Raw genomic sequence first — 57671 nt, forward strand, 5'->3', positions numbered from 1 at the left:
TGGCAAACGGCCGAGCAGGTCGTCGGCGGGCAGGCCGGCCAACAACACCGACCCCTGGAATAACTCGGCCTGACGAAGCAGTACTTCACTGCGCGGATCCATGGTCTGCTCCTTGAAAAAAAGTGCGGCAGTTTATCAACTGACGACACGCCGCGCTGTACCGCTGAAAAAGCCCTGGGCGTTTTCGCTCATTTGCCCGACGATCCGTTGCCGCGCCTCGCGGCTGCCCCAGGCGTTGTGTGGCGTGACGATCAGCCGTGGAATATCGCCGGCCAGCAGCGGGTTGCCTTGGGCCGGTGGCTCCACGCTCAGCACGTCGGTGGCGGCGCCCCCCAAATGACCGCTGCGCAGGGCCTCGGCCAAGGCCTGTTCGTCAATCAGGCCGCCACGGGCGGTGTTGACCACGAATGCACCGGGCTTGAGCTGCGCCAGTTCGCGGGCGCCGATGAAGTTGTGGGTATGCTCGTTGAGCGGGCAGTGCAGGGTCAGGGCATCGACTTGCGGCAACAATTGCTCCAGCGGCAAGCGGTCGGGGCGGGCCGGGCGCCCGGGGATCTGCCCCAGCAGCACGCGCATGCCAAAGGCTTCGGCCAGCCGTCCGACGGCGCTGCCCAATTCACCGTGGCCCAGCAAGCCCAGGGTCTTGCCTTCGAGTTCGACAATCGGATAATCCAGCAGACAGAACTGCGAGGCCTGCTGCCAGCGACCTTCACCCACCGCTTTTTGATAATCGGCCAGGCGCGTCGCCAGGTTCAGCAACAGCATGATCGTGTGCTGGGCCACCGACGGCGTGCCGTAGCCCTGGCAATTGCACACCGTGATGCCGTGGCGGCGGGCGGCTGCCAGGTCGACATTGTTGGTGCCGGTGGCGCTGATCAGGATCAGCTTCAGTTCAGGGCTGGCCGCCATGGCCTGCGCATCGATCACGATCTTGTTGGTGATTGCCACGGTGGCACCCTTGAGCCGTTCGATGACCTGGTCCTGCGTGGTCCGGGCGAACAATTGCAGGTCGCTGAAGCAGCTGCGCAGCGGGCCCAGGTCCAGGTCGCCGAGGTCCAGGGAGGGGTGGTCGAGGAAAACTGCATGGGCGGTGTTCGTCATCAGCTGTACCTTTTATGTCAAGAACCGAAGGCGTAATGTGGCGAGCCTATCAGATGCGCTGTAGCTGTGGCCTAGCTCGATGTTGGGGCTAATGATGATCCCCTCGCCACAGATTCATTTGTCACACAGTGATGTTTGCTTTGAGATTGAGCTTGCCAAGGAGCCACCATGTACCTCACCGAATTCCTCACCGTCGCCCTGATCCACCTGCTGGCCGTTGCCAGCCCGGGGCCGGATTTTGCCGTGGTGGTGCGCGAAAGCGTGACTCATGGCCGGCGCGCCGGCACCTGGACGGCACTGGGCGTCGGCACGGCGATTTTCCTGCATGTGGGCTATTCGTTGCTGGGTATCGGCCTGATCGTTTCGCAATCGATCGTGCTGTTCAACGCGCTGAAATGGGCCGCCGCCGCGTACCTGCTGTACATCGGCTTCAAGGCTCTGCGGGCGCAACCGGCCAAGCCCACCGAAGACAACCTGCACAAGGAGGCCGGTGAGCGAACCGCCCGCGGCGCGTTCACCTCGGGCTTCGTTACCAATGGCCTGAACCCCAAGGCCACGCTGTTTTTCCTGTCGCTGTTCACCGTGGTGATCAACCCGCACACACCGCTGGCCGTCCAGGCCGGTTACGGCGTGTACCTGGCGGTTGCGACGGCCGCCTGGTTCTGCCTGGTGGCGCTGCTGTTCAGCCAGCAACGGGTGCGCGCCGGGTTTGCACGCATGGGCCACTGGTTCGACCGGACCATGGGTGCCGTGCTCGTCGCCATTGGGGTGAAGCTGGCGTTTACCGAGGCGCACTGATCCCGTTCTGTGTAGGAACTGTGTGGAAGCTGTGTAGGAGCTGCGTAGGAGCTGCGTAGGAGCTGCGTAGGAGCTGTCGAGTGCAACGAGGCTGCGATCTTTCCCCTGACAATTGAGTCGTAAGCGAAAGATCAAAAGATCGCAGCCTCGTTGCACTCGGCAGCTCCTACAGGGGGGCGCGCAGGTCCCGAGGATGGCTCAAGGCTAGTATTGGCGCACCGATCAAATCATTCCTTTGGCTGATTTGATCGGTGTATAAGCGCTCTAGAGTGCTTACTTCCAGCCAAGACCGTGCAGTCAGAAAAGGGACACTTATGTTGCAGACTCGCGTTATTCCTCCCGCCGAAGGCGCTTATCAATACCCGCTGCTGATCAAGCGGCTGCTGATGTCCGGCACGCGTTACGAGAAAACCCGCGAGATCATCTACCGTGACCAGTTGCGCTACAGCTATCCGACGCTGATAGAGCGGGTCGCGCGGCTGGCCAACGTGCTGACCGAGGCGGGGGTCAAGGCCGGTGATACCGTGGCGGTGATGGACTGGGACAGCCATCGCTACCTGGAATGCATGTTCGCAATTCCGATGATCGGCGCGGTGATCCACACCATCAACGTGCGCCTGTCACCGGAGCAGATCCTCTACACCATGAACCACGCCGAGGACCGCTTCGTGCTGGTCAACAGCGAGTTCGTCGGCTTGTACCAGGCGATTTCCGGGCACCTGACCACGGTGGACAAGACCCTGCTTTTGACCGACCTGCCGGAAAAAACCGCCGACCTGCCGAACCTGGTGGGTGAATACGAGCAACTGCTCGCCGCCGCCGCCCCGACCTACGACTTCCAGGATTTCGACGAAAACTCCGTCGCCACCACGTTCTACACCACCGGCACCACGGGCAACCCCAAGGGCGTGTACTTCACCCATCGGCAACTGGTGCTGCACACCATGGGCGTGGCGACCATCATGGGCTCTATCGACAGCGTTCGGCTGCTGGGTACCAACGACGTGTACATGCCCATCACGCCGATGTTCCATGTCCACGCCTGGGGCCTGCCCTATGTCGCGACCATGCTCGGGCTCAAGCAGGTTTACCCGGGTCGCTACGATCCCGAGTTCCTGGTCCAACTGTGGCGCAAGGAAAAGGTCACCTTTTCCCATTGCGTGCCGACCATCCTGCAAATGGTCCTCAACGCCAAGGGGGCCCAGGACACTGACTTTGGCGGTTGGAAGATCGTCATCGGCGGCAGCGCCCTGAACCGCAGCCTGTACGAAGCGGCCAAGGCCCGGGGCATCCAGCTCACTGCCGCCTATGGCATGTCGGAAACCGGCCCGCTGGTGTCCTGCGCCCACCTCAACGATGAACTGATGGCCGGTAGCGAAGACGAACGCACCACTTACCGGATCAAGGCCGGCGTGCCGGGCCCGCTGGTGGAGGCGGCGATCGTCGACACCGAGGGGCGCTTCCTGCCGGCCGACGGCGAGACCCAGGGCGAACTGGTGCTGCGCGCGCCATGGCTCACCGAGGGCTATTTCAACGAGCCGCAGAAGGGCGCCGAGCTCTGGGCCGGCGGCTGGCTGCACACCGGTGACGTCGCCACGCTGGACAACATGGGCTTCATCGACATCCGTGACCGCATCAAGGACGTGATCAAGACCGGGGGCGAATGGATCTCCTCCCTGGACCTGGAAGACCTCATCAGCCGTCACGTGGCGGTACGCGAAGTAGCAGTGGTCGGCATTCCCGACCCGCAGTGGGGCGAGCGGCCGTTTGCCTTGCTGGTGGTTCGCGAAGGCCATCAGCTTGGGGCTCGCGAACTCAAGGAACACCTCAAGCCGTTCGTCGAGCTGGGGCACTTGAGCAAGTGGGCGATCCCGAGCCAGATCGCCCTTGTTACGGAAATTCCCAAGACCAGCGTCGGCAAGCTCGACAAGAAGCGCATCCGCGTCGACATCACCGAATGGCAGAGCAACAACAGCACCTTCCTCTCCACGCTTTAGGCCTTTTTGCCGTGCCCGAAAGGGCACGGCAGCCCCACCAAGCAAGCGCTTGACTTGTCAAACCGAAAATTTCAGCCATCCTTGCCGTGCCGACACCTGTCGGCCTGGCGAAAGGACTGTTCCAGAGTGGTCGGGGCCGCAAATCACACTTTAGAGGGATCAAGCCGTACTACCTGCTGGCTATAGTCCGCGTAAGTATTTTCAAAAACGGGACGCACGTACTAAACGTGCGCTACGACTTTGAACGGAGGGCGGGAGGTGTCATTTCCAGCCGTTGAAAGGGGTTCTTTGAAAATCCTGTCTGCCATAACAATAAAGCACATGGAGTAGCGTCGATGACCACAGCAAATACGTTCTGGCGCCGGGCAAAACTGCCTCTGGCGGTCAGTCTTGCCTCTTCGCTCGCCGGCCCAGCATTCGGCGTCAGTTTCAACATCGGTGAAATCGAAGGCCAGTTCGATTCGTCCCTGTCGGTGGGGGCGAGCTGGTCGACGGCCAACGCCAACAAGGACCTGATCGGTGTCAACAATGGCGGCAAGGGTTTGTCGCAGACCTCCGATGACGGCCACTTGAACTTCAAGCGAGGGGAAACCTTCTCGAAGATCTTCAAGGGCATCCATGACCTGGAACTGAAGTACGGCGATACCGGCGTGTTCGTGCGCGGCAAGTACTGGTACGACTTCGAACTCAAGGACGAAAGCCGCCTGTACAAGGACATCAGCGACAACAACCGCAAGGAAGGCGCCAAATCCTCCGGCGGGCAGATTCTCGATGCATTCGTCTACCACAACTACGCCATCGCCGATCAGCCAGGTTCGGTCCGCCTGGGCAAACAAGTGGTCAGCTGGGGTGAAAGTACCTTCATCCAGGGCGGCATCAACTCCATCAACCCGGTCGACGTGTCCGCGTTCCGTCGCCCTGGTGCGGAGATCAAGGAAGGCCTGATCCCGGTCAACATGTTCTATGTGTCCCAAAGCCTGACTGACAATTTATCGGCTGAAGCTTTCTACCAACTGGAATGGGACCAGACCGTTACCGATAACTGCGGGACGTTCTTCTCCCAGCCGGATGTTATTGCCGATGGCTGTACGGATAACCTGCGGGTGTTGAATAAAAGCTCAACGATCCCCGGCTTCGCCCTGCCACTTCTGGCCGCAAACGGCGTGGATGTGAACGAGGAGGGCGTGCTGGTGCGCCGCGGCGCTGACCGTGATGCCCGCGACAGCGGCCAGTGGGGCGCGTCCCTGAAGTACATGTTCGAGCCTTTGGACACCGAGTTCGGTGCCTACTTCATGAACTACCACAGCCGTGCGCCGATTTTCAGTGCTACCGGTGCCCCTCAATCGGTCTACAACAGCGCGCCTCTATTTGGTCAATTGGCACCGCTGGTCGTAGCGGGCAACTCCAATTATTTCGTTGAATACCCGGAAGACATTCGACTCTACGGCCTGAGTTTTTCCACGACCCTGCCTACCGGCACGGCGTGGAGCGGCGAAATCAGCTACCGTCCGAACGCGCCTGTTCAACTGAGTACCACTGATATCCTCTTCGCTGGTGTGACGCCACTTCCCGGTCTTGGCAATGCTTCGGTACTCCAGGGCGCGCCGGGCCAAGACCTGCATGGCTATCGCCGTAAAGAGATCACCCAGTTCCAGACCACATTCACTCACTTCCTGGACCAGGTCATGGGCGCGAGCCGCTTGACCCTGGTGGGCGAAGTCGGGGTGACCCATGTCGGTGGCCTGGAAAGCAAGTCCGAAGCCCGCTACGGTCGTGATCCGGTGTTCGGCCCTGGTGAGTTGCCAAACGGTTTCTGTAACACGCTCAATACCTCGACTGCGGCAGGTGGCGGCCAGACCATCAACGACGTGAACAGCAACTGCAACAACGACGGCTTCACCACCTCCACCTCCTGGGGCTACCGTGCGCGCGCCATCTGGGAGTACCCGGACGTCTTTGCCGGAGTCAACCTCAAGCCCAACGTGGCCTGGTCCCATGACGTCAAGGGTTACTCGCCAGGCCCCGGCGGCAACTTCGAGGAAGGCCGCAAGGCCGTCAGCCTCGGGCTGGATGCCGAGTACCAGAACACCTACAACGCCAGCCTGGCCTACACCAACTTCTTTGGTGGCGACTTCAGCACTGTGGACGATCGTGACTTCCTGGCGCTCAGCGTCGGCGTGACCTTCTAAGCACCGTATTTCAGGACGACACACTATGAAAATAACAAAGAATCTGTTGCAGGCCGGTGTTCTGGGGCTCTCCCTGCTGGCCGCCAGTGTCATGGCGGCAGTGCCTGCGGCCGAGGCCGATAAACTCGGCAAGAGCCTGACGCCGATGGGCGCCGAGATGGCCGGCAATGCCGACGGCTCGATCTCGGCCTGGAAACCCATGGCCAAGAATGCCGGTGCCGTGGACAGCAAGGGCTTCCTCGCCGACCCGTACGCCAGTGAAAAACCGCTGTTCACCATCACCGCGCAGAACGTCGACCAGTACAAGGACAAACTCGCGCCGGGCCAGTACGCGATGTTCAAGCGTTACCCGGAAACCTTCAAGATGCCGGTCTATCCGACCCATCGCGGTGCCACCGTGCCGGACGAGGTGTTCGCCTCCATCAAGAAAAACGCGGTCAACACCAAGCTGGTCTCCGGCGGTAATGGCCTGGAAAACTTCGAGACGGCCGTGCCGTTTCCGATTCCCCAGAGCGGCGTGGAAGTCATCTGGAACCACATCACCCGCTATCGCGGCGGCAGCGTGACGCGCCTGGTCACCCAGGCCACCCCGCAGCCCAACGGTTCGTACAGCCTGGTGTATTTCCGCGACCAGTTCGTGTTCCGCGACAAGATGAAGGATTTCGATCCGGCCAACCCTGGCAACATCCTGTTCTACTTCAAGCAGCAAGTGACCGCGCCGGCGCGTCTGGCCGGTGGTGTGCTGCTGGTGCACGAAACCCTCGACCAGGTGAAGGAACCGCGTTCGGCGTGGGTCTACAACGCTGGCCAGCGTCGTGTGCGCCGTGCCCCGCAAGTGTCCTACGATGGCCCGGGTACCGCCGCCGACGGCCTGCGTACCTCCGACAACCTGGACATGTACAACGGCGCGCCGGACCGTTACAACTGGAAGCTGGAAGGCAAGAAAGAGCTGTACATCGCCTCCAACAGCTACAAGATCGATTCGCCGCAACTCAAGTACGCCGACATCCTCAAGGCCGGCCACATCAACCAGGACCTGGCGCGTTACGAGTTGCGTCGTGTCTGGCACGTGACCGCGACGCTGAAGGAAGGCCAGCGCCACATCTACGCCAAACGTGACTTCTTCATCGATGAAGACACCTGGCAAGCCGCGGTGATCGACCATTACGACGGCCGTGGCCAACTGTGGCGAGTGGCCGAGGCCCATGCCGAGAACTACTACGACAAGCAAGTGCCGTGGTATGCCCTGGAAACCCTCTACGACCTGCAATCCGGCCGCTACCTGGCGCTGGGCATGAAGAACGAAGAGAAATCGGCCTACGACTTCGGCTTTACCGCCACCACCGCCGATTTCACCCCGAACGCACTGCGTCAGGAAGGCATCCGCTAAACCGCTTTACCCGAGGCCGCATCCTCGAAGAAACGCCCCGACTGGTTCGGGGCTTTTTTTTGATTTACGCCCCCTTGGCGAGAGAGCTTGCTTCCGCTGGGTTGCGATCTTTTGATCTTTCACTTGAGACTCAAGTGTCTGGGGAAAGATCGCAGCCTCGCTGCACTCGACAGCTCCTACAGAGTTCCTGCAGCCGAGAGGGGATGAATCCTCTCGCCACAAAAGCGGTGCCTTCAAGGACGATCGGCTTGTAGTCTTTTTGTAGCCATTTGTAGCACTCCCTTCAATACCTCCTCGTTTACCGCTAGTCTGCGGACATCTGCAACGCCGCCACCCGCATTCCAACAAGAGCCGGCCATGACTGATTTGTCTTCACTTCCGGGTTCTGCCCGCGCAGCCATCGCGGTACAGGACGGGCGTTTCTACCGCCCGCCCTTGCCCGACGGTCACGTTGTGCGGCCGCGGTTGTGCGAGCGTTTGAGCGCAGGGCTCGGAGGCAGGTTGCTGTTGGTCAGTGCCCCGGCGGGGTTCGGTAAAAGCTCTCTGGCGGTGGAGTTCTGCCAGAGCCTGCCGGCCCATTGGCAAAGCCTCTGGCTGGGGCTCAGCGTCCGGGACAACGATCCGGGGCGCTTCCTGGAGCGGTTGCTCGAAGGGCTCCAGGCGTTTTTCCCGCAACTGGGCGGCCGGGCACTGGGGCTGCTGAAAATGCGCCAACGTCATCAACCCTTTGCTTTCGAAGAATGGCTCGACGGCCTGCTGGACGAACTGTCCACGCACTTATCGCCCCGCGAGCCGTTGCTGCTGGTGCTCGACGATTACCACCTGGCCCAAAGCCCGGTACTGGATCGCTGCCTGCAGTTTTTCCTCAATCACCTGCCCGACGGGTTGCTGGTCCTCGTCACCAGCCGCCAGCGCCCGGACTGGCATTTGGCGCGCCTGCGCCTGTCGCGGCAATTGCTCGAACTCAATGAACAGGACCTGCGCCTGACCCATGACGAGGCCTTGACCCTGCTCCAGCACCACAGCAGTTCGTTGCGCGGTGAGGCGCTGGAAAATCTTATCCAGCGCAGCGAAGGTTGGGTGGCCGGGTTGCGTTTCTGGCTGTTGGCCGCTTCCGAAGCCGGTACCGAAGGCCTGCTGCCCCAGGCCTTGCACGGCGGCGAAGGGCTGATTCGCGATTATCTGCTCGAAGAGGTCATCGACTGCCTGCCCGCCGAGGTGCAGGCATTTCTCTACGACACGGCTCCTCAGGAACGCTTTTGCAGCGAACTGTGCGACGCCGTGCGCGAAGCCCATGACAGCGCCGAAATCCTGCGTTACCTGGCGGCCCACCAAGTGTTTCTGGTACCGCTGGACGAGCACGGCCATTGGTACCGATATCACCACCTGTTTTCCGACCTGCTGCGCAGTCGCCCCAGCGCACCGGCCATGGTCCCGGCCGCGACGCTGCATTTGCGGGCCTGTCGCTGGTTCAACGCCCAGGGCCTGATCGACGAAGCCGTGGAACAAGCGCTGCGGGCCGGGCATCTGGACGTCGCGGCGAACCTGGTGCAGAACCTCTCGGAGGAGCAACTGCTGGCCGAGCAGAACGTCGGCATGTTGCTGCGCTGGAAAATGGACTTGCCCGACAGCCTGCTCATCAGCACCCCGCGGCTGATCGTGCTCTACAGCTGGGCGTTGGGGCTGGCCTGCCAGCTGGACGCTGCTGAAGAGCTGGCGGCGCACTTGAGTCGTTTCCTGCCGGCCCCTTCGGCCACCGCGCAAAAATCCATGCTCGCCCAATGGCTGGCCCTGAGCGGGATCGTCGCCCGTGGCCGGGGGGACCGCGAGGCCACCGTGCGTTATTGCAGCGAAGCGTTGGAGAGCCTGCCGCAAAAACGTTACGGCCAGCGCCTGATGTGCCTGTCCACACTGTCGAACCTGGCGATTGCCGATGGCGACCTGTGGCGCGCCCGGAACCTGAACCGTGATTCCCTGGAGCTGGCGCAGCGGGTCGGTAATCCACTGTTCGAGGCCCTGGCCCATTACGATCGTGCCCGGGTCCTGCAGGCGCGGGGGGAGATCCTGCGGGCGCTGGATGAAGTGCACCAGGGCCTGCAACGTTTGCACAAACTGTCGCCCCAGCGGCTTTATGCGGTTCGGGCGCGCTTGATCATGTACGAAGGTTTTTTGCTGACCTTGCGCATGCAGCCCCAGGCCGGCCTTGCGCGCTTGCAGGCGGGCCTCACCGAAGCCCGCGCCTGCCGCGACATCAGCGTGCTGATCGGCCATTGCGTGATCGCGCGTATCGAAGGCTACCGTGGCGAGTTCGCCCGGGCCTTCGCCGAACTGGCTGAAGCCGAGCGCCTGATGCATATCTGGGATGTTCCGCCGATCTACTATCTGGCGATGATCACCCTGGTCAAGTGCGAACTCTGGTTGGCCCAGGGGCGCACCGACCTGGCCGAAGCCTGGCTGGCCCGGCTGGGCCAGACCTACACGGGTGAGCGGGCCGCCGCCGCACCGGAATTCCACCCGCAATTGCCGCTGCATGTCGAGTTGCAGCAGGCGGTGCTGGAGTCCATCCGGGGCCAACCGATACTCGCGCAAGGGCGGCTCGATGCCTTGCTTGAACACGGTCAGCAAAGTGGCCGGCAGATGCTCAGCGTGATGGCGCTCAACCAGAAAGTCGCCTTGCTGCTGAGCATCGGGCGTGAACCCGAAGCCCGTCGCACCCTGGCCCAGGCTTTCGAAGCCGCCAGCGGCGGGGTATTGCAGCCTTTCGAATGGTTGTTCGGTGAGCACCGCGAATGGTTGCGTGAACAACTGGTGCATGCGCCACCCAGTACCTTGCGCGAACATTTGCTCGAACGCCTGCCCTCGATGGTGGCCCAACCCGCCGACCCAACGGCGCCCGTCGAAACCCTCAGCAGTCGCGAGCGAGCGGTGTTGCAGTTGATTGCCCAAGGATGCTCGAACCAGGAAATCAGCGAGCAGTTGTTTATCTCGCTGCACACCGTCAAGACTCACGCCAGCCACATCAACAGCAAGCTCGGCGTCGAGCGCCGCACCCAGGCGGTGGCGCGGGCGAAGGCGTTGGGGTTGTTGGGTTGAGCGAGATTTTGGGAACGGTGAAAAAAACCTGTGGCGAGGGAGCTTGCTCCCGCTGGGCCTGTAGGAGCTGTGTAGGAGCTGTGTAGGAGCTGTCGAGTGCAACGAGGCTGCGATCTTCCCCCAGACAATTGAGTCGTAAGCGAAAGAACAGGATCAAAAGATCGCAGGCTTCGCTCCTACAGAACCCCGCGGGAACAAGCTTCCCCGCCACAAAGGCTTTGACAAGGAATCCCCCGATGTTGCCCCAGTACAAAACCATCCAATCCCCCGTCGGCCAACTGATCCTCGTCGCCCGGGAGACACGGCTGGCGGCCATCCTCTGGGAAAACGAGCGGCTCAATCGGGTGCGGCTGGGGCCTTTGGAGGAGGACACCCAGCATCCGGTCCTCAAGGAAACCGAGCGTCAGTTGCTGGAATACTTCGCCGGCCAGCGCCGTCGTTTCGAGCTGGAACTGGACTTCGCGGGGACTGACTTCCAGATCCGGGTCTGGCAAGCCCTGTTGACCATCCCCTTCGGCGAAACCCGCAGCTACCGCGACATCGCCATCCAGATTGGCCAACCGACGGCGGTCCGGGCGGTCGGCGCCGCCAATGGTCGCAACCCCATTTCGATCATCGCCCCATGCCACCGCGTCATCGGCACCTCGGGCAGCCTTACCGGTTTCGCTGGCGGCCTGGCGGCGAAACAGTTGCTGCTCAGCCTTGAAGGTCAGCAGAGCCTGCAATTGGCGTTCTGAACCGATTTCACTCATCTATCCCTTGTGGGAGCGGGGATTTGGGAGGCCGCATGCGCGTCGGCGGTTGGCCGTTGGCGTTGTGCTGGTAGATCTTCGTGGGCTGCCCCTGTTCATTGAAGAACACCTGGCCAATGCCAGCGCTGTTCCACAGCCGCTCACCGGCCTCGGCGTGTTCCGGGGTGTGGGGGACGATGCGCATGCTGCGGCGCTTGGTGAACCAGTTCAGGGGCGAGCGCGGCGAGTAGAGCCAGCGGTTCAGGCGATCGAACCATTCCAGCAGCGCAGGCGGGAATTCATTCTTGATGCCGCTGCTGGTGATCTGCCAGATGCGCGGACCGCCCTTGCGGTGTGGGATCAATACTTCGTAAACGAAGGAATAATGCACGTCCCCGGACAGCACCACGTAATTCCCGGGCGTACGCGAGTGGCGGAAAATGTTCAGGATCACCTGGGCAGCGCCGCGATGGGCCATCCAGTTTTCCGCATCCACCAGCAGCGGATAACCGCACCAACTGAACACCCGTTGCACGGTCTCGATCAGCTTCACGCCGAAGATCGGCGCCGGTGAGACGATGATCGCCGAGGGATGATCCAACAGCTCTTGCTGCAACTCGCTCAGGGCTTCCCAATCCAGCAGGCCGGAAGGCTGCTTGAGGTTGTTCTCGCTGCGCCAGCGACGGGTGCGGGTGTCGAGTACCACCAGGGCCGGGGTGCTCGGCAGCACGTAATGCCATTGCTGGAAAGCCAGCAGGGTGTCGATCAGTTGGTCCTGGGGTTTGCTGTCCAGGTAACGGTCCCGGGCGGTGTCGCTCAGGGCCAAGGTTTGCGGGAGCACGTCAGCAAAGGCATCCGGGTTGTTACCCCAGCCCTGGCAGAGCATGTAGGCGAGCAACGCATTGCCGATGATGCGTTTGGAGAACGGATGGCCATAGGCCGTTTCCTCCCACTGAGCAGACAGGTTCCAGTCATCGGTAATGTCGTGGTCGTCGAAAATCATCAGGCACGACAGGTGCGCAAACACCCGCGCCACGCCGCCCAGCCCGGTCTTGAACGCATCGATGCGCTGCTGCTCCAGGTCGTAGCGCTGGCGCCGTTCGACGGTCAGTTCGGGCGGCTGCACCGCAATCAACGTCCAGGGCACCGGTGACCACACCAGCAGGTACATCGCCATGACCTCGGCGAAGGTCACCAGGTGATTGTCGGCGCTGCTGCTGGTGAAAATCGGCTTGCGGGCCCCGCCGAAAAATCGCTCGCGCAGGGTTTCGTTGCTCTCAAGCGCGGGCAACAGATCGGCACGATGGTAATAACTGGCCGGGTGCTGATAGAGCTTGGCGCTGTCTTCCACCACGGCACCGTCCAGGCATTCCTCGAACAACCCCAAGCGTTCGATCAACCCATGAATCGCCCGCAACATGGGCCCGGCGACGTCGTCGGCATAGACCTGGTCGCCGCTCATCATCAGCAATGCCGGACGTTGCGCCGGGGCTTGCGCCAACAGCCGATCGACGCAGAGCAGGCCGTCGTTGGCCGGGTAGTGGGGCTTGCGGCAAGAGCCGTGGACCAGTTGCTCGATGCGCGAGTGCAGCATGAAATTCGGGCGCCGAGCACCGTCATACAGCAGATGCGGCGCCCATTCGGCGATGGGCGCGCCGTCCACCAGCAAGTCGTAGTCGATCGTCACGTCTTGGGGCAGGGGGCTGTCGAGCCGCACATCGATCAGGTGCACAAACGCCTGCTGTCCCACCGGCACCACGGTGCAGCGCGACGCATCCAGTGCAAGATCGCCCACACCGTCCACCTGTAACGTCAACGCCAAGGCTCGCGTACCCACAAGCCACATCACCAGGCGCGTGGGCTCCAGCCGTCGCAGCAGTGGACCGACCAGGACGGGGGGCAGAGAGGTGGTATCGGCAGTAGACGGCAGCATTCGCGGGTAAAAGCTCTGTTCAGGGAGAGGCGGGGATCATAACGCAATGTGCCGGGTTGCTGGAGGCGGTAGATTGATGGCAAGAAAGTTGCGCCCGCTGGGCCTGCGCACGCTGTGTAGGAGCTGCCGAGTGCAACGAGGCTGCGATCTTTCCCCAGGCGCTTGAGTCTCAAGCGAAAAATCAAAAGATCGCAGCCTTCGGCAGCTCCTACAGGCACAGTGGGACCTTATTGGGCCTTGTTGGAAGCCTCAGCCGCCTTGATCAGGTCCGGCCCGATCTCCTGTTCGAACTTCGCCCATACCGGCTTCATTTTTTCGCGCCAGGCATTACGCTCCTGCGGTGTGAGGGTAATGATCTGGGTGGTCTTGGCGTCCAGCACATGCTGCTTGTCCTGCTGGTTGAATCGCTCCGCTTCCTGGTTGGCATAGTCGGTGGATTCGACCACGATCTTGTCCAATTCGCTGCGGATGTCCGGTGGCAGGCCGTTCCAGAAATCCGACGTGGTGATCAGCATGTAGTCGAGTATGCCGTGGTTGGACTCGGTGACGTATTTCTGCACTTCATTGAGCTTCTGGTTATAGAAGTTGGAGTAGGTGTTTTCCGTGCCGTTGACCAAACCGGTGCGCAAAGCCTGGTACACCACCGAGAAGATCATCGGTTGCGCTTTGGCGCCCACTGCCTGGAACTGTTCCTGCAGCACCGCAGAAGTCTGTATCCGGAACGTCTGGCCGCGGGCATCCCCGGGGGTGCGCAGCGGCTTGTTGGCCGATAGCTGCTTCATGCCGTTGTGCCAATAGGCCAGGCCGGTGATGTTCTTGCTTTCCATGGACTTGAGCAGCTTCTGGCCCTCGGGGCTGCGCTGAAAACGGTCCACTGCGGCGATGTCGTTGAACAAGAAGGGCAAGTCGAACAACTGCACCGACTTGGTGTACTGATCGAACTTGGCCAGCGAGCGCGCAATGATCTGCACGTCTCCCAACAGCAGCGCCTCCATCTCCTTGTCGTCGCCATACAACGTGGCGCGTGGATACACCTCGACCCTCACCTTGCCCGGCAGCCGCTCCTCCACCAGCTTCTTGAACATCAACGCGCCCTGGCCCTTGGGCGTTTGTTCGCCTACGACATGGGAAAACTTGATCACGATCGGCTCTGCGGCCGCGGCCGTTGCGAACAGGCTGAAACTCAAGGTATAGACGAGCGCTTTCCATAGAGGCGTTAGCATTGCAAGGCTTCCCTGTTTTTATTGTTCGAAGACACATACCCGTGTTTGGCCCAACACCTGCGTGGCGAGGCGCGTTACGCTTTCGCCACGCAGTGTGTGTTTATCGGGCTTAACTCATCCCCAACCAATTCGGTAGCGCCATCGAAATCCACGGCACATAGGTAATCAGCATCAGGAACGCCAGCAGAATCATCAACCATGGCATGGCCGCACGGATGGTGGCGGGCAGGGACATGCCGGTTACCGCTGAGGTGACGAACAGGTTCAGCCCCACCGGCGGTGTGATCAAGCCGATCTCCAGGTTCACCACCATGATGATGCCCAGGTGGATCGGGTCGATGCCCAGCTTCATGGCGATGGGGAACAGGATCGGCGCCAGGATCAGAATGATCGCCGAAGGCTCCATGAACGCACCGGCGATCAGCAGCACGATGTTCACCACCAGCAGGAAGGCCACCGGCGTCAACCCGGCCTCGATCACCCATGCCGTGATTTGCTGCGGCAGTTGCTCGGTGGTCAGTACATGGGCGAAAAGCATGGCGTTGGCGATGATGAACATCAGCATGATGCTCAGCTTGGCCGACTCCAGCAGCACCTTCGGTGTCTCGCGGAACGTGAGGTCCTTGTAGACGAACAATGCAATGAACGCCGAATACACCGCCGCCACCGCCGCTGCTTCGGTAGGGGTGAACATCCCGGAGTAGATCCCGCCGAGGATGATGACCATCAGCAACAGGCCCCAGATGGCCTTGCGCGCGGTGGCCAACCATTCACGGAACGTCGCCCGGGGAAGGGCTGGCAGGTTCTTCTTCACGGCGACGACGTAGATCGCCACCATCAGTGAAACCCCCAGGAGCAGGCCCGGCACGACACCGGCCATGAACAGCTTGCCCACTGATGTTTCGGTCGCTGCGGCGTACACCACCATCACGATCGAGGGCGGAATCAGGATGCCCAGGGTCCCGGCATTACACACGATGCCTGCGCCAAACGACTGTGGATAACCCGAGCGCACCATCCCGGCAATGGCGATGGAACCGACCGCCGCCACCGTCGCGGGACTTGAGCCCGACAACGCCGCAAACAACATGCAGGCCAGCACCGCCGCAATCGCCAGGCCGCCACGGATATGCCCGACGCAGGCGTTGGCAAAGTCGATCAGCCGCCGCGCCACGCCGCCGGTGGTCATGAACGCGCCGGCCAGCAGGAAGAACGGAATCGCCAGCAACGTGTAGTGCTCGGAGGTTTCGAACAGCTTGATCGCCAGGGAACGCACGGAGTCGGGGCTGAAGAAAATGATGGTCAGCGAGCCGGCCAAACCCAGCGAAATGGCAATGGGCACGCCGATGAGCATCAGCACGAACAGTGCTATGAACAGGAAGGCAATGGTCATGGCTTGTCTTCCTCGTGTTCGGTCAATTTCATGGCTTCGGCCGCTTCATCGGCCAAGCCCAGGCCGGTCTGGCGATTCATCAGGATGCGCACGAGAATTTCCGCGAAACGAATAAACACCAGCGCGAACCCTACCGGCACGATCAACCCGACGTGCCACTGCATGATGCCGAAATGGCCGAGGTCCTCGGCGCCGATCTGGGCAATCATCAGAGTGTTGATCCATTCGTAACTCGCCACTGCCAGCAGCCCGGCGTAGGCGAGGCAGCACAGGCAAGCGATGACGCCAATGAAACGCTGCACCGGCTTGCTCGCCAGTTTCACCAGCGCATCGACGCCGATGTGTCCGGCCGTGCGCACGCCGTACGACAGCCCGAAAAAGATCAGCCAGCCAAACAGGGCCTTGGTCAGTGACGTGCTCCAGGTCATGGCCTGGGCCATGCCCATGACAGCGTCGCCTATGGCGAACATCGGTTCGCTCGCGGCTGACCATTGGTCGCCGAGGCTATAGAAAACGGTATAGAGATTGTTGAGCACCACGTAGACGAACGTTACAAGCGTCATGGCGGCCAGAAGGAAAGCAATAAAAGCTTCCTCGAAGTGTTCCCAGGTGCGCCGAAGGGCGTTCATGGCGTGACCTCTCCTGTGGGGGACGATAGGCCGACGCTGCCAGGGCGGCAGCGCCAGCCAACCAGTCACTGGGCCTTGTTGGAGGCTTCTGCGGCTTTGATCAGGTCAGCGCCGATATCACCTTCGAACTTCTTCCATACCGGTTTCATCTTGTCGCGCCACTCGGCACGCTCTTGCGGCGTGAGGGTAATGATCTCGGTGGTCTTGGCGTCGACGATCTTCTGCTTGGCGTCCTGGTTCAGTTGCTCGGCTTCCTTGTTCACCTGAGTCGTGACTTCTTTGATGATCTTGTCCAGCTCAGTACGAACGTCTGGATCCAGGCCATTCCAGAACTTGGTGTTGGTGATCAGCATGTAGTCGAGTACACCGTGGTTGGACTCGGTGATGTACTTCTGCACTTCATGCATTTTCTGGCTGTAGATGTTCGAGTAGGGGTTTTCCGCACCGTTGACCACGCCGGTCTGCAAACCTTGGTAAACCTCGGCGAAGCTCATCTTGCGCGGGTTGGCGTTCACGGCCTTGAATTGTTCTTCCAGCACGGCCGATGCTTGTACGCGGAACTTCAGGCCACGAGCATCCTTGGGTTCGCGCAGCGGTTTGTTCGCCGACAGCTGCTTCATGCCGTTGTGCCAATAAGCCAGGCCGGTAATGTTTTTGCTTTCCATGGACTTGAGCAGCTTCTGGCCTTCAGGGCTCAACTGGAAGCGGTCCACCGCGGAGATGTCATCGAACAGGAACGGCAAGTCAAACAGTTGCACGGTCTTGGTGTATTGCTCGAACTTGGCCAGTGACGGCGCGATGATCTGCACGTCGCCCAGCAGCAGGGCTTCCATCTCCTTGCCATCGCCGAACAGCGAGGAGTTGGGGTAGACCTCGACCTTCACTTTGCCTGGCAACCGTTCTTCCACCAGTTTCTTGAACAGCAGAGCGCCTTGGCCTTTGGGCGTTTGTTCGGCCACCACATGGGAGAACTTGATCACCACCGGATCTGCCGCCATGGCCGTGCTCATCGCACTGAGGGCCAAAGTGCAAGCGAGCGCTTTCCAGATAGGTTTGAACATAAGGGGCTTTCCTCTTTTTTTTAGTATTTTCGTGCGGGCTCATTTAAAACACAGCGCACGGCGGAACAATGATGAGTCTAGGCAGAAAAATAACGAGTCGGCGACGGTTAACGGGAAAAACCGCCATTCGGCTGTTCGTCTCGACAGGTTGCGCTAGAGCCTTCCTGGCGTCGGGCTGACACATCACAAACGGCTCATTTCCAAAGGTTTCAGTCAACAACCGTGTCTGGGGCAGGAAACCATAAAGGAGCGATGATGGCTACAGGCTTTCAATCTCCAGCGTTTATTGAATCCATGGGCGGCGGGCTTGCTCGCGAAGACGATGGCCCATCCTCTTTGCTAGTTGCGCTTCCAGCACTCCTCAAACCGCGCGCACACCCCGTAACGCTCATCCATCTGCGCCATCCTTTCCAGGTGATGACCTACCGCTTCGACCGTCACCCCATTCCCGATCCGGAAGTACTCCACCATCATCGCGATGTCCAGGTCGATCTCGGCTTTCTCCGGCTTGGCATTGGCGGTTTTGGGCAACGTCCACTGTTCCAACTGCTCGTCCTTCAACTGCCGCAGGCGCGTCAGGTATTCGTCCTTGAAGCGTTCCATCGAGTTCGCCTTGTTCTGCGCCATGTCATCGCCGAACGTCTTCAGGTTTTCCCGGTACAGCGTCCAGTAGTCAGCCGGCAGCTCGAAGCCGAGCTTGGCCTTGCGCTCGCTGATCAGGGTGTCCAGCTTCTCTGGCGAATAACGCTCGACTTTTTCCTTGGCAGGATCCGTCTTCACGGTGACAACCAGGCTTTTATCGATGACTCGATTCATCAGCTCCAAGCGATGGGGCGTGTCCGGGTAGGTCTTGGGGAACAGCCCATTGCGACCGGCGCAGGCGGGAAAGTCATTTTTCAAGATTGGGATCGGTGTGCGCACGTCCTTGCCGTCGACCCGTTGCAAGCGTTGCAACTGAGTCAGGCAGAAGTTCTTCTTGGACTTGAACGTCACCTCGTATTCGGCATTGGCCTCGGGTGTAAAGTTGAAGCCCTTGCCACACACGGCATAACCGCTGTTCATGTTGGTGCGCAGGTGAATCTGTTCACCGGGCTTGAGCTTGACCTCCAAATAACCCCTGGCATCCTTGGGCGCCGGAACGCTCATCCCCACCCGCCGCGCGGTATCGCTCAGCAGCATATTGTTGAGAATGCCCGTGGTTTGCCCGTCGCAATGGGCCGCGTCGAAATAATCCAGCGTGGCGTTGCTGGTATTGGCGACGAACCGCAACTTGGCGGCGTCCGGTTCGATGGCATCGGGATAACTGCCATTGACGCTGCAACCGCCGAGCAATACAAACAACGCGGACAATGCTAACAACGGGGCAGGACAGCGAGGCAGGGCGAGCATAGGTCATCCTTGAAGGATCGATAAAATTGACGAATGCTACTGAAGTGCCACTATTGCGTCCATCACCTGCCGCTGAGCTGTAGGCAATACCCTCTTCTTCTCGACAAGGACTTATCGATGATCGACTTCAACAACAAAGGCTTCTTCAAGCTCAAGCAAAACGACGAATACGCCGAGCGCGTCACGGCCCTGCTGCTGGACGGTGAACAGGTCATCGACGCTTATAAATCCATGCGCGATGGGGTGGTCTTCACCAACAAACGCATCATCGCGGTGAACGTGCAAGGTATCACCGGCAGCAAAAAAGACTTCACTTCCTTGCCCTACAAAAACATCGTCGCCTACTCGGTCGAAACCTCCGGCACCTTCGACCTGGACTCTGAACTGGAGATCTACTTTTCATCCCTGGGCAAAGTGAAATTCGAGTTCACCGGCAAGACCGGCATTGTGGAAATCTCCAAGGTGATCTCCAAACACCTCCTGGCCTGATCGGCAAACTCAATATCCACCACCAATCCCCTGTGGGAGCGGGTGTTTGCAAATGCAGCGTTCACCACTGACCCCTGTGGGAGCGAGCTTGCTCGCGAAGACGGCGGCACAGCCAACATCACCGGCTCAGACAGATCGCATTCGCGAGCAGGCTCGCTCCCATAGGGACAGGACCCGCAGTTGAGGCTCAGGGCTCCAGCGCCGGCCCCTTCAACTCGATCTGGTTGTCGTCCGGATCGAAGCAGTAGATCGACCAACCCTTGCCCTCCGCGCCATAACGCATCTGCGCTTTCTCAACCTCCAAGCCAGCTGAAGCCAGATGCGCCAGGAGAGCTTGTTCATCAAACGGCTCGATACGCAGGCAGAGGTGATCGACATTGTGGCCCTGCTTACCGGCCGCCGGCCCACCCTGGCGACCCAGAGGCCCGTCGACGGCAACCAGGTCAATCATCGAAACACCGGTGCCCAGATGAACCATGCCTAGATCGTCCCGGCGCTTCTTGAGCTCGCAACCGAGCACCGATGTGTAGAAAGCGAGGCTGCGCTCGATGTCTTTTACGCGCAGGACGATGTGGTCGATACGTTGAATCGTGAAGTTCTTCATACGGGCCTCATGTGCTCGGTGATGGACGTTACGGTTACTTCACCTTAGCTATTCATGCTGGAATGTCGTCGCAACAAAAAATCCCCTGTGGGAGCGAGCTTGCTCGCGATGACGGCAGCACACTCAACACCACAGGTTAGAACGGCCGCACCGCGAACCAGCTTCCCCTTTCGCCCGGTATCCTGCTGTCTAAAGTTCATCGACATGCAGTCGATAGGGTCATTCTGGAAAGGTGCACATCCATCAGTGCTTCTCCTCATTGTTCAGTTTGGAATGGAAAAGGATAGGGTAATGGAGCAAGAAGTCGGCACAACGGACGAGAAACAAAAACCTGCCTCATTCCAACAGGATATCTACGCGACCCTCAAATTGATGGCGGAGCATTGGGGCCTGATAGGCAGTTTGGGTGCCCTGCTCAGTGCGGTGGTCAGCTTTGGCATCCTGATGACCTACGCGAAGGCGATCGACCGTATCGACCTTCTGCCCTTGGTGTTCGATAAGAAACTCTCCGCATTGCTTCCGTGGATGGGGATGGTTGCCTTTGTCCTGTTTCTTTATATGGTGGTGATGGGGGTCACTACCCTGTTTTACGCATTAGCCGTGTCCATGTTCAACCAAACGCCGAATCTTAGGCCAACGGTTGCCAGGTTCTTTTTCTGGGCAGCGGTGGTGGGGTCGTTGATCATCGTCGCCTTCGCGTTTCAGGGACCCGAGGTCGACCATTTCATTGTCGCTTGCGTGATTATCTTGGGCATGAGCGCAGTCATGGGGGCGTCGTTGAAATCAAAGAAATTTCGAACGGCCCTGAAACTGGTGTCCCTCTTCAATAACTTGAAGAAACTTGGGGTTTGGTGGCATCAGGCTGGCATATTCCTATCTGCCTACTTCGTTTTGATGGTTGCCGTTTTCGCTGCCGTCTACCCGATGTTGATATTGCTGAAGTCTTACACCGGCAAAGACTCCCCGGAAGTCATCACGACACTGATGATCATTTCCATGGTGGCGGTGGTCCTCTTGTTCTTGCCAGCCCTGATCTTTTTTGTGAGCAAAAAACATATCGTCACGCGAGGACTGTTGTCGGTCGGATCGGCGTTGCTGGTGACCCTAGTCATCGTCGCCATCTATCCGGGTGCAAGTTCCACCGTGGTGTTCAAGGCAGCCGGAATGATGGGCGTGCGCGAGACGACTCCACTCAAATATCGTTTGTTGAAAAACTTCGAGGCCAAGGACTTTGATCCGGCGAGCTGGGAAATGGTGGATGCCAGCGCGGATCTTCCGGTGGTAGAGGCCTTTCCACTCTTCTCGCTGGGGGATGTTCTGCTGTTGTGCCCCAGTGGTTTGAGCGGCACGCACCTGGGGCAATGGCCAGAACATTCACATGTCTGCATCGTCACGCAACGCAGTGACGTGGTGATATTGCCCGGCGCGACAGCCGCGCCCAAGCAAGCGTAGACGCCGATCAGACAGGGTTGCCAATCAAGGATACAGAGATGCCAATCACCGAAAGCCAGGCGAATGCAATCGGTCAATTCTTCATTACCCATCCACAGACTGGGGGGAGAGTGAATGCCCTGGTTTGATGGGGAATGAGGATTCTGATGAGACAAAATGCTGTGAACGCTGATGATCAATTGTGGAAGCGAGCCTGCTCGCGAAGACGTCATTTTAGCCACCACCAATGCCCGGACACGCCACCTCATGATGAAATGGTTCAATTCCCTCACTCGAACAGACGCCATTGCAACACTGGCTTTGATCGTCTCCATCGCCTCAGCCTACTTCAGCTACCAGCAATATCAGGACAGCGTCGCCAGTCGCAGAACTCCGCTCATCATCCGGGTCGGCGCTGAACACAGCAAAGTGTCCTTCTACAAAGCCTACCAGGATGACCAGGAGGTGTTGTTCAAGCAACGCTACAAAATCATCCTCACCAATAACAGTTTCAACCCGGAAAGCGTTATCGACTGGCGAATATCGGAACGCAGAGAAAATGGCAGTAGCGCGTACGCCGGCATGAATTCAAAGCTGTTCGATTCGACGGGCGAGCCCATGACTTTGCCATTCCTGATCGCCGCAAAAGAAAGCAAGGTGGTCTTCCTGGATGTCGGGCAAAAAGTATCTTCGGCGGCATGGGCAATGGTGGCGCCGTTCGTAACCTTGCATAAGGAGATGGACTGGTATGAAACGGAGCAACTGTTTACCAATGCAGGCTATCCGCTGTTCGGGCAGCTCGCTCCCGGCGAAAGTACCCTCCACCAGAACCTGAAAGTTGACCGCTGGCGGGCCGGCCCTGCGTACCAGGAGTTTCAGTTGCGCTTCAGCAAAGCCGATGGACAAGAAGTGGCGGCAAAGTTGTCGTTGAATGTGAGCGACATTTATCCGCAGGGCGAGGCTGAGCGATAGTCTGGCTATCGAGCCGCTTTGGACAGGATCTGCGCACGCTATCAAGGTATCCGATACGGTGCGAAAGCCCGCGATGCCGCCATCGCGAGCAAGCTCGCACACAAAAAAGTCGGCCAGGTCTGTGGGAAATCTGCCGCACGTCTATCCTAGGTATTTTTGAACCAGGCGCGGAATCGGCAACCGATCACCCACGGACTCCCACACCATGAAAAAACAAGAACAAGACAACCTTATCCAAACCCTGAAAACCCGCTTCGAAAAAAACCTGAACCGTCACCCAGACATTCTCTGGGCCGACGTCCAGGCCAAGCTCGAAACCAACCCCAACGCACTAAAAACCCTCCAGGCCATGGAAGCCACCGGGGGCGAACCCGACGTGATCAGCCTCGATCCAAAGACCGGTGCTGTCACCTTCTGCGATTGCGCCAAAGAAAGCCCAACCGGTCGCCGAAGCCTCTGCTACGACCGCGCGGCCCTGGATGCGCGCAGGGAGAACAAGCCCAAAGGCAGTGCCGTCGAAATGGCCGAAGAAATGGGCATTGCCCTGCTGACGGAAGACCAGTACAGGGCCCTGCAGGAACTCGGCGAGTTCGATGCCAAGACATCCAGCTGGCTGGCAACCCCTCCAGGGCTTCGATCGCTCGATGGGGCGATTTTTGGCGATTATCGTTATGGCCGGGTGTTCGTCTACCACAATGGCGTGCAGTCGTATTACGCGGCGCGCGGGTTTCGCGGGTTGCTAAGCATCTAAGCAAACCCGTGGCGAGGGAGCTTGCTCCCGCTGGGCTGCGCAGCAGCCCCAAACCCATTCACCGCGATGGGCCAGGAAAAACGGTGTCGGCAGGTTTTACGTCTGCTGCGCAGCCGAACGGGAGCAAGCTCCCTCGCCACAAAAGCTCCTGCGTAATCATCACCACCAGCGTCCAGATTCCACAGGTCGAAGCCGTGACGCGCCAACACAGTCGCCAACGCCTCGAAACAGACCTCGGGCATTTCGTTGGAAATCTCATCCAACAGCACCGCGATCCACTGTCGATGCTCAAGCGCAGGCACTGAGACAGTGTGAGAGCCTTCTCATTAGACTCTTCCACCCACCCAGCCTGCGCTCTAAACTGCGCGGGGAACACACCAGAAAAATGGCGCCCAGGTTGCCCCTCGTCTACCGTTGACGGGAGCCGTCTTCCTTGGAGAAAGCTCCCATGTTCACCTTCCCCCGAGCACACCAGAACAGAAGATGGGAAGGGCAAGGCACTCTATTCGGCGAAGGGCTTCCCAGGGTTACGTCGGCGGGGTCGCCAGCCACATCATCCTCGACATCCTCCAGCGGCCCGGGGCCCATCATTTCATTATTTCGTTCTACTACGTCGATGGCCCGGAGGGCGGCGGTCACGCCATCGCAGGGTCCTTTGACGACGGCCAGACGGGGCGACTCTTCGATCCCAACTATGGCGTCGGTGCCTATCAATCGAGGACCGACCTGGGCAACGACCTGCACGCGCTGCTGGCGAGCTACGTCGTTCCCGGCGGGCATGTAACCGAGAGCTATCTGTTGGAGTTTGATCACGAGGATGAATTCGGTGCGTTCCAAGGAGCCGCAGCACCGCACTGATCGGCAATGAGTTCAGCAGACATCAATGGCTGGGAAACTCAGAAAAATAGCAAACCGGCGAACTCCCCTCCGCCCGTTTCTCCACCTCATCCTCCAACCACTGCGCCAACACCACCGCATTATTCTCAACCGTAGACTTAGCCGAATACACCAACGTCAGCGTCCCATCCCGCGCAATATCCACCAGCTTCCACCAATGCTCTGGCCGCGCCGCCAGCTTACGCCGATACGCCACGCTGAACTCGGTAAACGACACAGCCCCCGCCTTGAACGCCTTGCGCAACTCATGAGAAGGCGCAACCTCCGGCAACCACTCGGCAATCGCCAACGCATCCTTGCGGCAATTGCGCGGCCACAAGCGGTCCACCAGAACCCGTACGCCATCCGTGGCGCTGGCTGGTTCATAGGCGCGTTTGCACTGGATCATCGAAGCCTGCCTGTCGAAGTAGGATCGCCTCAGCATAGCGGCCATAGACAATTCGGCATCTTCAAGTCTTCGCCGGACCTGCCGCTATCGGTATAACGATTTTTACCGATCCATCGATTGGCTTTGCAATGCCGTTGCTCTGCGGCAATTAATTGGCCAGCGCACGATAAGAGAACGTAGCGAATGGACGACGGACGATTCGAAAAGCGGACGGCGATGGCGGGAGGTGCGGCGGTGTCGTCCGAGCCGCATATTCTGCTGATCGATGACGTCCCGGAGGATATCCGCGCAACGCTCATCCTGCTCAAGGCCCAACCGTGGCGCATTTCCCTGGCCAGCGATGCCCACCAGGGTTATCAGCGGGCACTGGCCTTGCGTCCGGATTTGATCGTGCTGGACGTGCACATGCCGCACATGAACGGTTTCAGCCTGTGCCGGCTGTTGCGCGAGGCACCGTCGACCCGCCAGACGCCGATCCTGTTTTTGTCTTCGGCCAACAGCTCCATCGAGCGCCTGGAAGGGCTGACTGTCGGCGCGGTCGATTACATCCCCAAGTCCTGCGCGCCCGAGGAAGTGCTGGCGCGTATCAAGATCCACCTGCAACTGACCTGGCGCGCACCGCCCACCGATCAAGCCAGCCCGGCCGATCCGCAGCCGCAAGGCGATGAAATCGTCCTGCGCGCCGCGATGCGCTTGATCGAAGAGCACCTTGATGAAATGCCTTCCCTGGTCCAGCTGGCGCAAAAGGTCGGCACTCACGAAAAGCGCCTCTCGCGGATCTTTCGCGAGCACCTGGGGCTGACCGTGTTCGCCTACATTCGCGACGCACGACTGCGACGTGGCCAGGACTTGCTCGGCGAAAGCGCCATGAGCGTGCAGGACGTCGCCGAACTGGTGGGCTTTCGCAACGCCTGCAACTTCACCACGGCCTTCCGCCAGCGAATCGGCATGACGCCCAGTCAGTTTCGCCAGCAAGCCTTGGGCATCGCTGATACAGAGTCGGCCGGACGCGCCTGATGCGGCTTCTACAGTTGTTGTTACTGACGATAGCGTTGTTATCCACAGGCTTGCTGCGCGCCGCGCCTGTGGATATCTGCCGGGCTGATCATCTGGACCTGATGCCCGCGATAACGATTTTTGAAGACACCCAGGCCAGCCTGAGCCTGGAAGACGTCGCGCAACTGCCCGAAACACGTTTCAACGCCGCCACCCCAAGCTGGCCGACCCAAGCCTACAGCCGCTCCTCCTTCTGGTTGAAAGTGCAGCTCAGCAACTCAAGCGCTGTGGCGTGTTCGCGCCTGCTGGTGGTCGGCGCGCCGCGCCTGGAAGACATCCGCGTCTATCAACCGGGGCAGGATGCCCATGCCGGCGGCGCCTATCCCTTGGCCGAATGGCCCCAACCAGCGACACGTCAGCCGGCGTTCCCGGTCTCGCTGGCGGCAGGGGAGAGCGCCACGCTGTTCATCCGCGTGGCGAGCAACTTCCAGATGTTGCTGGAGCCGGAACTGTGGTCCGAACCGGCGCTGCTGCGCAGTCAGCAACAGACCTACCTGAGCGACGGACTCACCCTCGGCATTGTCCTGCTGGTCGTCCCGTTCGGCTTCATCGTCGGCTGGATCCTGCGTTCCCAACTGCTGAGCGTGAACGCGGGCGCGGTATTGAGCTACATCCTGCTGACCTGCATCCTCAACGGCTACCTGATCTACTGGCCCAGCGCACTGGGCTGGACACGCGAGTTGCTGACCTGCGCCAGCGCGTTCTCGTTCGTACTGTTCCTGGCCTACATGCGCGTGCTGTTGCAGGTCGCCCGCCTGCCCAGAATCATCGGCTGGAGCTATTGGCTGCCGCTGTTGGGCTGCATCTTCGGCCGACTCTGGTGGCTAAAAGTCGATCCCGTCCAGGGCGCGCAGATCGTCCAAATATCCCTGATGAGTTTTTACGGCGTGCTGCTCGCCACCCTGTTCATGGCCTGGCGCAGACGCCTGAGCTACAGCTGGATGGCCTGGCTGGTGCCGGGGCTCTTGCTTGGGCAATTGCTGATGCGGCTGTTTTTCCCCCAGGAACAACTGCCCTGGCAGTCGCCGCAAAGCAAATACAGCTTATCGTCCACCTTGCCCGGCGTGGCGTTGCTGGTGTGTACGTTGATCATGGAAGTCGCCCGCAGCCGCAACCGGGAAAAGCACGCCCTGTCCACCCTCGACCAACAACGCCAAGCCGAACAGGAACGCCTGGAAAGCACCGTGGCGCTGCGCACGTCGCAACTGCGCGAATCCCTCGCGGCGCGCAGCGCGTTGATGGCGCGGATCAGCCACGACCTGCGCTCGCCGCTGGTGCGCATCATCGACTACGCGCGCCTGCTGCACGCCGGGCCCAACCGCGACTATCAGGCGACAATCGAACGCAACGCCCGCCAGCAACTGGAGCTGATCGACGAGATGCTCGAATTCTCCCGTGGCGAGCTGGAGCAGATGCAATTGACCCTCGCGCCGGGCTATCTGTATGGCTTCCTCAAAGAGATTGCAGACGAGGCAGGCTTTTTAGCTGCGCGCCAAGGCAACACTTTCGAGGCCGTTTTGGCGGATGACTTGCCGCCACTGGTGGAGGCCGATTTCAAACGCCTCCGGCAGATCCTCATGAACCTGCTGGCGAACGCGGCGAAATTCACCCGCAACGGCCAGATCCGTTTCGAAGTGAGCGGTGGTGCTGCACCAACGCCGGAAACCGTGGAACTGCGCTTCAGCGTGATCGACACCGGCATCGGCATCGACCCGCAAGAGTTCGAACAACTCCTGCAACCGTTCCGCCGCGGCCGCAATGCCCAGCGCTACGAAGGCAGCGGGCTAGGCCTGTCCATCGTCACGCAACTGCTGGAGCGCATGGACAGCCGCCTCGAACCCCAAGCCACCGGGCAGGGCAGTCATTTCAGTTTTCGCCTGCAACTGAAATGCGCCCAAGAACACGATTTGGAAAACGGCATCGTCGACAACAACGTCACGCCGTTCGACGGCCAGGGCAAGCACATCCTGCTGGTGGACGACATCGAGCAGAACAGTGAATGGCTCTACGACCTGCTGGCCGGCTACGGTTTCGACGTGAGCATCGCGGCGAACGGCGAAGACGCCTTGGCCTGCCTGGCTGAACAGCCGGTCGACCTGCTGATCAGCGACCAGATGATGCCGGGCATGGACGGTTGGGCACTGCTGCGCCAAGTGCGTGAGCGTTGGCAGCATCTACCTGTGATGCTCTATTCAGCAGTGCCGCCACGCAGACCGGAAGACGATCCAAAGGACCTGGCCTTCGACGCGGTATTGCTCAAGCCCGCCGACAGCCGCGAATTGCTGGCGTGCGTCCAGGCACTGGCCTGCCCGGACACGGTGCGTCGCGAAATGGCTCGGGAGTCCTAGCGTGCCGGGTTTGGGTTACAGGCTGCTCTTGCTCGCCAGCCTTTCGACGTTGCCCTGGGCGTCGGTCCAGGCCGAACAGGCGACGCCCGGAGCCCTCACGCTCGACGAAACCACCGTCACCGCTCGCCGCCGCGAGGAAGACCCGCAAAACGTGCCGATCCCGATCAACGTCCTCTACGGCGATCAACTGGACGAAGCCGGCCTGCATCGGCTGCAAGACATCCAACAACGCGTGCCCGGCCTGATAGTGTCCGGCCACGACGCCCGTTACGCCGGCTTCGGCCTGCGCGGCTTCGGCGCGACTGCCTACAACGATGGCCTGGAAGGCAGCGTCGGCACCTACGTCGATGGCGTTTACCAGGCGCGCCAGGGCATGGCCTTCACCGAGTTGATGGACATCGAGCGCATCGAAGTGCTGCGCGGGCCGCAAGGCACCTTGTTTGGCAAAAACACCACTGCCGGCGCGCTGAACATCATCACTCGCCAGCCGACCTTCCAGCCCGAAGCCAACCTCGAAGCCAGCTACGGCGAGCGCGGCTTGCGTGAGTTTCGCGGGACGATTTCCGGGCCGCTGCAGGACGACGTGCTCGCCGGGCGACTCAACGTCTACGACAGCGCCACCGATGGCGCCGTGGAAAACCTGCAAGACGGCAGCCGCCTCGGCGACGCCGACAGCCAAGGCCTGCGCGGCCAATTGCTGTGGACGCCGAACGCTGACTTCAGCGCTCGCCTGATCGCCGACTACGCCGAGCAAAACGAAGCCGGCAACGTCCTGCTGGTCAATCACTACAGCACCCAGACCCGCAAGCGCGCCAAGTTCCTCGGCTATCCGTTGACCGAGGCCGACCCCTACAAACGCGAGTCCCGCATCGACGCACCGGGACATCCGCAAACCCTGCAGAACGGCGTCTCACTGGAATTGAACTGGGACCTCGACGAGGCGATGCGCTTGACCAGCATCACTGCCTACCGCGACTGGGACTACCGCGCCACCCGCGATGGCGACAGCACCGCGCTGTCGGTGGCCCAGTCCGAAACCGAACTGGGCCATCGACAGTTCAGCCAGGAATGGCGCCTGTCCGGCACGGCCGGTTCGTCTGTCGACTATGTCGCCGGCCTCTACTACCTGCGCCAGCAGCTCGACCGTCAGATCGACGTCGAATTCGGCAAGGACGCCGCGCCCTGGTTCGTCGGCGATCAACTGGAGCAACTGAAGAACCTGGGCATCAACATCACCGATCCGAGCCAGGTGCCGGCCATGCTGCTGGACGGCGCTCAACAACGTTATGACGGCAAGCAGAAGGGCGACAGCCGAGCGATTTTCGGCCAGCTCTCCTGGCGCCCGATTGACCCGCTGGAACTCACCGGCGGCCTGCGCTACAGCCAGGAGCGCAAGGACGGCTGGATCTCCCGCAACGTCAGCAACCTCGCCCCGCTGACCGGTTTGCCCCCGGTGTTCCAGGCCGGTGGGCAATTGCTGCGCGACATCGCCCTTGGCGGTGCTTATTACCGCGAAGATTCGATTGAAGAAGACAACGTCTCCAGCCTCCTCAGCGCCAGCTACCGTTTCAGCGAGGCGGTGATGGGCTACGTCAGCTGGTCGCGGGGCTACAAGGCCGGTGGCATCAACTTCGACGTGGTCGGCCCGTTCACCGCGCCGACCTTCGAGCCGGAGCGGGCCACATCCCTGGAACTGGGCGTGAAGACGCGCTTTTGGGATGAGCGCGCCTTGCTCGACCTCGCCGTCTACCAGACCGACGTCGACAACTACCAAGCGCTCACCTACAGCCCGCCAACGTCGGTGTTCGCGCCACCGCTGCGGGACAACCTGATCAACGTCGGCAAAGTCCGCCTGCGCGGCATCGAACTCGACTCTGCCTGGCAACTCACCCCACGACTCACCGGCCGCCTCGGCCTGGCCTGGAGCGATGCCCGCTACCGCAGCTTCCCCAACGCCCCGTGCCCACCGGCCTCGGGCCAATGGACCTGCGACCTCAGCGGCGAGCGCCTCTACAACGCACCGGAATGGAACCTCAGCAGCGGCCTCGACCACACCCATCCGCTGCCCTACGGATTGGAAGCCTTCAGCGGCATCGACTACAGCTTTCGCACCGGCTACTCCGGCACCCTCGAAGGCGGCGAAGGCAGCGATCAACCCAGCTACGGCCTCACCAACCTGCGCCTGGGCCTGCGCAGCCAGGACCGCGCCTGGGAAGTCGAAGGTTGGGTGCGCAACCTCTTCGACCGCAATTACATCACCGCCGTCTATTCACTGCTCGGCGCCGGCGACTACGGCGTCATGACCGGCAGCGAACGCACCCTCGGCACCACCGTCAGGCTTCGCTATTGACCGAAATAAACCGCGTCGGACAAAACGCCAGACGATTACCGCCGGCCTTCTTCGACAGGTACATGGCCTGATCCGCCTTACTGATCAGCCCATCGATCTCATGCCCATGCTCAGGGTAAAACGCCACCCCGATACTCGCCGCGATCTCCACCGTCTGCGCGCCAATCAAAATCGGCGCATTCGCCGCCGCCAGCATCCGCTTGAGCAACGGCTCGCAGTCCTCCACCGCCTGCAACCCCACCAGCCCCGCGACAAACTCATCGCCACCCAACCGCGCCAAGGTATCGCCCTCACGCAACGTCGCATTGATCCGCGCCGCGACAATCTGCAACACCCGGTCCCCCCAGTCATGCCCATAACTGTCGTTCAGCGCCTTGAACCCATCCAGGTCAATAAACGCAATCGCCACCTTCTGCTGATAAATACGCGCCTTGCCCAACGCCTGACGCATCCGCTCAGCCAACAACAACCGATTGGGCAACTGCGTGAGCGCGTCATACCGGGCATCGCGCTCCAGCAACTGCAGACGCTGCTTCATCTGCGTCATGTCGCTGAACAGCGCCACATAGTGCTGAACATTGCCGTGACGGTCATGCACGGCGCTGATGCTGATCCGCGACGTCATCTCTCGGCCATCCTTGTGGTTGCTTTGAATCTCACCGGACCAATGCCCGTGGAAATCCAATGCGTTTTTCATCGGCGCGTAAAAAGCGGTGAGGCGGCGGACCATGCGATGGGAGTTCAGCTCGCGGCCTTTTATCTCTTCCTGCCCGTAACCGGTGAGGCGTGTGAAGGCTTCGTTCACGGCGATGACCCGGCCGAATGGGTCGACAAGGATGACGCCTTCGCGGGCGTGGCTGAACACAGTGGCGGCCAGCTCTGGGCAGACGGTGTTAAGGCGACGGTCCAGCGTGGCTTCGTCACGGGTGGCCGGCCATGTTTCGGAGTCGAAGCCTTGCTGCGCCAGATAGCCGGCCAGGGATGACAGCGCCTTGTGCAGGCGGGTCAGGGCATTCGTGGCGAGCCTGGAGTTGAGGCAGTAGCTCCGGATGAAGGTGCGTAGGTTCATGGGGGGTACACGGTGCTCGGTTGCAGCGGTAGGGGGTGAGTGGAGAAGGCATTATCGAGGTGGGAATGGGTGGGGGCGTTTGCTGGAGCGGATGGGGGCTTTGCGGGAAGGGATGGATCGGAAAGATTTTCGGGACGTTACTGCGCACCATAGCGACTTACAGTGCGCAGGTTTTATCAAGGCCTTGCGTCAAGCGGGAGTCAGCGAAGTCGTAGGGTTTTCACCACGGCTTCGCCTTGTGAGCCACCAGGCCAACAGAGATCGACAGATGCCGAGGCTCCACCCGCTACGTGGAATATTGCAAAGTTCTTATCTTCCGAGTGACTGAAAAGGTGCTCGAAATAGATGGAATCATGACCGTTGATCTTTCCAGAATTTGCGATCCCGGTTCCGGCGAACTGCCCGGCGGGCATTCGGGAAATAGCGCTGGAGGTCACCTGATAAATACTGGCTTTACGATATTTATCATGACTCAGTCGAAACGCAGCGGCACAGTGAACGTCGCCACTGATGAACACCAATGTCTTGCCGCTTTTGTCCAGCGCTGGAAAGATGGAATCCAGCAGGATATTTCGCTCTGCATGGTTGCTGCTATGGTCCCACTCATCCATGCAATCATCTTTGGCGGAGTCAAGCCAGGATCCAGCCGTCAAGAGCACCGATTTCCAGTGAACGAATGGCACCGGGCTAACCACAAATAACAAGGGAGAGGATGAGTTCACGCTACTTTTCAACCATTCTTGGAATCGTTCGATTTGTTTTGTACCGAGAAGAAAGTTCTTCTTTTCCGGGGTTTCGACGTCGTGATGTCCACGCATGTCAAGCATATAAAATGGAATGCCGCCTTTTTCAAAACCGTAATCCCAGATACAGGTCTCTGGTTTTTTCAAGGAGCCTTTGGAAACGCCAGTCTCGGGATTGTGGCTGTGCGCATATTCAAAGTAAGCCGTCCGCGCAGCCATCCACATTGAATTAACCAATTTTCTATCTATTACCTTGTCATCGCGTTCGAAATACCTGGAAATTATTGCGATTCGCTCTTCGTCGGTACGAGAACCCCAACCATCCATGATTTCATGATCATCCCACATCATGTATTGCGGGTATTTGGAGAACGCTTCCTGGAGGTGTGGAAATTTCCAATACACTCGATAGTACCAGCGATACAGATTGAGCAGGTACGCGTCGAGCTTTTTAAGGTCAAGCTTACCTTTTGTAGAACACTCTGCGATCAAGTCGTCCTTGTTGTCTTTCAACCACTCCCAGATGTCAGGAAAGTGCTTGCTTTCCTGGCAATCAACATACACCTGATCGCCACCCCCTATAGCGAATCTGGCGTTTGAAACATCCATTTTTTCCAGAAAAAGAGGCCAGGCGCCATAACTTCCATTTGCGTTGAACGGATCATGGCAACTATAGAATCCAAAGCTGAAATCAAGCATCTCGTCTGCCATGGTCCTGAAGGCAAGTGACTTATGACAACCGATTTCGGTCCTGCGGAATGTGTCCGTACCGTCTGTCTCGTCGGTCATTAAATAGTAGAAATAAGTCGTGTCTTGATCCAGGCCCTGAAGGTCGAAGGTATGGGTCAGATCATCTTCCCAACTGAATGCATATGAGTCATGAGCACAGTTATACGGTTTCAAAAACTCGGCCAGCGGTTTGCCATCCAGCTTTACCAAATCTCCTTCGATTGCTTTCTTTGACCAAACCAGGCTCCAGTTTCCTGGTGTATAGACGCGAATCCAAATGCGTGCAGACTGGGTGGTGACGTGTCCGATAATGCTTGCACTTTGTAGTTTGGAAACGTCGTACTCATTATTTCTAGGGTCGACTAAGGCCATGGGGAATTCCTTTGTCCGAGCATAGTTATCTCAGAACAGGAGATGAGTCCGGTTCGGATGCTTACGTCCCTCCGGCAGGATCTACAGCGAAGGATTCAAATCCAATCAGGATGGAGGCATGGTGAATATAGCCGTACCGCTTCGCTTGTCGAATCGACTCGCCTGTTTTTGGCGATAATTGAAAGTGCTGACGGTGGGCTGTTAAGTAAATGAAACACTTGGCAGGATAACAATCCGTTGAACCCTGCTTATCGACAGGCCGACAGCAACGAACGGGCCGTGGCCTCAATAAAAACTCAAGTTGCCCGGTCGCTCGCCGATAGGTTGCGCAGCAATCCCATTCGAAGGACCGGAGCATGTTTTACCCACGCGAAGCTGAAAAAGACCACCTGTATAACCGAATCGTCCTGCTTACCGTTGCTTGCTGTGTACTGCTATTTCTAGCCTCCCTGGCAAAACACTCAGGGTTCATTTATGGGGCCATTCGGTGGAGCGCTGTCGAGGTAAACGGCACCGTGACGCAACTGGAAAGCATCCCGATGAATGAAAACGGCATCATCATTCGTTACCGATATACCGACGGTGATCAGCAAGTCCATGAAGACGAATACGTGGACCAACGCTATAACGAACATGATCAGTACAAGGTAGGGGGTGACGTTCCCCTGCTGTATTCACGTTGGTTTCCCCAAATCAGCAGCATCGCCACCGAGCTACACTCTTATCGCGCCAGCTTCTTCGTCATGGCTGGCGGGGTATTGCTGACATTGGTGTTCCTCGGGATTTCCTTCATGACGTTCGGTCGCATTTACCGCATGAAAGAAGAAGACCGCTTCTATTGAGCGGTCTGGCAACAATCGCTCAGGCAAACCGGAGTGCTGCGCGCCTCCTCATGGATAAGGAGTTATGGATGACCGCTGCCTCGACACTCAAGCAGTACTCGTTAAAAAGCTGGGCCGCGATCGTGGCGATTGTTGGCTTGTTGGCCGGGTTCCCCAGCATTTCATCCTGGTTGGCCGAAATGAGGGCCGACTACTACAAAAGCCACTTCATTGGTCGTTGGACCGAAGCGTTCAGCTATCCCAACGGCGACGGCATGAAGTTCGAGTTCAAGGGCACCATCGAATACTTCGCCAACAATCATTACAACGTCAGCGGCGTCGTCGCGCTGGTTGGGACAGAGCCTTCGAAGCCGTTCAGGCTCGAATACAGCGCCAATGGCGCGGGCACCTGGAGCGCAGACAGCGAAAACCTGTCGTTCACGCTGCAGCAGATGAAGACGTTACCCAAGACCTACTCGGTTGACGGCAAAGATATTTCGCCTTTGACAGTGGCGCAATTTATCGGCCCCAGCATGCCCAACCTCAGTGATATCTACCCCGAAGGGGGATCGGGGCAGGCGCGCATCAAGGAGGTGGATAAGAACAGGATGGTCCTGGAGCAAATGGATCTTGAGGGCAGGCCCTTTATCGTGACTGCGGATCGTCAGGTAGCAGGGCCGTCTGGTAAGCCTTGATTTGAAGCCCGGGTATCCGGCTGAAATGGGTAACGTAAGCCGGGTCTGTCAGGCAACGAGCGACCTCCGCTCGTAAGCTACGTCGCCTTGCGCCTTTGCCTACAACTACGCCAGAATCCGCCGGCTTGTTCGCCTGGGGTTGCGTCGGTAGTTTGGGACCTGTCACTGCTCATCAGTGATCGGGTTTAGTCGCCCGTCGTTGCTAAGTCGCTCAAGCGTCCATCAGTCAGGAATTCCCATCCCTGCGCTCGATGGTGGCTGTGCGCAGGGCGCCTCCGGGCGCGCCGATTCCTTAGCTCGTCGGTCGACTAACCTGCGTACAGCTGCCTCCCAATCGTTTAGTCGCGAGCGGGAAGTAGCCTCAACCAAAGAGAGCTAAGGCTATGGTCAAAATTACACCGAATCCTCCAGTTACAGACGAACCCACATCTCGTGCCCAGTCTGCCCGCAACAAGAAGCTCGACGACGCTGCCACTCGCGCGTTGGATTACTACCTGAAACCCAAGCCTAAGGGCGAAGCGTCTGACAAGACCGACTCCATTTTTCGGATTGATCCTGGGGTCGATTCTGAGTGTTTGCTTGCGAATCTCAGTGAAAACCTGGCTTCGGCGAATGCCATGATCAATGATTTGGCGTTCGACCTTGATGGCTCGCGACGGCGTGTTGCGTTGGGAATCTTGCAGGTGATTGAGGTGAGTGAGCTGTTGGCGAATCGGGCGTTGGATATTGTTGAGGTGAGGTAGGGCTGCATTGCTACCTGTCGCCTGAGTTAGAAAAAGGTCTTGCTTGGCAAGACCTTTTTTTGTGCCTGAGGGAGCTTCGTGCGCTCTATATAATTCGTGTCTTGTAGAGGAATATTTGTCCAGGGATACAGCTGGGATACACGTCCTTTTTTACTGGCTACCCCAGCTGATGATTCAGCCTACTATTCTTCAGCGCTTAGGATAAGTGATCGTTCCCAGCAGGCCGCAAATCAAACGGTGATCAGTCACATTAAAGATCGTTGGGTCATTTTCGTCCTGCTCGCCAATGAAGAATACCCATGGGCGTTCTTTGCTATTTTTCTTCTTCGCCTCAATACCTTCCTCACGGAGAACGTCAATTTCATTTCGCACGACGGTGCGTTTTGCCTTTGACCATCCTTCCCTACAGACGCGGATCTTGTAGGGGCGGACTAGTTTTGGGGGATCTTTAACCCACTCACCTGCGGACAGGTTGATAAAAAGAAAGTCGCCCTCTTCTTCGGGTTTGCTCCAATGAAGCTCCGCGTAGAAAATTTTTGATCGGGGAAAAATTTCTACCCCTTCACCGCGTAGCTTTTTGAAGGCGTATTGGTACGTCGTGTCGTCGATGCCGGGCACTTCAAGCGACATATCCCGATCATATGGAAAGTCGATAAACGCTCTGCAAATCGGGCGAATGCTATTGGCTGAGCGTCGCCCTTTAGGCTTTGCTTCGCCTCCATCGGCGGATCGGCCTTTGTTGACGCTAGTCGTTTGGGTTGCGGAAGGAGGGAGATCAGTGTCTACCACGGACCTTTCGTTACGAAGGGTTAGCCTCGCTGGGGATAATGCTGCGCTTGTTTCCAACTCATTTCGGACGCTGCCTTTCTTCCCTCTTGATACCGTTTTTTTTTCCCCCTCGATATCACAATCTTCAAAATGGTCTTTGCCGCGAGCGCTGCGAAAGTGAGGACGCTGCAAATTAGATTTCTGGTATGAGGCAGGGAACACATCAAGCTTGCAGCCTCTACAGATGTACCCGTAGGTATCCACCTCCGGCAATAGCCAAAGATCCTCTGCTTCAACGATCTCCATGGTTTTTTTGTCGCGTGCCGATTCCATAGCCACTCCTTTAGTTGGGCTTTAGCGTACCACCTGGTTGGACGGGCAGAAAATGCCTGGGGCCCCGGGGGAAATCTCTAGGCACGGGGTCGTAAACCCGCGGGCTCTTAAAGGGCAGGGGACAGACCACGTTTACGCAGAGTTCGGGGAGGCTCAGGCGCACGGAGCGAGCAGTGATTTCGTTGGTAGGCCAAGAAGGGATAGTCGAGAACTTAATCTGATCGTTACGTGCGGCGGCTACTACAGCGTCTAGCCACCTCACCGATTAATGCTTACCATACCTCCCATCTCGTATTACCGCGGCTGCTGAACCCGGTACTCACGAGGAAATGACCATGGAAAGAACCCGTAGCTGGAGACGCGCACAGTCCCGTAAACATGGTTGGCACGAAGCGGTTCGCCCGCAGGACGTCAGGCCAGAAAAGAACTGGAAGCTGATATATACCCGTGCCGACAAACTGCACAGGGCACGCCAACTCGGCATGAGCTATCCCATCCGCACCACTCGCCAACTGTTGGATCAAGAGTGACTAACCTCCTGTTCGTCTGCAGCCGCAACCAATGGCGTAGCCCTACGGCGGAAGCGATCTGGCGCCGTCGTCCTGGTTTCGGCGCTCGTTCGGCGGGCACTAGCCCGAACGCACGCAAGCCTATCGGCCCAGCGGATATCCGTTGGGCCGATGTCATCTTTGTGATGGAGCGCAAGCACGAGCAGCGTCTACGGGCAGAGTACGCTCGGCTGCTTGAGCACAAGCGGCTTCATGTTCTGGATATTCCCGATGATTACCGTTACATGGATCCTGAACTGGTGGACCTGCTCGTAGACAGCGTGATGTCTTACCTAGCAACCTTGGTTGGTGGCATAGATAGATAGCTTCCTCCAAGGATACTGGTGTTTTTTCGTGGTCCTGATGTTTGAGTCAACGAGGACAGATTTATCTATTCCCTCTGACCGACCCCTTTCCCGTGCTGACCTATCTGTCGAAGAGAAACAGCGTCGGCGTGGGCCTACAGACGCCGGACAGTCAGAGCTCGCCAGCCCACATCGCCTTGCGCCTTTGCCTACAACTACGCCAGAATCCGCCGGCTTGTCCGCCTTGGGCTGCGTCGGTAGTTTGGGACCTGTCACTGCTCATCAGTGATCGGGTTTAGTCGCCCAGGGTGAAACAGGTTGTGCAAGGCGTCATCCAGTCGGGATTCCCATCCTGCACTCGATGGTGGCTGTGCGCAGGGCGTCCTCGGACGCGCCGGTTTCTTGTTTCCCCGGTCGACTAACCTGCGTACAGCTGCCTCCCATCGTTTAGTCGCGAGCGGGTGATGGCTCCAACTACAAGGAAGCAAGATAATGGCAAAAGATACTCCGAATCCTCCCGATACGAACGAACACGTCTCCCGTGCTCAGTCTGCCCGCAACAAGAAAATCGATGACGCTGCCACGCGAGCGTTGGATTTTTACCTGAAACCCAAGCCTAAGAGCGAAACGTCTGACAAGACCGACTCCATTTTTCGGATTGATCCGAGTGTGGATTCTGAGTGTTTGCTTGCGAACCTCAGTGAGAATCTGGCTTCGGCGAACGCGATGATCAGTGATCTGGCGTTTGACCTGGATGGGTCGCGGCGGCGTGTTGCGATGGGGATTTTGCAGGTGATTGAGGTGAGTGAGCTGTTGGCGAATCGGGCGCTAGATATTGTTGAGGTGAGATAGGGCTGCCGCACTACGTGCCGCCCGGATCAAAAAAGGTCTTGCTAGCAAGACCTTTTTTTCCGAGGGAGACTCGCTCGGGTGATAAAACATAAGGCCTGCGGCGCATTTTGATAGTTAGGGATACAAACTGGGATACAAGCCGAGTGCGGCTGCGTCAAATGATGACTAAGCCTCTCACCTGTATTTCTTTCGGTCTAGTGGTCGACTTTTCTCAGCCGCTCTATTTTTTCATCATACGGTGTGTAGCTTGACCTGCCGTCAAACATGTCCTCGGTGATCAGCAGCTTGTACTCCGCGCATGTCTGCCATTGCATATCAGATGAGGAGACGATTTGGAGCGTCAACGTCATCTCGCCGCTTTCCTTATGATCCCACCGATCACTTTCTAGAACTGCGTGCAAATCCTTCTGATCGTTAGCGCCCAGTGTCGATGGATACCACTCTCGAAGAATTGCGGTTTTGAGCCATTCGAATCGTTCGCCACGGCTTTGATTAAATTCTGCGTAGTCGACTATCCATTTTGGATAGAAGACAAATTTTCGATGGGTCCTATGGCTGGCCAAGTCACCTATGATCCGTATGTCGAGGACCTCTCCTGGCTTTTTGCCAAGATTGTAAAACGACAGCCCGATGTCGAAGCTAGGAATCCACCAGCTTTTCCTTTCTTTATCCCCAGAGATCTGGGGGGTGATCTTGTACAGACGAAAAGTTGGTGTGTCGTGAGATAGCTTCAGTTCGAAAGGCTTCAGGCTGTTCAGCCACAGTGATACGAGCGATGTCAGAAGCGCGAGGCCGCTCACTATTAATGCTAGTCCGGCAGTAGTCATCAATTTATGCCTAGGTAATAGGATGATTTGGAGTGCCGGTAATGATAGCAATACGCCTTTCGTTCGCTACAGCGGTTTTGACTGCCGGGGCCCCTGGAGATTACGCCTCTTCACGGGGTCGGAAACCCGCGGGATCTTGGTAGGGACAGAGATTGCAGCTTACTGAAATTTCAACGTTGAAATTGAAAGGATCCTGACGAAAAAAGGGGATCGTTACCGCAACGGTAAAGGTGAGTCATTGTGTTGTTGATAGCGAACGGTTTAACCCGGTCAACCTTGGGGATGGTGTCAACCACGTCAACCTGTCAACCGACGTAGAAAACTCAGTCGCTAACAAAATGCTGCGGGTTCTTTGCCCCGTACCCATTCGAAATGCCCAGGGTCCCCGGCGAGCTACCAAGCGATAGGGCAAATGCACAGGTGAACCACCAGTTCACCAGGTTCACCTGTTCACTAAGCTGTGCACTTTTCGCTAACACGATCACGCGGGTTTCCGACCCCGTGTCTTAAAGAAACCTCAGGGTCCCCAGCAAAATTTTGGAACTGCTCCTGACGTTCGCTGATGGCATTGATGCTTCCGGGGAGCGGGGGAATACGCATCCCTCTGAAAAGCAGTGTTACGAACGTTACAGGTGTAACGGCTTTCGATAACTATTTGTATTTGTTGGAGATTGTCGGCGTAACACTGTGTTTTAACATGAATTTTTAAGAGTGTTACTAAGCCAATTCGTGTAACGCTTCAGAGCTCTGACGTAGACCCAAAGAAGCTCGTCAAACTCTCGCCTGCCTATCAGCAACGATTGGTAGTTAGGTTGAGCACTCTGCTAGGCGTCAGCAAGCTTTCAGCGATTAGCCCGCTGGTGTGATAGGCCGCTACCGGCCAAAAGCGGACACTCAAAGATGCTAACGAAACCAGGGAACGTAATCCTCCTCGACGCCAGTAGGGTCTCTGGGCAGGAATGCGCTTTCTCCACTACCTACTTATCGTCGCCTCCTCGGCTCTGATGGCCAGCTATGCCTTACTGTGGCTGACTAGGCCTACATCTCTTTTAAATGATCTGGCTTAAACCAGTAATTACAGGTCATGGCAATCGACGCATCACTTAGAGCAAATGGCTTCTTCGCCGCCCCTTTGGAGTCAGAATTGTTGCTCGCTGCATCGCTCGAGTTACGGCTACTCTCATAGTCAAGCGGGCTTGCCTTTCGCGCTCAGCGGAGGGGTTGTCAGTCAGGTATCGGCCTTTCATCAGCCCTTCGTAAAGAAGGACTTCGGTGAACTCCTTGCCTTTCGACTTATGCATAGTCATCAGGTGGATACCTTTCCACTCCTTTGTCGCAGCTTGGAAATGCTCCTGCAGGAGTGCATCTCGAACGAAGCTCTCGGCACCAGTATAGCTCTGCGTGCTCCTCCAAACTTCCCCTAGACGGCCACGCAGCAGAGTTCCTTTACCGAGTAATCGAACAAAGCGACCATCAGCTGCGATCTGTTTGATTTCAGCGCAGGCGCTGGCATCCAAGAGCTTGCGCACGGCGATCCAGTCGGCAGCAGGATCGCCTGACAGTTCTAGCTGCATACGCTGCTGCGAGATTTCCTGCGCAGCCGCCAACACCCTTTTATGGGCAATTTTCTTCAGCTCCTGCCCTGCAGCCACACCGTCTATCGCGTCGACAAGATCTAAGTTTGGCTTGCTTGGTTTTTTTTCACCTCGCCGGCCGCGAACGTGGGCACACAGATTCCCAAGTAGTTTCAATGTGATCGATTCGGCGTGTGGCCCCCCCTCTAGGAGGGCCGCAATGGTCACAGCGGCCAGGGCAGCAGCTTCTTGGTCGAACGCCACGTCATGGGGAATGCGTGGTAGCTCATCAGCGTCGCTGGAGAGGTAAGCGGATACCTCTGCCATGAAGTCTTTGCTCGGTACCAAGATGGTCAAGGACCAATTTCTACCGCCCTTCAACAAGCGGCGTATGATGCCGAGCACCACCCTCTTGAAGTCCAGGTGCAGCTGGCCTTTGCGGGGTGTATACGTTTGCACCGCGACATTATTGTAGGCCTTGCCCTTATTCACCCCATTCATTAAGTCGTTTCCGAACTGCACGATGTCCGTTCCGTTGCTTCGGTGGTTCTCTAATCCAAAGTTGAAAGCGTCCGGATTGAAAGCATCTTGGTATTCCTGGATCCGGGCCGCATTCGCTCCGCGGAACTCATAAATACGTTGCTCAGGATCAGCTAGCGCCATGACTTGGCTGTGTGGCGTAAGCGCACGTATGAACCGCCACTCATCTTCGTTAGTGTCTTGGAACTCATCCAAGATGATCAGGGGATAGCTTGATCCGTAGATGCGCTGCAGCGCTTTACTGCTCTCAAGCAGCAGGGCTGCGTTGCTCGCGAAAAGGTCGAAATGAAGCAACCCATCCTCTGCCAGCAGCCGTTGCTTTTCGGCCTCTCGCTGATCCTCGGGAAGGCTGGACAACCGAGATGCCGCTTCTGGCGGGGGTAGAAGAGTTATCGGGCTACCTGCACGCAACAGATACCCGTGGCTGCGCAGTAGCCCCCAGGTGAAACCATGGTAGGTATTGACCTCAAGCTTGCCGCGCTCTAACGCCGGCAAAAGCTTTCCCGCATGTTCGGCTACCCTCGCGACAGTTGCCCTGGCGAAGCTGAGAAAAAGCACCCGCTGGCCGGTTTTCAATTGCTGCTCGCCGATCAGCACTTCCGCTTTTAGTAGGGCTACGGTGGTTTTTCCTGACCCAGGTCCTCCAAGGACAAGCATGTGTCTTGGACAGCAGATAACCGTGTTACGAGTGTCGTCTAGCTCTAACATTGCCGCTCCTAGATCAAATCAAGAACATCGTCCAGGAGATCTGGGGCAGCTGGCTTTGGAGGAATGACCGACGCACAGATTCTGGCCAACGTATCTACAATGAACAAAGGCAACTGGCCTTGATTGGTGGCAGTGCAAAGTAACGCTGCAGCGGCTCCATCACCTTTCCAACGTTTCAGCAGCACGCTCAATACCGCCTTTAGCTCGTCAACGGTGGTTTGATTTGTTGGTACCCTTTCTCTGAGATCTGGTGGCCAAGATTCACTGGCGACCAGATCGGCAGCATACTTGCGAAGAACAGCCACATCGGTTCCGTTGAGAACGACATTCTCAAACCCTGTTTCGGGAGCCTCGTAAGGGAAGTCAACCGACTCGGTAATAGCCTGCCGCTGTGCCGGCTCTTGTTGATCGAAGACTGCGTACACCGTTTTCCCTAAGCCACGGTAGTAAGCCCCCATAGCAGCTATCTGGGAGTCGCTACCGGCATCCAGGATGGGGATCCCTAAAGCCTCTAAAGGCATGAATCGGTCAGGATCTTCCTTGTGGAGCATGCGAGCCACTGCGGGCCAGGCATCGTATTCAGTGCGTCCCTCTGCAAGAAGCACACGCCGTGCGAGCAACGCTTCACAGACCCGCTGTCGGATATCTTGCCTATAGAGCTTGGCTTTGATGCCAGGTGGCATCCCGGCCGCGCGTGCCTGCAGATGCCCTTCCTCCCGACTAACTACGACGATCTGCTGTGGGCTGAACTCTTCAAGAACGTACGGAGAGTGCGACGTGAACAGGGCTTGAGCTGACTTACCCCGGACGCCATTGATGATGCGTTTTTGGATATGGGGAGGGATGGCAATTTCTGGCTCCTCCATCGCAAAGATGACGTTCTGCTTCAGCTCTGCGATAAGTGATAACAGCGCCAAAACCATCATGTTTATCGTTCCGGTGCCCTGATGTTGGAACGGGGCGGCATGTTCGCTGCCGTCGCTACGTTGAGCACCGGTGGCCATGAACACTGTGAGTGTTCGACGGAGGGACTCTCTCGTGAGGTCAGATACCCGCATGTGGGGATCAGCACCGCCATCTGACGGCATGTAGTTCCTGACAGAGGCCTGCACACTTGAAAGGATGTTGCTGATCCCTAGCTCCGGCTTTTCGGCAACCTCAAGGTCACGAAGCTCGACAAGCAAGTCCTCCCAAATCTTGAAGTTTTTTTCCTGCTGCAGCCTCAGAATGATGTCGAGCAACGAGCCCCGCTCTAGGCTTAAAGCTCGACTTCCGGTCCGCACGGTCCGAAGGTAAAGGAACCCACACTCCCGCTTGTCGGTGTTGCGAAAGGCATCAAATGTGCCGTCTTGCTTTGCGGGAGACGCGAAGTAAGTTGAGCCGATGAAATCATCTTCCTCGGCATCATATCCACCGGTGAAACCAACGCGTAGGCAGGACTGGACACCTTCGGCATCTGTCCCCTGAGCGGGAGGTCCCTCGAGAACCGCAGAGTGCTCGTTATCCCACCATTCAAGATGGTCTCTGAAGCGCATTTCCTGGTCGGCATTCAACCCAGTAATCACGAGCTCAATGCTAATAGGGACAGGCTGCCCTTCTGGGCCAATGTATTCGCTAGCGTAGAAATCGTGTTCATCAATAACCGGGCGACGTGACAAGCGCTCCGGCCCCAGAACAAGGTCGATAGCTTCGAGAAGAGTGGACTTCCCTATGTTGTTGTCGCCGACGATCACCGCGTGATCAGGAAGAAGAATCTCTGCAGTTCTAATCCCTCGAAAATTTTTTACTTTCAAGCTTGCAACACGCATGTCATCCCTCTTCCCTTGCGCTGATTTCGATCCCACCCCAAGGATAGCGTCTAAGCAAGCACATGCTGTTAATTTCGAAGGGGTACTGAAACGTGCCGATAACTCTCACTGCAGGCATGAGCAACATCTCTCCGAGCAGTCATACAGTACCGCCCTCTGATCCGCGAGCCTGGCGCCGTTAAGGCGTTTCGTCGGCATCTGTTGGAAAGACCGCTTCTGAGCTGAACGGTCGTTGGCCGGGAGCGGATCAGGTCGAATGTCCGCTTTTGGCCGAAAAAGGACGTTCGATCACTCCGATGATGGATTGGGCGTATTAGTCCGCCCGCTTCCCGCCCCGCTGGCTAACACCTCGAATCCAATTTGTTTTATAGCAATCTTTAAGTATGCGATTACTACCCGCCGAAGGCACTGCCGGGAGGCCTAAGCATGCGCTTATCTCGCTTGAATCTGACCTATTCTATTGCCTATGAAATTCGCTTACGATTCTGATTACGCCGTCAACAATCGTTTTCGCCATTCCTCTGGAAACTTCTAGCCCCTCCTTCGAATGGACAATGCCGTTCCTAAGCTGAATCCAGTCTTGAAGGTTTGGTAGCGCTTCTCCACTGATCAGGCCGCGATTAACCGCACTTTTTATCATCCCAATCAGAGACAGGTGGAGCTTCAAAGCAGTTTCTTCATCTCCGATCCGCAAAACCTTTCGCAGCTCGCCTTCAAGGTACGTGATGGCGGAAACTATAGCTGCGCGGTATGCCTTGACTCTAAAAAGCCGGCGCGCCTCGTCTAACTGGGAATCACCGTCGGAGGGAAGCGCCCGTTCAAGGGTTAGGACCAGGTTGCGAGCAAAATCCTCTGATTGAGAGGTTAAAAGATCGGGGCGGTAGATCGCCATTACCCCTTCTAATGCGGTGGGTAATTGCTGCCCTTCTCTCATGACCACAATCAGCGTGAGCGGCCTCCCCTCACGCCTCCTAGACGCAGCACGGTTAAGCGCCATTTTTAGCTCAACTATTGTCCAGTTAGACGATAGATCAATGACCATGGCAATTGATCTATCAATTAGCGCATCAAGCTTGGCGATGACCATATCACCTGGGGAAATCACCCCATCCGCCGTTATCGGGACGAGGTTGATGTCCTCAAGAGCTGGGAAGACTTGATCTTTATAGAACGGTAAAACATCTAACGGTAACGAAAAGAAGCAAAGCCGTGAGGACGCTGACCTCGGCAGCGACAGCTCCTGCATTGCCCTCTCCTCGGTCGCCTTCATCACCGTGAAGGCTTTGTCTCTCAAAAGCTCCCGAAGCTCATCGAATGCGACGGCAAGGATCTCCCCGTATTTGTCTCGGGTACCTGGCAGGTTTATCACCTTCACTCCACGACGCTCGAATCGAGAGACATCGGATTGATTCGCGCCAACAACGATGGTGTAGGCAAATCGCCTGGTACGCCCTAAACGCTGTGTTACCACGTGCCAGATTTGCCGAAAATCTGGATCGTCAAGGCTATATCCAACCAATACCGCTGTCTTGGTGATCAGAAGGTTCGCGAGATAGGTTGCAAAGAGCGGGTAGTTCGCTAGGAAACCGTCGTAATCGGCTTCTGTAACCACCATCCTTCTAGGGTGGTGAAGATCGCCATGCAGTTTCAGCAAGTTTACCCCCGCCTTAGAGGAATTCAGCGACAGCTGTTCCTCTTCAAGGATGGGATAGACGGTATTGGGCCCTAGACGGTATTCCTGCTCCAGCAGAAAATCGAAGTTCGTTGTGCAAACGATATCGAATGGAATGGAGCAAAAGCTCTTGTGTGCTTTCCCTGGTTGCGCCTCGTGGATAAGCAGCACTTGTGTGAGCTTGTCCATTAACCTCGCACGGCCAAGCTCATGCTCATAAGCTGAGATTGCGTCTAGGGCTCCACTGGAGCTGAAATCAATCAAGTCCTCCTCCAGAAGCTTCCCTAGCTCACCCCAAAGCGGCGGTCTTTGACCCGATGTGACATGTGCATTAAGAGACATTCCGGCACCGATAATTGGCAGCCACCTGCCGTTCACCAGGTCGTCTAGAACCGGCTTGGGGAAATACTTGAGGTAAGTTGTGGCCACTGCGAAATCCTCCTTGAGCAGCGTCGGACGATATCAGTAATGGCATTTAGATGCCAAATTAGCCTCGTTGAAAAGCCATCCAGTTGAGGATCGAAGCAGCAACGACGTTCTTCAACGCTTGATGCACTTGCCGCCCTTTATAGCAGGCTGCTATCGGCCAAAAGCGGCCCTTAGTTGACTACAAAATGAGGAGCGATTCACCAGTTCCAAACTGGTGCCAGGCGCAACTGACCGTCTCGATGCCGCTGCGGGCGGCCCCGTTGGTGATGGTCATGCTGGTTCGTTGTGAAAAAAGGTCGGCCTGGCGGTTCATATGTAGCTCAGAAGATGGTCGTCTGCTCGCCGCCAAGGGTGGGCAGAAGCTAGGTCATGAGTAAAAGCACCGCTGCTAGTAATGCTGCGGAGCAATTTTCGAATTGGAAAGATCGCTGCCAGTCGTCTATAAGCGTAGTGGCAATGTGCCTGCGGCTACGACAAGGAAACATCAAATGGAAAAGATGCTTGCGTTATTACTTGGATTTAGCTTTTTGACTGGTTGTCAATCTATGCGACCTCAAACTCTTGGGGAGTTATCGTCGGGGTATACATACATTCCAGTTGATCCGTTCTCGGTTCAAACTGTGCCGGGAGATAGCTGTAAGAGGGAGGAGCTTCATTCAAATTTTCCGGTAGAAAAAGGCTTCCTTCTTGATGGGAAGCCTGTTTACAGAGAAATAATGGGATCACTTCCAGACAACTCAGTCAGGATGCTTGTTGAGCAATTTGATAGTAAAGGCAATGTCTCATATGGCGCAGGTAAGGTTGGAGGTAAAGCGGAAAGTTATCGTGTGACAGTGGACTACATTAATGCCGACACGGTAAATCAAGAGTTCTGGATATCCAAGACGATGTTGACTCGAGAAGGTAAGAGAGTTGAGGTGCCTCTAGCTGAGTTGCCAAGCTTCTTTAGATATGCTTCAGGCTCTGAGCAGTATCGGGTGTCTAGGACTGATCCAGGGGATAGTGGCTACACTAAATATAATGTCCCGATTTATGTTGGTGTCGGGCTGCGCGCTATTGCTGATGTTCGTGTTTTGGAGTCCAAGGCAAACATCTCTGGTATTGGTGTTATCGGTGCAGAGGCGGAGGATAAACGCTTAAGTGGAACTTTGATCGTTCAAACTCTTGGCGTGAGTGGAAAATCGATAACTGGTGCATTGCCGGTTCAAAGTGAGCTTAATAGAACTACTGCGCAGAATGCGATAGTTGCTGTTGCCTCTATTAAGACTCTTTTGTATTCGTCTGATGTTGGAAAGTACCCTCGTGTGGTTGGTTTATACATCCCATTCCCTGGTGGAAAGCCCCTGGTAAATGCTCTCATCTCTGAGCTTTCTCAGAAAAGAGTAGAGTGGCCTAGACCATGTGATTGGTATGATGAAACCTCCAACAAGAAGATACTTTAAGTATCTAGAGGGAGCCCAGGTACAGCAGGTGTAAACCAGGGATGTCTACCGGAGCTGGGGTAGCCCATTGAGGAGTCGCATAGGCAGCAGTCAATGGCTGCTTCTGGCCGATATGAGCCGTTAGCATTAACCGTTTTCGAGCCCGAAGCACACTTTGACGTATGGGAGCGCTTGCCCGTCCGGCGAGTCAGTTAATCCCTCAAACTAGCATACGCGGCTAGAAGTGCTATTTGGCTCTCAGTACCGTGCGAGCGAACAAATCCCTGCATGGCTTCGGACAGTGGGGGTTCGATGAAAAAATTCCCGTACCGCTCTACGAGTCCAGACCAATGCGCTTTAAGCAGCCCTTGACCCCGGTATTTGGGGGCGATCCATACCCACGCAAGCGTCCACTCTACGCCGCCCGGCCCCGGATGCTCATTCGAGAATGCACATGCACCAGCGATGGTGCCGTCTGGTCCGGCCGGGAACAGGTGTCCGTGCCAGCCAAACTTCACCGGGTTTACATCGTCCCCTGCCCATTGAACGAAGTCGTATCGGAATTCGCGCTTGAATTTGACAGCACGCCGGTACACCTCCTTTTGCATCCACATAGGAGCCTTTGAGTCGATAATTATGGGCTGATCTGTCTCCACCAGGCGTTTGGCGAATCTGGTGTTTGGAACTGGATCCAGCAATTGTGCGGCTCGGCGATGGACTTGCCGATGTATCCTAGTCTCCGCCGGCGTGTTGGACAGATATGACAAGCCGCAGTAGTCACACTCAATGCTTTCCTGTTTGAGCTGGCGGTGCTTGGGGCCCCTCACTTCCAAGGATAGGGCTTGACCATCCTGTCTAACCATCTTGTAGCGGTAACCCGTAGGGCTCCGGAAGGTCTCCACCGACTCAGTGCCCGGAACGCGCTTGGCGGTTGACCTGATGACCATAAGCCGCCTGCCAGTCCACAGCTTGTAGGTCAGAATCGAATGCTCGGCTTCTGTGAGCAGCGTTCGCATCTCAAGCCCCGGAAGAAGTTCATCCACCAACAACGCGGCGGAGACCATGATTCCGAGCTGTTCCATGTAAACGAGTAGGCCAACTGCGTCAGTCACTTGGAAACCGAAGAAGCCGCACGTGTCATCACCGATGTGCTGCGGCCTATACAGCAGATTGCGGGCAGGGATATCCGCCTGTTCGGCCAGCCACTCGATGTAATGCTCGATCCGTCCGTAATTGCGGCCTTCAGTCAACAGTGCGTAGTCGCCAAGATCAGTGATCGTCACGCCGTTGTCCCGAAGCATTTTCGTTTCGTAGGGTGAAAGCCGAGTTCTGGTTGTGGGCGCCGGCCGGATCTCTTTGACCAATTTAAACAGGCCTTCCAGCATCTCGCTGGATTCTTCGCCGGTCATTGTAGCTCCCATGGCGCCGCTGGCGCCCCTTGTTGGCAAACAGCTCGAAAGGATACCGCTGATGGTATCTCTGATGCTTGCTCGATCATTGAAGTGCTCACTGTTGAGGTCTAATGCCTTGATCTTAACCGTGTATAGAAATCGCAGGGATTTGAGGGCGGCACCTTTAATTAATTGGGGGATCTGGCGGGCGAGCAAGTGCACCGGCAGAGTACCGGGAAGCACCGCTCCACCCCAAGAAGAGCTGTCGCCTGTGTTGGCTTTGTGGCGTAAAACTGACTACGACGAATGGCTGCATTTGGCCGATAACGGTTGTTCGTGAGCAGCTGTTATCGGCCAGTAGCGAATGTTTGGAAACTGTACTTCGACCGCGAAAAAGTTTGATGCCATATCTAAGCGTCCCACCATTCCGAATTGATGCGACTTATTTATTGACTACTCGATCTAGCATCAGCCAACAACTTGTTTAGTTTTTTCCAATGGGAGCGCAACTGCTTCCTAATTGATTGGGAATCCATAATATTCGCAGCCCTAAACCCATATGATATGAAGTTTCTGCGCCCAAGGTAGCTATAGCCTCTATAGATAGTACGAAGGAAAAGTTCTCGCGGAGGCTCCCCCCTTCCAGCCCGGAGCTCATTGCAACGATCCATCGCTTTCTTGCTTACCCAGATACGCTTGCGAAGCTTCTTATAATATCTCGTTATCGAGGAGGAGCGAATATGCTCACGTTGCCCATCAAACGAAAAACCAAGGTAGTGCAACGGCTTTTCAGAGCGAAGTTTACCAGCAGCATCAAACGCAAATTGTCTAATTTCCGTTTTCTTCTCCTGCAAATTCAACCCCAGCTTTCTAATTTCATCATTCACATACTCATAAATTTCATCCTCCTTTTCCGGATCACATATGACGAGTATGTCGTCGCAATAACGATAGAAGACTGACTCTGTCAAGGACAATTTGGAAAGTAAAGCGAGATCAAACTCCAACATATAGATGTTGGACAGGAGCGCACTTATTGGAGATCCTTGCGGAATGCCGCGTGACTCGGGATTGGTAGCAAGAAGTCCACCACCTCTCACATCATCACGAAATCGCTTGGCCGAGCAGAGACGCTTATCCTCAACTCGTGGATTATGGATAGACACACCGAGCTTATCATAGAGGGCGACTTTATCGACGCGAGAGCTTTTGGTGATCGATTTGAAAACCGCAAAATGGTCGGTTGGAAGTTTCCCGACTCCTAGCAATTTTGCCCAAGCTGCCTTCAACCGTGAATGATCAAGACGATCAAAGAATTTTTCAACGTCGAATGCAAGAACGCAGCACTCTCCCTTAGCCTTGATCTCGCAGAACGCATCATGTGCAAAATGAATATTGCTTTTTCCGTCAATGGAACGAAAAGCCAATATCGACGTATGCAAGCCACGTCGCACTAGCTCCTTTTCATACAGCTGGCTTAAAACGAAGCAGTAATAAGCATATATGTGCGAGTCCAAGTGGGCCGAGTAACTGATTGGCCTAGGCTTGGGATTTTTTACGAACACACCACGATCATTATCTAACCGATACTTCAAAATAACTGAGGTGTAGGTGATAAAAGGATAAAACGAATGAGCTGCGACTTTCTGAGGAGATGAAACATAATCCAGTGCAGCTTTCTGACCAACAGGACGATCAAAGTGAAGATACTTTCTAGGCTTGTACCACGGCAACTCGTCCATACTCACACCTTGATAAGCCAACCGGTGGGACTAGGATGGCGGCAATCCCTAAACCGCCCCACCGGCTAAACTTAATGCTCTAAACATTATCCATCTTTTCAGACTAGGCCGCGTATTGCTAGAGTTGACGTATAGTGTCAGTATCACGATTACATCTGGAGGTTCTCAATGAAGAGATTCCGCGTGTTGTTGTTCGCCATGTGTTTCCCGCTGATAAATAATAATCATGGGTGGCTTGACAACTTGTGATCCACCTCATGGCCTAACGCCACAAGCACTCTGAATCTAGCACAGGGAATGCGATCGCGCCTAGGGAGCGAAGCATATTTTTCGCCCCTAGCTCCGCCTCGAAAAAAACGGCCCTCCAAACATCGCAGCTTTACACCGGAAAAATAAAATGCGGCGCTCTCAAGTGGTTGGGTCCTAGGTGCTTAGCAGTGTGCAACTGGTGTCATCGTGAGCCCGATATTTGAAATTCCCCTAATTTTTAGACACATTCGAACGTCTGCTCCTGGCCGATTCTGTTGAAAAAGTCGGTCTGCCCAAACTGCCTGATCATTGACTGGTGAAAACGCCTTTTTTGCACGCTGCTACGTGAAATCCGAGTCCGGAAGCCCCTGCCAAAAGTAAAGATTTCAATCTCGGACGCGTACTTTTCTGATGCCCAAACCATGGCCGACTTTTTCAACAGAATCGGCCGAAAGCTGCCCTTTCAAATCAATGCGAGGGTGGAACTGAACAGTTAAACCTGTCGGCTTAACCAATTACCTATAGAGCAGGCAGCGGAAGCCAGATAGGCTTCCACGTGCGTTAACTCCGGCGCTTCAATTGCTGATCAATGAGAATCAGCTCTGCTTTGATCGCATTGGCGGTGAGGTTTTGTGTTGCTGTGCTTTTCCCCCAGCGAGAGCCCATGAGCTTGAGCAGGCTGCTCAGATGGGTTTTCCTGGCCTTCAGCGTTTCGGTACGACTGGCGCTGTTCTGCTTGGCAGTGTTCATAGTGCTGATCCTTGGGCAGTGTTTAAACAGCCCACACGCGTAGACTGTTTCAGGTGGGGCAGGTCGTTACAAAGCCAGCACGTCCTGCACGTTGTACCGCACTGAGCGCTCCGACAAATCATTCCAGGCCCAACTGCTAAAATTTTCCCCTTGCTCTGGAACGTTGAGCTTGAGCAGCGCAACAGGATCCCGGTCGATCATTCGACGCGCCGCACAGAGTTGCCCGCCCACATCGAGCAATGCCTGAGCGGCCTCATTCCACTTCTCTTCGAGCACCGTGTTTGCGAGGTGCAGCGCCTTGTTCTCAATTTTTTGATGTTCTTGCTGCGCTTCAGATATGTGCTGATCGATGGTGGTCAGCTCTTGTTCCAGAGCGCTGATCATCAGTTGCTGACGGCGGTTTTGTTCGGCTACCGTCGCGAGGTTTTTGGCGGCTTTTTGAGCATCAGCGTTAGCGGTCTTCTCGCCATCGGTGTCGCCCCACGCGACAGCCTGGGCATAGGCAGTCGCTGCTTCTGTCTCGGCCTGACGAGCCTTCGCCATTTCGTCTGTGGCTTGCTGACGGATTTCATTCAGGCGTGTGCTGACACTCTGGCGCTTTTCGTTGAGCTCGTGCTCATCGGCTTTCCACGTCGCCATGGCGTCGCGGTAGCCCGCCATCAGGGTTTCGTGATTGGCGATGTTTTCGCGTCGAGCAATTTTTTGACTCAGCCGATCAATTTCAAAGTCCAGCGAATCACATTTTCTTTTCCGGTCGGCGTACTGATCCTGCACGTCCCGCTCCCTGCCTCGCTGGATAGACTCGGGGGTGGCTAGAGCGGTCTCATAGTGCAAGAGTTCGGCTCGCAGGCGTTCCACTTCGGAGGTCAGTTGTTCACGGCGGTCTTTCAGTTTTTGGATGTCGTTCATTGTTTCGTCTCTGTGTAATTCGATTGGGTTGGGTTGAGCGGCTGGCGAGGCCGGGAATCAGCCGGCGCTACCTCGATCAGTAGGGATGCCTTCAGGCAGCCCGAGCCTCGCTCTCATCCGTTCCCGGAATCGTCTTCACGATGTAGCAGCGTTGCGGGCCTAGACCGGGCAACCGCACCAAACTCGATGCCTTGCCATCGCCACCAGGTTCCAGCACACCCCGGTGCAGCAGCTCCTTGTTCACAGCGTTGATGTTCATGCCCCGAAAGATCTCGGATCGCCATGCTTCGGGCAGCACGTAGTAGGTGTGGGTGGTGTGCATGGTGTCGCCCATGCCGTGTTCCAGGGTTTTGCGAAAGCCCAGGCGGTCGATGGTGCGGGGACCGTGCTCGTCGATCTTCGCGGCGGCGGTCTCCCAGCGGGTGAAGCGGCTTTCGCCAAAGCGCTCGATGATCTGCCGGAGACGGGCCAAGATCGCATCACCTTCGAGGTTTCCGGCGCCGCCACGCTCATTCAGCCACGCATTCAGGCATACGCGTGCCGCCGTGGTCGCGGTGCCGTCGGGCCACCCGGTGATGCCGAGAGCGGTAGCCAGTTCTCCGGCTGCTGCGGCCAAGCCAAAGCGTGCAGCGGCTCGGTGTGCCTGCCCACTGGCCGACGCGGGGAGCGCTTTGGAAACAAAGCCTTCCAGAGTACGGCGGAGGATGGCTGACCATCCGTGCATCTTGCCGGGCTCGCAGAGGGCCGCCAGAAAGGCGGTGAGTGGCGTGCCGTAGTATTTGGCTACCCGAGCCTTGAGCGCGTCAGAGAGGGCCGCTGCGTCGTCGAAACCACTCAACACATCGAACATGCCGAGGCCTTTACTGGCGTCCGCCGGTACGGCGAGCATGCGCACCTCCATGCCGGCTTTCAGTTCCTTGTTCGCCTCGGCCATGTGCTGCGCCAATGTCTTCTCGCCGGTCGAGAGAAACAGCAGGCGCCACTCCTGTACCTGTCGGCCCGCTTGTCCTCGATCATTGGCGCAAGCCTTGCCGGTGCCGGTGCCGGTGCCGGTGCCGAGCATGTACACCGTTTCACCGATGATGCGCGGGTCGCACATGCCGATTTCATCCAGCACGAGGAATCGAGTGGAATTAGGGGCAGATGTATTTCTCCTGACCGCGGTATTTCGAATCGATAGCTTCTACGGCCCCCCCAACCGCAGCTATCCAACACCGCCCACACTAGCCACAAACTCGATATTCGTGACTCTGCAGGTGCATTGCCGACGGATCGAGCGAGCCTGCGAAGCTCGATTATGCATCCAAATATGCATAAGTGCATATTTTTGTTGATTTCATTGCTGTGCTTTTATACAGTGCTTTTGCCTTGTTCGCTCCCAGCTCTAGAGGCGGAGGGCAACACAGGCACGGAAGCCGTAGGTCTCGATAGAGACCTTAACAGTGCTGATATCCCACTGATCAACAGTGTGATTTCATATTAGGAGAACATCATGTCTACAAACGGAACCATAGAATTACCCCCAATCATAATTACACCTAATCCGCCGCCGCTGCAGCCGCCCAAACCGATACCAGGTGGTGGATACATTGCGAAACCCCAACCATGGGTTAAGGGGGTCGGCCCCATAACCAAGCTTAGTGATTTGCGAATAAATCTAAATCACGACAGTGCGGCAGTTTCCATATTTGTGGTGGCGGCTGGCTCCCTAAAAACAATTGAAGACGCATACAAAGCCAGTGTGCCAAATATTCCTGCCAATCTTGAATTACAAATTAACGCAGCTGCTGGATCAAATGTTAATGAATCGCTACAGGGGCTGAAGAAAAAAAAGGCTTCGATCGATGCCCTTTTGCTGGCCAAGCAAGCTGAGGCTAAGAGTGATACTGCAAAATCCAGATCTTTTTTTGGAAGGGATTTTTTAAGTAAAGACTTTAAGCAGAACGGAGTCGATTTTGCAAATAGGATTTACTCTCGTCGTGATAAGGATGCATATTATAATCTTTTTATCGCGGCTGGTACTGCGGCATACAATGTTAAGGTTTTAACCGAGGAGATTAGAGTTCTCACTGCGAAAACTAAGACTTTCGCGACGAAGATTGCGGTAGCCCAAGCGGCGGAAGAGAAGGCCAAGGCCGAAGCTAAGCGGTTGGCAGAAGAGAAGGCCAAGGCCGAAGCTAAGCGGTTGGCAGAAGAGAAGGCCAAGGCCGAAGCTAAGCGGTTGGCAGAAGAGAAGGCCAAGGCCGAAGCTAAGCGGTTGGCAGAAGAGAAGGCCAAGGCCGAAGCTAAGCGGTTGGCAGAAGAGAAGGCCAAGGCCGAAGCTAAGCGGTTGGCAGAAGAGAAGGCCAAAGCCGAAGCTAAGCGGTTGGCAGAAGAGAAGGCCAAGGCAGACGCCGAGGCTAAGCGATTGGCAGAGGAAAAGGCCAAGGCAGATGACGAATTAAAGGGTGCTATTAAATTTACTGCTGATTTTTACAAAGATGTAAGTGAGAGATTTGGCACGCAGATGTCGACTTTAGCTCAGCAGATGTCTGAGGATGCGAAAGGCAAAGTACTTCGAAGCGCTGATGAAGCTTTGCGAGCGTTCGATCAGTACAAGGATAATCTGAACAAGAAATTTAATGTCACTGATCGGACGGCAATTGCTAACGCTCTTGAGTCGTTAGATAGGGGCGAGTTGGCAAAGAATCTAAATATTTTTGGTAAAGCTTTTGGGTACGTGGGGAAAGCTATTGACGCCATGGATCTGCTTGTCGAAATCAAAAAAGGTTATGAGACTGGTGACTGGAACAGTACGGTATTGAAAGTTGAAACCCTATTTGCCGGCGCAGCCGCGACGGGTCTGATAGCATTTGCATTCGGCCTATCAGTTACCACCCCTATGGGTATTGTTGCATTTGGTCTCATCATGGCGTTGGTAAGTGCATTTATTAATGATGCACGTGTCAAAATGTTTAACGATGCTCTTGATTCGGTTTTGAGCCGATAGCAGAAATGAGAGCGGTCTATTTAGGCCGCTCTCTTCATTCCGAGATATATTAAAAAACCACCGCCCAAAGGTATAGCTGTAGCCATGCATATGAAAAAATATATGACGTAGAGCCCGTTCTTTCCGGGGCTTTCAGTCAATAATCCAGTTGTCCAAAACTCACGACTGGTAAAGCGCAAGCATGTATCTTCAATAAGCTTTCGGGAAAAAGGAAAAAGGAAAGCGCTGCAAAAGGATATGGCTAGATAGCTAAGGTTTACCGCTTCGTATAACGGCTCGTTGTAAAACCAAACGGTTAGGCCCAGTGCGAGTAGGCTGAGGGAAATTAATAGATTGTTAAGGTAATATTTTTTGTTCAAGGGGGCTCTCGAGAGTCATGTTGAGTTTAGTTCGATTTTTACGTCTTGTATGGGAGGTTGTTTGTCGGCGCTCGCAGATCGTGATTGCTGAACTAAATAATATAATAGATATGTAATTATTAAGATGCGGAATTCAATTCTTTCTGATGTCTATATGGTGTCGCTATTCTACTCTGGGCATCCTGCCAATCTCAAGGCTCAAACTGGCAGTGTTGATACCCTTGGCCTACCGCAGGCGGCATATTTCGAAAAGGGAGATCGTTGAATTGTAGGTTTAGAGATGCTTTATTTTTCCTAAATGTATCCAAAAGCAATGATCGGAGCACGAAACTCGTCGCTGACCACACGGTAATGATTCCACTGCCGCGACATTTTCAGCCTTTGAAATCCGACAAAACAAACGACGTACAGCTAGTAAGATAAGCCGCAACCCCCTCCAACGACGGCATCACCTCGCTACACGACTCGGTGCGCTCCCCGTTAGCCTCCCGAATCAGTCCCACGGTATACCCGTCCTCAACCCGCCGCAGGGTGCCAACATATTTAACCGCACGACCTTCTTCGTCACTAAACGACGTCGCGACGAGATCCTTCTCCGGCAAGGCCTGCTCCGTTCGCGTCATCAGTGCCTTACGTTTCGCAGCGTAATCCTTGGCGGCGATCACGCTGGCAATCCCGAAGGCGATCCAGAAGAGCGTTTCCAGGTTGCTCACCATCCGCCGCTTCGCTTCATGGGTTTCGGTTAGCCAACTGCCTATCGCTGCGATGATGTCGTCCATGGATTACCTGCGTAAGGGCGTGATACCTGATGAGTCTGCGACGTGCAGCGTTTTACCACTCGGTGAGTGAGAACGAGCGCTGCGGTTTATAGAATATCTTTCACGTAACCGTTAAGCGCGATGAGTGGAGCGTGAAGGTCATCCATTTTCTGCACTGCGTTGAAATCCGCAGCCAAACGATGCAGCTCTCGGCCCAGCACCGTGTCCACTCCACCAATCGCCCCCAAGGCTAAATCCAGGCATCGACTGATTTCGCCCTGAATCCCAGCCACATCGCCCCGCCGTATCAGCAACTCAAAAACCTCACGGTCGCAACTGCCCATCAATGGATCATCCCGCAGGATCGGGCTGTGGCCCTCTGACTCATAAGCCAGCTTGAGGGAGTAAAGAGCGACCGTTTCCAGCAGCAATTCCATGGGGTGAAATCCTTAGTAACTGGGTGGGGAGGGTGGGGTGATGGTTATGACTTGGCTTCGGCAACTCGGAGTATCGGTGAGGGTGGTGGCTTTTTTGTGAGCGCTTCGCGCTCAAGCGGGAGCAAGCTCCCTCGCCACAGGTTTTTCCTCTATAACAGGTCTTCCCCTACCACAGGTTTTTCCCTGCTACAGGTTCTTCTCTACCACCGGAGTTCTTCCTTGTTCTCAGGTTCTTCCTTACCACAGGTTCTTCCTCTCCATGGGGTTGGCTATGGGGACCGCTTCGCGGCCCAGCGGGGATAAATCCCCTCGCCACAAAGGGGGGATAAATCCCTTCACCACACAGGGGAGCGGGGATAAATCCGCCTCACCACAAAAGCGCGTGGGGGATTGGTTGGGATCTGCATTAGCCGCAAAAAACCACTTTCCTGCAGACGAAAAAAAAGACCTTGAATTTCAAGGTCTTTCTTTAAGATGGTGCCCCGAGGGAGACTCGAACTCCCACTCCTTTCGAAAACGGATTTTGAATCCGCCGCGTCTACCAATTCCGCCATCAGGGCTCAATGGCGGCGAAGTATAGAGAGGTGCCTACCGTTGGTCAATCACGTTTCATGGTGAATTTTTGATATTTCCGCTAGACTTTCCGGCCCTGCTAGACGAACCCCATCATGCGTGTTGCTGACTTTACCTTCGAACTCCCGGATTCGCTGATCGCTCGCCACCCTCTGGCCGAGCGTCGCGCCAGTCGACTGTTGACCCTGGACGGGGTCAGCGGTGCCATGGCTCACCGTCAATTCACTGATTTGCTTGAGCATTTGCGCCCGGGCGATTTGATGGTGTTCAACAATACCCGTGTCATTCCCGCGCGTTTGTTCGGTCAGAAAGCCTCCGGCGGCAAGCTGGAGATTCTGGTGGAG

The 57671-nt window shown here is 56.7% G+C and carries 47 protein-coding genes, 1 tRNA gene and 1 pseudogene (2 of these 49 running past the window's edge); 23 read left to right on the forward strand and 26 right to left on the reverse strand.

From position 1 onward, the window contains the following. Together GFU70_RS04620 and GFU70_RS04625 are read right to left on the reverse strand one after the other, a co-directional pair. Positions 1–102, reverse strand: the start of a protein-coding gene (locus GFU70_RS04620) for a class I SAM-dependent methyltransferase (protein ID WP_058543355.1). Its footprint begins 897 nt before the window's first position; only the first 102 of its 999 coding nucleotides appear in the window; its start codon is at positions 100–102; the stop codon falls past the left edge of the window. Positions 103–135: 33 nt separating this feature from the next. Beyond that, positions 136–1101 (reverse strand): 2-hydroxyacid dehydrogenase, encoded by a 966-nt coding sequence (locus tag GFU70_RS04625; RefSeq protein WP_058543356.1) that lies wholly within the window; start codon positions 1099–1101, stop codon positions 136–138. A 168-nt stretch (positions 1102–1269) separates the two neighbouring features. Between GFU70_RS04625 and GFU70_RS04630 the strand changes: the two genes are divergently transcribed. The 6 genes from GFU70_RS04630 to GFU70_RS04655 all read left to right on the forward strand — a co-directional run bounded on the left by GFU70_RS04630 (position 1270) and on the right by GFU70_RS04655 (position 11305). After that, positions 1270–1899: a LysE family translocator gene (locus tag GFU70_RS04630; RefSeq protein WP_058543357.1), complete on the forward strand. Its 630-nt coding sequence runs from the start codon at positions 1270–1272 to the stop codon at positions 1897–1899. A gap of 314 nt (positions 1900–2213) precedes the next feature. After that, positions 2214–3896: a fatty acid--CoA ligase gene (locus GFU70_RS04635; protein ID WP_153387662.1), complete on the forward strand. Its 1683-nt coding sequence runs from the start codon at positions 2214–2216 to the stop codon at positions 3894–3896. Positions 3897–4231: 335 nt separating this feature from the next. Then, on the forward strand, positions 4232–6085 hold the full coding sequence (locus tag GFU70_RS04640; protein WP_153387663.1) for a DUF1302 domain-containing protein: 1854 nt from the start codon (positions 4232–4234) through the stop codon (positions 6083–6085). Positions 6086–6110: 25 nt separating this feature from the next. Next, on the forward strand, positions 6111–7475 hold the full coding sequence (locus tag GFU70_RS04645) for a DUF1329 domain-containing protein (protein WP_116643154.1): 1365 nt from the start codon (positions 6111–6113) through the stop codon (positions 7473–7475). Positions 7476–7832: 357 nt separating this feature from the next. After that, positions 7833–10568: a LuxR C-terminal-related transcriptional regulator gene (locus GFU70_RS04650; protein ID WP_153387664.1), complete on the forward strand. Its 2736-nt coding sequence runs from the start codon at positions 7833–7835 to the stop codon at positions 10566–10568. 236 nt (positions 10569–10804) lie between these two features. Further along, positions 10805–11305 carry a methylated-DNA--[protein]-cysteine S-methyltransferase gene (locus GFU70_RS04655; protein WP_058543362.1) on the forward strand — a complete coding sequence of 167 codons (501 nt, stop codon included), beginning with the start codon at positions 10805–10807 and terminating at the stop codon, positions 11303–11305. A 7-nt stretch (positions 11306–11312) separates the two neighbouring features. Here the strand turns inward: GFU70_RS04655 and GFU70_RS04660 are convergent, their stop codons facing one another. From GFU70_RS04660 to GFU70_RS04685, 6 genes are all read right to left on the reverse strand, one after another. Continuing rightward, positions 11313–13232, reverse strand: coding sequence for an alkaline phosphatase D family protein (locus GFU70_RS04660; protein ID WP_153387665.1), 1920 nt, complete (start codon positions 13230–13232; stop codon positions 11313–11315). A 227-nt stretch (positions 13233–13459) separates the two neighbouring features. Beyond that, on the reverse strand, positions 13460–14455 hold the full coding sequence (locus GFU70_RS04665; protein ID WP_058543364.1) for a TRAP transporter substrate-binding protein: 996 nt from the start codon (positions 14453–14455) through the stop codon (positions 13460–13462). Between the two features lie 109 nt (positions 14456–14564). Then, entirely contained in the window at positions 14565–15848 is a 1284-nt protein-coding gene (gene dctM, locus GFU70_RS04670) for a C4-dicarboxylate TRAP transporter large permease protein DctM (RefSeq protein WP_058543365.1), read from the reverse strand. Continuing rightward, positions 15845–16477 (reverse strand): TRAP transporter small permease, encoded by a 633-nt coding sequence (locus GFU70_RS04675; protein WP_058543366.1) that lies wholly within the window; start codon positions 16475–16477, stop codon positions 15845–15847. The genes dctM and GFU70_RS04675 overlap by 4 nt, the downstream gene beginning before the upstream one ends. 65 nt (positions 16478–16542) lie before the next feature. Beyond that, complete coding sequence (gene dctP / locus GFU70_RS04680) at positions 16543–17538, reverse strand: C4-dicarboxylate TRAP substrate-binding protein DctP (protein WP_058543367.1); 996 nt, start codon at positions 17536–17538, stop codon at positions 16543–16545. 339 nt (positions 17539–17877) lie between these two features. After that, positions 17878–18927: a hypothetical protein gene (locus GFU70_RS04685; RefSeq protein WP_153387666.1), complete on the reverse strand. Its 1050-nt coding sequence runs from the start codon at positions 18925–18927 to the stop codon at positions 17878–17880. A gap of 117 nt (positions 18928–19044) precedes the next feature. On the opposite strand from GFU70_RS04685, the gene GFU70_RS04690 reads away from it, so the two are divergent. Continuing rightward, positions 19045–19416: a PH domain-containing protein gene (locus tag GFU70_RS04690; RefSeq protein WP_024777581.1), complete on the forward strand. Its 372-nt coding sequence runs from the start codon at positions 19045–19047 to the stop codon at positions 19414–19416. 187 nt (positions 19417–19603) lie between these two features. Here the strand turns inward: GFU70_RS04690 and GFU70_RS04695 are convergent, their stop codons facing one another. Next, the gene (locus GFU70_RS04695) at positions 19604–20020 is read right to left on the reverse strand and encodes a VOC family protein (RefSeq protein ID WP_116643150.1); all 417 of its coding nucleotides are present in this window, start codon (positions 20018–20020) and stop codon (positions 19604–19606) included. Between the two features lie 291 nt (positions 20021–20311). Here GFU70_RS04695 and GFU70_RS04700 point away from each other — a divergent pair, with 291 nt between their 5' ends. The 4 genes from GFU70_RS04700 (at position 20312) to GFU70_RS04715 (ending at position 24032) form a co-directional block, all read left to right on the forward strand. Then, on the forward strand, positions 20312–21472 hold the full coding sequence (locus GFU70_RS04700; RefSeq protein ID WP_153387667.1) for a hypothetical protein: 1161 nt from the start codon (positions 20312–20314) through the stop codon (positions 21470–21472). A 246-nt stretch (positions 21473–21718) separates the two neighbouring features. Beyond that, positions 21719–22423, forward strand: coding sequence for a hypothetical protein (locus tag GFU70_RS04705; protein WP_153387668.1), 705 nt, complete (start codon positions 21719–21721; stop codon positions 22421–22423). Between the two features lie 205 nt (positions 22424–22628). Beyond that, entirely contained in the window at positions 22629–23174 is a 546-nt protein-coding gene (locus tag GFU70_RS04710) for a DUF4256 domain-containing protein (RefSeq protein WP_153387669.1), read from the forward strand. A gap of 483 nt (positions 23175–23657) precedes the next feature. Next, positions 23658–24032: a YopT-type cysteine protease domain-containing protein gene (locus tag GFU70_RS04715; RefSeq protein WP_153387670.1), complete on the forward strand. Its 375-nt coding sequence runs from the start codon at positions 23658–23660 to the stop codon at positions 24030–24032. A gap of 22 nt (positions 24033–24054) precedes the next feature. Here GFU70_RS04715 and GFU70_RS04720 read toward each other — a convergent pair whose 3' ends face one another. After that, positions 24055–24459: a DUF488 domain-containing protein gene (locus GFU70_RS04720; protein ID WP_153389146.1), complete on the reverse strand. Its 405-nt coding sequence runs from the start codon at positions 24457–24459 to the stop codon at positions 24055–24057. Between the two features lie 216 nt (positions 24460–24675). Between GFU70_RS04720 and GFU70_RS04725 the strand changes: the two genes are divergently transcribed. From GFU70_RS04725 to GFU70_RS04735, 3 genes are read left to right on the forward strand one after another with little or no spacing between them, the layout of a single operon-like run. Further along, entirely contained in the window at positions 24676–25476 is an 801-nt protein-coding gene (locus GFU70_RS04725) for a DNA-binding response regulator (protein WP_116643807.1), read from the forward strand. After that, complete coding sequence (locus GFU70_RS04730) at positions 25476–27863, forward strand: 7TM-DISM domain-containing protein (protein WP_153387671.1); 2388 nt, start codon at positions 25476–25478, stop codon at positions 27861–27863. The genes GFU70_RS04725 and GFU70_RS04730 overlap by 1 nt, the downstream gene beginning before the upstream one ends. Before the next feature lies 1 nt (position 27864). Then, positions 27865–30213, forward strand: coding sequence for a TonB-dependent receptor (locus GFU70_RS04735; protein ID WP_153387672.1), 2349 nt, complete (start codon positions 27865–27867; stop codon positions 30211–30213). On the opposite strand, the gene GFU70_RS04740 is transcribed toward GFU70_RS04735, so the two are convergent. Next, positions 30197–31282 (reverse strand): sensor domain-containing diguanylate cyclase, encoded by a 1086-nt coding sequence (locus GFU70_RS04740; RefSeq protein WP_116643147.1) that lies wholly within the window; start codon positions 31280–31282, stop codon positions 30197–30199. The genes GFU70_RS04735 and GFU70_RS04740 overlap by 17 nt on opposite strands. A 200-nt stretch (positions 31283–31482) precedes the next feature. After that, positions 31483–33126, reverse strand: a complete 1644-nt coding sequence (locus GFU70_RS04745) for an alkaline phosphatase D family protein (protein WP_153387673.1) — start codon at positions 33124–33126, stop codon at positions 31483–31485. Between the two features lie 356 nt (positions 33127–33482). Here GFU70_RS04745 and GFU70_RS04750 point away from each other — a divergent pair, with 356 nt between their 5' ends. The 3 genes from GFU70_RS04750 to GFU70_RS04760 all read left to right on the forward strand — a co-directional run bounded on the left by GFU70_RS04750 (position 33483) and on the right by GFU70_RS04760 (position 35385). Continuing rightward, positions 33483–33968: a DUF3592 domain-containing protein gene (locus tag GFU70_RS04750; protein WP_193034275.1), complete on the forward strand. Its 486-nt coding sequence runs from the start codon at positions 33483–33485 to the stop codon at positions 33966–33968. A gap of 68 nt (positions 33969–34036) precedes the next feature. After that, on the forward strand, positions 34037–34642 hold the full coding sequence (locus GFU70_RS04755) for a hypothetical protein (protein ID WP_116643145.1): 606 nt from the start codon (positions 34037–34039) through the stop codon (positions 34640–34642). 383 nt (positions 34643–35025) lie between these two features. Beyond that, complete coding sequence (locus GFU70_RS04760) at positions 35026–35385, forward strand: DUF6124 family protein (RefSeq protein WP_153387674.1); 360 nt, start codon at positions 35026–35028, stop codon at positions 35383–35385. Positions 35386–35574: 189 nt separating this feature from the next. Here GFU70_RS04760 and GFU70_RS28655 read toward each other — a convergent pair whose 3' ends face one another. Next, complete coding sequence (locus tag GFU70_RS28655) at positions 35575–36486, reverse strand: hypothetical protein (RefSeq protein WP_226921035.1); 912 nt, start codon at positions 36484–36486, stop codon at positions 35575–35577. Positions 36487–36821: 335 nt separating this feature from the next. Here GFU70_RS28655 and GFU70_RS04770 point away from each other — a divergent pair, with 335 nt between their 5' ends. The 3 genes from GFU70_RS04770 (at position 36822) to GFU70_RS04780 (ending at position 38191) form a co-directional block, all read left to right on the forward strand. Then, positions 36822–37016 carry a hypothetical protein gene (locus GFU70_RS04770; protein ID WP_153387675.1) on the forward strand — a complete coding sequence of 65 codons (195 nt, stop codon included), beginning with the start codon at positions 36822–36824 and terminating at the stop codon, positions 37014–37016. After that, a complete protein-coding gene (locus tag GFU70_RS04775) occupies positions 37013–37360 on the forward strand; it encodes a low molecular weight protein tyrosine phosphatase family protein (RefSeq protein ID WP_153387676.1) in 348 nt (115 codons plus the stop codon). Before GFU70_RS04770 ends, GFU70_RS04775 begins: the two co-directional genes overlap by 4 nt. A gap of 471 nt (positions 37361–37831) precedes the next feature. Next, positions 37832–38191: a DUF6124 family protein gene (locus GFU70_RS04780; RefSeq protein ID WP_153387677.1), complete on the forward strand. Its 360-nt coding sequence runs from the start codon at positions 37832–37834 to the stop codon at positions 38189–38191. 194 nt (positions 38192–38385) lie between these two features. On the opposite strand, the gene GFU70_RS04785 is transcribed toward GFU70_RS04780, so the two are convergent. The 4 genes from GFU70_RS04785 to GFU70_RS04800 form a co-directional block, all read right to left on the reverse strand. Continuing rightward, complete coding sequence (locus GFU70_RS04785) at positions 38386–39018, reverse strand: hypothetical protein (protein WP_153387678.1); 633 nt, start codon at positions 39016–39018, stop codon at positions 38386–38388. Between the two features lie 1103 nt (positions 39019–40121). After that, positions 40122–41840 (reverse strand): UvrD-helicase domain-containing protein, encoded by a 1719-nt coding sequence (locus tag GFU70_RS04790; RefSeq protein ID WP_153387679.1) that lies wholly within the window; start codon positions 41838–41840, stop codon positions 40122–40124. An 8-nt stretch (positions 41841–41848) separates the two neighbouring features. Next, the gene (locus tag GFU70_RS04795; RefSeq protein WP_153387680.1) at positions 41849–43648 is read right to left on the reverse strand and encodes an ATP-dependent nuclease; all 1800 of its coding nucleotides are present in this window, start codon (positions 43646–43648) and stop codon (positions 41849–41851) included. Positions 43649–44105: 457 nt separating this feature from the next. Further along, on the reverse strand, positions 44106–45749 hold the full coding sequence (locus tag GFU70_RS04800; protein ID WP_153387681.1) for an SIR2 family NAD-dependent protein deacylase: 1644 nt from the start codon (positions 45747–45749) through the stop codon (positions 44106–44108). A 488-nt stretch (positions 45750–46237) separates the two neighbouring features. Here GFU70_RS04800 and GFU70_RS04805 point away from each other — a divergent pair, with 488 nt between their 5' ends. Beyond that, a complete protein-coding gene (locus GFU70_RS04805; RefSeq protein ID WP_153387452.1) occupies positions 46238–47191 on the forward strand; it encodes a hypothetical protein in 954 nt (317 codons plus the stop codon). A 191-nt stretch (positions 47192–47382) separates the two neighbouring features. Here the strand turns inward: GFU70_RS04805 and GFU70_RS04810 are convergent, their stop codons facing one another. From GFU70_RS04810 to GFU70_RS04830, 5 genes and pseudogenes are all read right to left on the reverse strand, one after another. Beyond that, positions 47383–48783 carry a hypothetical protein gene (locus GFU70_RS04810; RefSeq protein WP_153387682.1) on the reverse strand — a complete coding sequence of 467 codons (1401 nt, stop codon included), beginning with the start codon at positions 48781–48783 and terminating at the stop codon, positions 47383–47385. Between the two features lie 224 nt (positions 48784–49007). Beyond that, complete coding sequence (gene drt2 / locus GFU70_RS04815; protein ID WP_319017031.1) at positions 49008–50303, reverse strand: antiviral reverse transcriptase Drt2; 1296 nt, start codon at positions 50301–50303, stop codon at positions 49008–49010. Positions 50304–51113: 810 nt separating this feature from the next. After that, positions 51114–51302, reverse strand: a complete 189-nt coding sequence (locus tag GFU70_RS04820) for a hypothetical protein (RefSeq protein ID WP_153387683.1) — start codon at positions 51300–51302, stop codon at positions 51114–51116. Between the two features lie 66 nt (positions 51303–51368). Further along, positions 51369–52211 carry a chromosome segregation protein SMC gene (locus GFU70_RS04825; RefSeq protein WP_153387684.1) on the reverse strand — a complete coding sequence of 281 codons (843 nt, stop codon included), beginning with the start codon at positions 52209–52211 and terminating at the stop codon, positions 51369–51371. 91 nt (positions 52212–52302) lie between these two features. Continuing rightward, positions 52303–53337: pseudogene (locus GFU70_RS04830) on the reverse strand (DNA/RNA helicase, superfamily II protein); the annotation flags it as partial. 366 nt (positions 53338–53703) lie between these two features. Here GFU70_RS04830 and GFU70_RS04835 point away from each other — a divergent pair. Continuing rightward, complete coding sequence (locus GFU70_RS04835) at positions 53704–55200, forward strand: colicin-like pore-forming protein (protein WP_193034276.1); 1497 nt, start codon at positions 53704–53706, stop codon at positions 55198–55200. Positions 55201–55220: 20 nt separating this feature from the next. On the opposite strand, the gene GFU70_RS29020 is transcribed toward GFU70_RS04835, so the two are convergent. The 4 genes from GFU70_RS29020 to GFU70_RS04855 form a co-directional block, all read right to left on the reverse strand. After that, positions 55221–55559: a colicin E1 family microcin immunity protein gene (locus GFU70_RS29020; protein ID WP_116643126.1), complete on the reverse strand. Its 339-nt coding sequence runs from the start codon at positions 55557–55559 to the stop codon at positions 55221–55223. A 374-nt stretch (positions 55560–55933) separates the two neighbouring features. After that, on the reverse strand, positions 55934–56338 hold the full coding sequence (locus GFU70_RS04845) for a hypothetical protein (RefSeq protein WP_116643125.1): 405 nt from the start codon (positions 56336–56338) through the stop codon (positions 55934–55936). A gap of 86 nt (positions 56339–56424) precedes the next feature. After that, a complete protein-coding gene (locus GFU70_RS04850) occupies positions 56425–56754 on the reverse strand; it encodes a hypothetical protein (protein ID WP_153387686.1) in 330 nt (109 codons plus the stop codon). 475 nt (positions 56755–57229) lie between these two features. Beyond that, positions 57230–57314: transfer RNA gene (locus GFU70_RS04855), tRNA-Leu, on the reverse strand. A gap of 108 nt (positions 57315–57422) precedes the next feature. On the opposite strand from GFU70_RS04855, the gene queA reads away from it, so the two are divergent. Beyond that, positions 57423–57671 carry the 5' portion of a tRNA preQ1(34) S-adenosylmethionine ribosyltransferase-isomerase QueA gene (gene queA, locus GFU70_RS04860; protein WP_116643123.1) on the forward strand. It continues 801 nt past the right edge of the window, so only the first 249 of its 1050 coding nucleotides appear in the window; it begins with the start codon at positions 57423–57425; the stop codon falls past the right edge of the window.

This window comes from Pseudomonas brassicacearum, assembly GCF_009601685.2.
GTDB classification, from domain to species: Bacteria; Pseudomonadota; Gammaproteobacteria; order Pseudomonadales; family Pseudomonadaceae; genus Aquipseudomonas; species Aquipseudomonas kilonensis_B.

Coding starts and splice junctions, on each gene's coding strand:
- GFU70_RS04625 (WP_058543356.1), bottom strand. CDS start 1,101: ATGACGAACACCGCCCATGCAGTTTTCCTCGACCACCCCTCCCTGGAC.
- GFU70_RS04630 (WP_058543357.1), top strand. CDS start 1,270: ATGTACCTCACCGAATTCCTCACCGTCGCCCTGATCCACCTGCTGGCC.
- GFU70_RS04635 (WP_153387662.1), top strand. CDS start 2,214: ATGTTGCAGACTCGCGTTATTCCTCCCGCCGAAGGCGCTTATCAATAC.
- GFU70_RS04640 (WP_153387663.1), top strand. CDS start 4,232: ATGACCACAGCAAATACGTTCTGGCGCCGGGCAAAACTGCCTCTGGCG.
- GFU70_RS04645 (WP_116643154.1), top strand. CDS start 6,111: ATGAAAATAACAAAGAATCTGTTGCAGGCCGGTGTTCTGGGGCTCTCC.
- GFU70_RS04650 (WP_153387664.1), top strand. CDS start 7,833: ATGACTGATTTGTCTTCACTTCCGGGTTCTGCCCGCGCAGCCATCGCG.
- GFU70_RS04655 (WP_058543362.1), top strand. CDS start 10,805: ATGTTGCCCCAGTACAAAACCATCCAATCCCCCGTCGGCCAACTGATC.
- GFU70_RS04660 (WP_153387665.1), bottom strand. CDS start 13,232: ATGCTGCCGTCTACTGCCGATACCACCTCTCTGCCCCCCGTCCTGGTC.
- GFU70_RS04665 (WP_058543364.1), bottom strand. CDS start 14,455: ATGCTAACGCCTCTATGGAAAGCGCTCGTCTATACCTTGAGTTTCAGC.
- dctM (WP_058543365.1), bottom strand. CDS start 15,848: ATGACCATTGCCTTCCTGTTCATAGCACTGTTCGTGCTGATGCTCATC.
- GFU70_RS04675 (WP_058543366.1), bottom strand. CDS start 16,477: ATGAACGCCCTTCGGCGCACCTGGGAACACTTCGAGGAAGCTTTTATT.
- dctP (WP_058543367.1), bottom strand. CDS start 17,538: ATGTTCAAACCTATCTGGAAAGCGCTCGCTTGCACTTTGGCCCTCAGT.
- GFU70_RS04685 (WP_153387666.1), bottom strand. CDS start 18,927: ATGCTCGCCCTGCCTCGCTGTCCTGCCCCGTTGTTAGCATTGTCCGCG.
- GFU70_RS04690 (WP_024777581.1), top strand. CDS start 19,045: ATGATCGACTTCAACAACAAAGGCTTCTTCAAGCTCAAGCAAAACGAC.
- GFU70_RS04695 (WP_116643150.1), bottom strand. CDS start 20,020: ATGAAGAACTTCACGATTCAACGTATCGACCACATCGTCCTGCGCGTA.
- GFU70_RS04700 (WP_153387667.1), top strand. CDS start 20,312: ATGGAGCAAGAAGTCGGCACAACGGACGAGAAACAAAAACCTGCCTCA.
- GFU70_RS04705 (WP_153387668.1), top strand. CDS start 21,719: ATGATGAAATGGTTCAATTCCCTCACTCGAACAGACGCCATTGCAACA.
- GFU70_RS04710 (WP_153387669.1), top strand. CDS start 22,629: ATGAAAAAACAAGAACAAGACAACCTTATCCAAACCCTGAAAACCCGC.
- GFU70_RS04715 (WP_153387670.1), top strand. CDS start 23,658: ATGGGAAGGGCAAGGCACTCTATTCGGCGAAGGGCTTCCCAGGGTTAC.
- GFU70_RS04720 (WP_153389146.1), bottom strand. CDS start 24,459: ATGATCCAGTGCAAACGCGCCTATGAACCAGCCAGCGCCACGGATGGC.
- GFU70_RS04725 (WP_116643807.1), top strand. CDS start 24,676: ATGGCGGGAGGTGCGGCGGTGTCGTCCGAGCCGCATATTCTGCTGATC.
- GFU70_RS04730 (WP_153387671.1), top strand. CDS start 25,476: ATGCGGCTTCTACAGTTGTTGTTACTGACGATAGCGTTGTTATCCACA.
- GFU70_RS04740 (WP_116643147.1), bottom strand. CDS start 31,282: ATGAACCTACGCACCTTCATCCGGAGCTACTGCCTCAACTCCAGGCTC.
- GFU70_RS04745 (WP_153387673.1), bottom strand. CDS start 33,126: ATGGCCTTAGTCGACCCTAGAAATAATGAGTACGACGTTTCCAAACTA.
- GFU70_RS04750 (WP_193034275.1), top strand. CDS start 33,483: ATGTTTTACCCACGCGAAGCTGAAAAAGACCACCTGTATAACCGAATC.
- GFU70_RS04755 (WP_116643145.1), top strand. CDS start 34,037: ATGACCGCTGCCTCGACACTCAAGCAGTACTCGTTAAAAAGCTGGGCC.
- GFU70_RS04760 (WP_153387674.1), top strand. CDS start 35,026: ATGGTCAAAATTACACCGAATCCTCCAGTTACAGACGAACCCACATCT.
- GFU70_RS28655 (WP_226921035.1), bottom strand. CDS start 36,486: ATGGAATCGGCACGCGACAAAAAAACCATGGAGATCGTTGAAGCAGAG.
- GFU70_RS04770 (WP_153387675.1), top strand. CDS start 36,822: ATGGAAAGAACCCGTAGCTGGAGACGCGCACAGTCCCGTAAACATGGT.
- GFU70_RS04780 (WP_153387677.1), top strand. CDS start 37,832: ATGGCAAAAGATACTCCGAATCCTCCCGATACGAACGAACACGTCTCC.
- GFU70_RS04785 (WP_153387678.1), bottom strand. CDS start 39,018: ATGACTACTGCCGGACTAGCATTAATAGTGAGCGGCCTCGCGCTTCTG.
- GFU70_RS04790 (WP_153387679.1), bottom strand. CDS start 41,840: ATGTTAGAGCTAGACGACACTCGTAACACGGTTATCTGCTGTCCAAGA.
- GFU70_RS04795 (WP_153387680.1), bottom strand. CDS start 43,648: ATGCGTGTTGCAAGCTTGAAAGTAAAAAATTTTCGAGGGATTAGAACT.
- GFU70_RS04805 (WP_153387452.1), top strand. CDS start 46,238: ATGGAAAAGATGCTTGCGTTATTACTTGGATTTAGCTTTTTGACTGGT.
- drt2 (WP_319017031.1), bottom strand. CDS start 50,303: ATGGACGAGTTGCCGTGGTACAAGCCTAGAAAGTATCTTCACTTTGAT.
- GFU70_RS04820 (WP_153387683.1), bottom strand. CDS start 51,302: ATGAACACTGCCAAGCAGAACAGCGCCAGTCGTACCGAAACGCTGAAG.
- GFU70_RS04825 (WP_153387684.1), bottom strand. CDS start 52,211: ATGAACGACATCCAAAAACTGAAAGACCGCCGTGAACAACTGACCTCC.
- GFU70_RS04835 (WP_193034276.1), top strand. CDS start 53,704: ATGTCTACAAACGGAACCATAGAATTACCCCCAATCATAATTACACCT.
- GFU70_RS04845 (WP_116643125.1), bottom strand. CDS start 56,338: ATGGACGACATCATCGCAGCGATAGGCAGTTGGCTAACCGAAACCCAT.
- GFU70_RS04850 (WP_153387686.1), bottom strand. CDS start 56,754: ATGGAATTGCTGCTGGAAACGGTCGCTCTTTACTCCCTCAAGCTGGCT.